Source organism: Pseudomonas sichuanensis (assembly GCF_024749065.1).
In the GTDB taxonomy this organism is placed as follows: domain Bacteria; phylum Pseudomonadota; class Gammaproteobacteria; order Pseudomonadales; family Pseudomonadaceae; genus Aquipseudomonas; species Aquipseudomonas sichuanensis.
On the sequence record NZ_CP087185.1, the window covers coordinates 1 to 54,940 of the forward strand.

Genomic DNA, 54,940 nt, shown 5'->3' on the forward strand with positions numbered 1-54,940 from the left:
GTGTCAGTGGAACTTTGGCAGCAGTGCGTGGAGCTTCTGCGCGATGAACTGCCTGCCCAGCAATTCAACACCTGGATCCGTCCGCTACAGGTCGAAGCCGAAGGCGACGAGTTGCGCGTCTACGCGCCCAACCGCTTCGTGCTCGATTGGGTCAATGAAAAGTACCTGGGTCGTCTGCTCGAGCTGTTGGGGGAACACGGCAACGGCATTGCGCCGGCGCTTTCCTTATTAATAGGTAGCCGTCGTAGTTCTGCTGCGCGGGCTGCCCCGAATGCGCCGGTGAGCGCTGCCGTCGCCGCGACCTTGGCGCAGCAGGCTCAGGTTCAGCCTGCCGCACCGATCGTGCTGCCGAGCGAGCCGGTCATGGCGCCGGTGGCCGAGCCGCTTACCAGCGATATCGAAGAGTCCGCTTCGCGCAACAGCTTCGACAGCATGGCTGAGCCCAGCGCGGCGCCCGCAGCAACGGGCCGCACCGAACAACGTACGGTGCAGGTCGAAGGCGCGCTCAAGCACACCAGCTACCTGAACCGCACCTTCACCTTCGAGACCTTCGTGGAAGGTAAGTCGAACCAGTTGGCCCGTGCGGCTGCCTGGCAGGTCGCGGACAACCCCAAGCATGGCTACAACCCACTGTTCCTGTATGGCGGTGTCGGCCTGGGTAAAACGCACTTGATGCATGCTGTGGGTAACCACCTGCTGAAGAAGAACCCGAATGCCAAGGTCGTCTACCTGCATTCCGAGCGCTTCGTCGCCGACATGGTCAAAGCCCTGCAGCTGAACGCGATCAACGAATTCAAACGTTTCTATCGCTCGGTCGATGCGCTGCTGATCGACGACATCCAGTTCTTCGCCCGCAAGGAGCGTTCGCAGGAAGAGTTTTTCCACACCTTCAACGCCCTGCTCGAGGGCGGTCAGCAGGTGATTCTCACCAGTGACCGCTACCCGAAGGAGATCGAAGGCCTGGAAGAGCGCCTGAAGTCGCGCTTCGGTTGGGGCCTGACGGTGGCTGTCGAGCCGCCGGAGCTGGAAACCCGCGTGGCGATCCTGATGAAGAAGGCCGACCAGGCCAAGGTCGAGCTGCCGCACGATGCCGCGTTCTTCATCGCCCAGCGCATCCGTTCCAACGTACGTGAACTCGAAGGTGCCTTGAAGCGGGTGATCGCTCACTCGCACTTCATGGGCCGCGATATCACCATCGAGCTGATTCGTGAATCGCTCAAGGATCTGCTGGCGCTTCAGGACAAACTGGTGAGTGTGGATAACATCCAGCGCACCGTGGCCGAGTACTACAAGATCAAGATCTCCGATCTGCTGTCCAAGCGCCGTTCTCGCTCTGTAGCGCGCCCACGCCAGGTGGCCATGGCCCTGTCGAAGGAGCTGACCAACCACAGCTTGCCGGAGATCGGCGACATGTTTGGCGGCCGCGACCATACCACCGTGCTGCACGCCTGCCGCAAGATCAACGAATTGAAGGAATCCGACGCGGACATCCGCGAGGACTACAAGAACCTGCTGCGTACACTGACGACCTGATGACCGTCTGCGTAGCTAATTGAAGGCAAGGGACTAGACCATGCATTTCACCATTCAACGCGAAGCCCTGTTGAAACCCCTGCAACTGGTCGCAGGCGTCGTCGAGCGCCGCCAGACCTTGCCGGTCCTGTCCAACGTCCTGCTGGTCGTACAGGGCCAGCAGCTGTCGTTGACCGGTACCGACCTGGAAGTCGAACTGGTTGGCCGCGTTCAACTGGAAGAGCCTGCCGAGCCGGGCGAGATCACTGTCCCGGCGCGCAAGCTGATGGACATCTGCAAGAGCCTGCCCAGCGATGTGCTGATCGACATCAAGGTCGACGAGCAGAAGCTGCTGGTCAAGGCCGGCCGCAGCCGCTTCACCCTGTCCACCCTGCCCGCCAACGACTTCCCGACCGTGGAAGAAGGTCCGGGCTCGCTGACTTGCAACCTGGAACAGAGCAAGCTGCGCCGCCTCATCGAGCGCACCAGCTTCGCCATGGCCCAGCAAGATGTGCGCTACTACCTCAACGGCATGCTGCTGGAAGTGTCGACCGACACCCTGCGCGCAGTAGCCACCGATGGCCACCGCCTGGCCCTGTGCGCCATGCAGGCGCCGATCGGCCAGGCCGAGCGTCACCAGGTCATCGTGCCTCGCAAAGGTATCCTTGAGCTGGCGCGCCTGCTCACCGACCCGGAAGGCATGGTCAGCATCGTCCTTGGCCAGCACCATATTCGCGCGACCACCGGTGAGTTCACCTTCACCTCCAAGCTGGTCGACGGCAAGTTCCCGGACTACGAGCGCGTGTTGCCGAAAGGCGGCGACAAGCTTGTGGTTGGCGATCGTCAGGCTCTGCGTGAGGCGTTCAGCCGTACCGCGATCCTGTCGAACGAAAAGTACCGTGGTATTCGCCTGCAACTCGCGGCTGGGCAGCTGAAGATCCAGGCCAACAACCCTGAGCAGGAAGAAGCGGAAGAAGAGATCAGCGTCGACTACAACGGCAGCTCGTTGGAGATCGGTTTCAACGTCAGCTACCTGCTGGACGTGCTGGGTGTCATGACCACTGAACAGGTGCGCCTGATTTTGTCGGACTCCAACAGCAGCGCCCTGGTACAGGAAGCCGGCAATGATGACTCGTCCTACGTTGTCATGCCGATGCGTCTGTAACTCGTAGCAGGCGAAATGTCCCTTCTACGCCTTTCGGTCACCGCGGTGCGCAACCTGCACCCGGTGACCCTCTCACCCTCCCCCCGCATCAACATCCTGTACGGCGACAATGGCAGCGGCAAAACCAGCGTGCTCGAAGCCGTGCATTTGCTTGGGCTGGCGCGCTCGTTCCGTAGCACGCGGCTGAACCCGGTCATTCAATACGAACAGCCCACCTGTACGGTCTTTGGCCAGGTAGAACTGGCTGAAGGTGGCACAAGTAACCTGGGTGTTTCTCGCGAACGCCAAGGTGATTTCACCATCCGTATTGACGGGCAGAACGCACGTAGTGCTGCGCAGCTCGCCGAAATGCTGCCCTTGCAATTGATCAACCCTGACAGTTTCAGGTTGCTCGAAGGTGCTCCCAAGGTACGCCGGCAGTTCCTCGACTGGGGCGTGTTCCACGTGGAACCACGCTTCATGGCCACCTGGCAACGTCTTCAGAAGGCCCTGCGGCAGCGGAACTCATGGCTGCGGCATGGTACACTTGACGCCGTTTCGCAAGCCGCCTGGGATCGGGAGTTGTGTCTCGCCAGTGCGGAGATAGATGAATACCGTCGCAACTATATCAAGGCCTTGAAGCCCGTCTTCGAGCGAACCCTGAGCGAACTGGTCGAGCTGGAAGGGTTGACCCTGAGCTACTACCGAGGCTGGGACAAGGACCGGGAACTCAACGAAGTCCTCGCTACCTCTCTCCTTCGTGATCAGCAGATGGGCCATACCCAGGCTGGGCCACAGCGTGCTGATCTGCGCCTTCGATTGGGGGCAAACAACGCTGCCGACATCCTTTCGCGCGGGCAGCAGAAGCTGGTTGTCTGCGCCCTGCGAATTGCTCAGGGCCATCTGGTTAGCCAGGTTCGTCGCGGTCAGTGTATTTATCTGGTGGATGACTTGCCGTCCGAACTGGACGAGCAGCACCGCCGCGCCCTGTGCCGCTTGCTTGAAGAATTGAACTGCCAGGTGTTCATCACCTGTGTAGACCACGAATTTCTGAGGGAAGGCTGGCAAACGGAAACGCCAGTCGCTTTGTTCCACGTGGAACAGGGCCGTATCACCCAGACCCACGACCATCGGGAGTGAAGGCATGAGCGAAAATCAAACGTACGACTCCTCCAGCATTAAAGTGCTGAAAGGGCTGGATGCCGTACGCAAGCGTCCCGGCATGTACATTGGCGACACCGATGACGGCAGCGGCCTGCACCACATGGTATTCGAGGTGGTCGACAACTCCATCGACGAGGCCCTGGCCGGGCACTGCGATGACATCACCGTCATCATTCACACCGACGAATCCATCAGTGTCCGCGACAACGGCCGCGGTATCCCGGTCGATGTGCACAAAGAAGAAGGCGTGTCGGCAGCCGAAGTCATCATGACTGTGCTGCACGCCGGCGGTAAGTTCGATGACAACTCCTACAAGGTTTCCGGCGGTCTGCACGGTGTAGGTGTTTCCGTGGTGAACGCGCTGTCCGAGAAGCTGGTGCTCACCGTTCGCCGCAGCGGCAAGATCTGGGAGCAGACTTACGTTCATGGTGTGCCACAGGCACCGATGGCCGTGGTTGGTGAAAGCGAAACCACCGGTACCCACATCCACTTCAAGCCTTCGGCTGAAACCTTCAAGAACATCCACTTCAGCTGGGACATCCTCGCCAAGCGTATCCGCGAACTGTCCTTCCTGAACTCCGGCGTTGGCATCCTGCTCAAGGATGAACGCAGCGGCAAGGAAGAGTTCTTCAAATACGAAGGCGGCCTGCGCGCATTCGTCGAGTACCTGAACACCAACAAGACCCCGGTCAACTCCCAGGTCTTCCACTTCAACGTCCAGCGTGACGATGGTGTCGGTGTCGAAGTTGCCCTGCAGTGGAACGACAGCTTCAACGAAAACCTGCTGTGCTTCACCAACAACATCCCGCAGCGCGATGGTGGTACCCACCTGGTCGGCTTCCGTTCCTCGCTCACCCGTAGCCTCAACAGCTACATCGAGCAGGAAGGCCTGGCCAAGAAGAACAAGGTCGCCACCACCGGTGACGACGCCCGCGAAGGCCTGACCGCGATCATTTCGGTCAAGGTGCCGGACCCCAAGTTCAGCTCTCAGACCAAGGACAAGCTGGTTTCCTCGGAGGTGAAAACCGCCGTGGAACAGGAGATGAACAAGTACTTCGCTGACTTCCTGTTGGAAAACCCCAACGAAGCCAAGGCCGTTGTCGGCAAGATGATCGACGCTGCCCGTGCCCGTGAAGCCGCGCGCAAGGCCCGTGAGATGACCCGCCGCAAAGGCGCGCTGGACATCGCCGGCCTGCCGGGCAAACTGGCCGACTGCCAGGAGAAGGACCCTGCCCTCTCCGAACTGTACCTGGTGGAGGGTGACTCCGCAGGTGGTTCGGCCAAGCAAGGCCGCAACCGTCGCACCCAGGCGATCCTGCCGCTCAAGGGCAAGATCCTCAACGTCGAAAAAGCTCGCTTCGACAAGATGATCTCGTCGCAAGAGGTCGGTACCTTGATCACCGCCCTGGGTTGTGGCATCGGCCGCGAAGAGTACAACATCGACAAGTTGCGCTATCACAACATCATCATCATGACCGATGCTGACGTCGACGGTTCGCACATCCGTACCCTGCTGCTGACCTTCTTCTTCCGTCAGCTGCCAGAGCTGGTGGAGCGTGGCTACATCTATATCGCCCAGCCGCCGCTGTACAAGGTGAAGAAAGGTAAGCAGGAGCAGTACATCAAGGACGACGAGGCCATGGAAGAGTACATGACCCAGTCGGCCCTGGAAGATGCCAGCCTGCATCTGGACGAGTCGGCACCTGCCGTTTCGGGCGTACAGCTCGAATCGCTGGTGAACGATTTCCGCGCCGTGATGAAGACACTCAAGCGCCTGTCGCGCCTGTACCCGGAAGAGCTGACCGAGCACTTCATCTACCTGCCAAAAGTCACCCTCGAGCAACTGGCTGACAAGGCACAGATGGACGAGTGGCTGAAAGCTTTCCAGCTGCGCCTGGATAACAGCCAGCGCTCCGGCTTGGCGTACAAGGCTGCCTTGCACGAAGACAAGGAACGCAATATCTGGCTGCCCGTGGTGGAAACCACCTCTCACGGCCTAGCCAGCTACGTGACCTTCAACCGTGATTTCTTCGGCAGCAATGACTACCGCAGCGTCGTCACCCTCGGTGAAAACCTCAGCACCCTGTTGGGTGAGGGTGCCTACGTCAAGCGTGGCGAGCGTCGCAAGTCGGTCACCGAGTTCAAGGAAGCGCTCGACTGGCTGATGAACGAAAGCACCAAGCGCCACACTATCCAGCGATACAAAGGGCTGGGTGAGATGAACCCTGACCAGCTGTGGGAAACCACCATGGACCCAACCGTGCGCCGCATGCTCAAGGTGACCATTGAAGATGCGATCGCCGCTGACCAGCTGTTCAACACCTTGATGGGTGATGCGGTCGAACCGCGTCGTGAGTTCATTGAGAATAACGCGCTGTCGGTGTCCAACCTGGACTTCTGATCCAGCTGACTGCGCGATATCTGCAAAGGCCAACCCATATTGGGTTGGCCTTTTTCGTTCCATGTGGAACAAGATCCTACGGCCCTGATCCCTCTCAGCTTCCTTGCTGAGTGCTTCTGCCTACAGCTTGCTCTCGCAACTTCATACATTCTGCACAAGAGTCAGGGCGTTAGCCCGGACGCAGATTTTAGTGAAAGAGAGCTAAGCAAAAAATGGATAGCACCTGTATATACCCACTGACCGACAGTGAACGCAATCAACTGGCCACCGGTCTGGGCAAGGTCAATTATGATCCCCAAGGCGGGCAGAGCTACATCACCGGTCTGCGCATCATGGCTGCTTCAAACCTGCCACGCAGGGTGATTGATGTGCTGGCCAACCAACGGGCTTCGCTGCGTCCGAAACCCTATCTGATATTCGAAAACCTGCCGACCGACGAGGCGGTTTTCACTACCCCAGATCCCGGAGTATTCACTCCCGCGGCCAAGAGCGGCACGCTGAGTGAAAATCTGATCATGGCCTTTGCTTCTCTGATTGGTGAGCCCTATTCGATTCAGTTTGAAGGGGCTGATATCGTCAATAATCTTATCCCCAGCCCTTCGGCCAAGCGCGAGTACACAGGCTTGGGCTCCGAGGTCGAGCTCAGTTTTCATATCGAGAACGCAGCGCTTAAGTACATGGACAACGCCAGTTTTTCTCCGCTTGGGTTGCTGTTGACCGGTGTTCGCCACGACCCGGCTGGGCCGCTGACTCGTCTTGCCGATGCACGTGATGCGCTCGGCATGCTCGAAGAGTCCGAGGTGGAGTGTTTGCGACAGCCCTTGTATCGAATCAAGGTACCCCATCGTTGGCGAAGCCAGGGCGCGTTCGCTACCGAGCCAGTTGCGATGCTAAGCGGCGAGCTGGACTTCCCCGAGATCAGCGCGGTGTTTTACCCGGACATGGTCGAGGCTTTAAGCAAACCGGCAGCGGATGCGATGGCGCGTTTCTGTGATGCGATCAGGCAGGTATCGGTGGGGCTGGACATCAAGCCAGGTCGGCTACTGTACATCGACAATCGTTTCACGCTGCACGCGCGCGATAGTTTCGAACCCTCCTTGGATGCGTTTTCCAACCCGTTGCGTTGGGTACAGCGGGTCTTCGTCAGCAAAAGTCTCTGGAGTCACCGCCGGCTGGAAATGGTCAAGTCTCGAGTATTCATGCCACGAGCCCAAGCACTATGATCAACAGCCTCTTCGCGATATTGCCAATCTTCCTGCTCATCGTGGTCGGCTATGCCAGCAAACGCTGGGTCCTGAATGACGATGGCTGGTGGAAGTATGTGGACAAGTTGGTCTACTACCTGTTCTTCCCTGCCTTATTGATACTGGATGTCAGCAGGGCAGATTTTTCCGGTGGTGAAACCTCAGCGGCCATTGCCGCCACTATGATGGCGACGCTGGCTGTTGGCGCGCTGATCTTCATCGGGCGGGTTTTCGTCAAAACCAGGAATGATCTGTTCACCTCGATCTTCCAAGGAGGGGTTCGCTACAACTCATACGTGTTCATCGCCCTGGCTCATTCCCTTTATGGGGTGGAAGGCGTTGCACTCTCAGGCGTGTTTGTCGCTTACCTGATTGTGTTGACCAATGTCATGAGTGTGCTGGTAATGAATCACTTCGGTGATACCGGCAGGAAATCACTGGCCGGCATGTTTGGCGCTTTGGTGAAGAATCCGCTGATCATTGCAGCAATACTCGGATTGGTAATGAACAACCTGGGTGTAGGTTTCGGCGGCGCTATCGAGCAGTTCATGACCTACCTCGCCGGTGCCGCGACGCCGTTGAGCCTCATGTCGGTGGGCGCGGGGTTGATGTTTAACCTGCAGGCTAATCGTGTGCTAGCCACTCTTTACGTGGTTGGCCTCAAGTTGATGCTGATGCCAATGATCACCTTCGGGTTATTGCTGGCACTGGGCGCTTCGGGTGTGGCTGCCAATGTGGCACTGCTCTATGCCTGTGTTCCCTGTGCCGGGAACGCTTACATCTTGGCCAGGCAGATGGGCGGAGACGCACCGGCAATGGCATCCATGATCACCTGGACCACGCTGGTTTCCACACTGAGCATCACTCTGATCGTAAGCACGCTGACGCTTTAGTTCGGCTTCACCGGCCAAGCGTCTTTACCTTATATAGGGGCTGCACTCGCTCGGGCCAAACTGCCGAGCGAGTTTGCCAAGGCGGTCCAACGGATACGGTATCTGCGCAGGCGCAGCCTGATGAGTGTTCCACGTGGAACGCTTCAAAGTCCCAAGGCTTTGAGACGCCGATAAAGCGTACGTTCGCTCATGCCCAGATGCGCTGCGAGTTCGCTTCTAGACCCCCTGAAAGTTTCCAGCGCATGGGCCAACTGCGGCATTTCATGTTTCCCGCGACCACGCAAAGCCTTGTGATCAACCACCGGATGGAGGCCCTCGGGAAGATGCTCGGGGCGTATCAGACCGTCATCGGCGAACAGGCGAGCCCGCTCCAGGATATTTCGCAGCTCGCGAATATTGCCGGGGAAGCTATGCAGGCTGAGTCGTTCAAGCGCCTGAGCAGTGACCTTCGGGGACTGCTTGCCCGCCATCCTTTGCAACAGGCTTTCACAGAGCAAAGGCAAATCTTCAGCCCGCTCGCGCAAGGCCGGTAACCGTATCGGGAAACCGCTGATGCGGTAATACAGGTCTTCCCGGAACGTGCCATTAGCAGCCATGTCCTTGAGTGGCTTGTGGGTTGCCGAGACCAAACGAAAATCCGAATGCACCGTGCGCGTGCTGCCGACCGGGCGGAAACTGCCGGACTCGATCAAGCGCAGCAGTTTCACCTGCATGGCCAGCGGCACTTCGCCGATTTCGTCAAGGAACAGGGTGCCGCCATGGGCCGCTTCAGCCAGGCCGATCTTGCGTTGAGTAGCGCCTGTGAAGGCGCCCTTCTCATAGCCGAACAATTCGCTCTCGAACAAAGACTCGGTCAAACCCGTACAGTCCACCACTACCAACGGCCCGTTGGCTCGGGGGCTTCCCAGGTGCAACGCGCGGGCGAACAGCTCCTTGCCCGTACCAGACTCACCTTGCAGCAATACCGGGATTTGCGCCGGCGCCGCCCGTTGCAAGCTGGCGACCGCCGCCTTGAAGGCCGTTGCGCGACCCACCAGGCCCTGCTCCTGCGGTTGTGCCGACGCCAGGGTGACGCTGGTGAGGCGCTCGACGAAGGCCACCACCCTGCCCTGATCGTCGAGGATCGGCCTCAGCTCCACATCCACATGTTCCGGTCCGCGAGGCGTGTGGTGGATGTGCAGCACGCGCTCGGGGACTTTGCTGTCCAGCGATTTGCGCAGCGGGCAGTGCTCACCGGCCTGGTCGCAGGGCACTGCGTAGTGGTGCGAGACCCGGTGGCATTTCTCGCCCACAGGCGCATGATCGTTGCTGCCGAACTGACGTCGGTAAGCAGCATTGGCGGCAAGGATGTTGTAGTCGGTGTCCAGGATGATGCTTGGCAGCACATCGTGTTCGAGGTAGGACACCAGCGCGAGAATCGCGGGATGGGAAGCGGCAAGCATGACAGCACCAGATAAAAGACCCGCCGAGCGTAGCAAGGACTGCCAATCACTGCCATCGGCTGACAGTCGACTGCCAGCAACTGTCACCTTTGGCGGTTGGGTACGGCGCTGTCGCGCAGCCTGTGCCGGCGCAAGGCCGCAGTTACGGGGCAGCGCGCCCATCAGAAAGGCATGGCATGCATCTTGATAAAGCACCGTTCACTGCCTAAGCCTTCAAGGAGGCACGGTGGATAACTGGAGAGCGCAATGATCATCGGCAACAACCTTCATGTTGAAGCATTCTTCGACAAGACCACCTCGACCATCAGTTACCTGGTGATGGACGGCGAGACTCGCCAATGTGCGTTGATCGACAGCGTGCTCGACTACGACCCCAAGTCCGGACGTACCTGCACGGCTTCTGCGGACCAGCTGATTGCCCGGGTGAATGAGTTGGGCGCCAAGGTTCAGTGGATCCTGGAAACCCACGTGCATGCCGACCACTTGTCTGCGGCGGCCTACCTCAAGGAGAAACTTGGCGGCCACACCGGCATCGGTGCGCAGATCACCCAGGTGCAGAAAGTGTTCGGCACCCTGTTCAACGCCGAGCCCGGGTTCGCTCGCGACGGCAGCCAGTTCGATGTGCTGTTCGTCGATGAGGAAGGTTTTCGCATCGGCAACCTGCATGCCCGCGCCCTGCACACCCCCGGGCATACGCCGGCCTGCATGAGCTACATGGTGCAGGACGCCGGCGAGACCGCCGTGTTTGTTGGCGACACCCTGTTCACGCCCGACTACGGCACTGCCCGTTGCGACTTCCCCGGCGCCAGCGCGACAACCTTGTACCAGTCGATCCGTCGGCTGCTGGCCTTCCCTGACCAGACGCAGTTGTTCATGTGCCACGACTACCTGCCGGGCGGCCGTGAGCTGCGCTACGTCACCACGGTGGCCGAGCAACGTGCCGACAACATTCATATTCATGAAGGCGTCAGCCAGGACAGCTTCGTGGCGATGCGTGAGGCCCGTGACAAGACCCTCGACATGCCTGTGCTGATCCTGCCATCGGTACAGATCAACATGCGCAGCGGCCAGTATCCCGAGCCCGAGGATAACGGCGTGAGCTACCTGAAGATCCCGCTGAACAAGCTGTAAAGCGCATCACCTACATAACGAGATTCCAAGGAACACCGCCATGCCTGCCTTGCTGTCCCCTGCCGATTCATCCCCTGCCGACCACCACAAAGTGGTGATAGTCGGTGCCGGTGCCGCCGGTATCGCCACCGCCTCGAGCTTGATCGCCCGCGACCCGTCACTGGATATCGCCTTGATCGACCCCGCCGATGTGCACTACTACCAGCCTGGCTGGACCATGGTCGGCGCCGGTGTGTTCAAGGCACCGAGCACCGCCCACACCATGGCCGCCACCCTGCCCCGCGGCGTGCGCTGGATCAAGGCGCGGGTCGAAGGTTTCGACCCGCATGGGCAACTGGTCATGCTCGAAGGTGGTCGAGCCGTAAGTTACGAACAGCTGGTGGTGTGCCCGGGCCTCAAGCTCGACTGGAGCGCCATCGAAGGCTTGAGCGAGACACTCGGGCGCAACGGTGTCACGTCCAACTACCGCTACGACCTGGCGCCCTACACCTGGGAGCTGGTGCAGACGCTCAAGCAAGGCCGTGCCCTGTTCACCCAGCCGCCGATGCCGATCAAATGCGCGGGGGCGCCGCAGAAGGCCCTGTACCTGTCGTGCGATCACTGGTTGCGCAATGGCCGGCTCGGCAATGTCAGGGCCAGCTTCTTCAACGCGGGCGCCGTGCTGTTCGGTGTGCCGGACTACGTGCCGGCCTTGATGAGCTACATCGACAAGTACGGCGTCGACCTCAACTATCAGCATCGCCTGACGGCGGTAGATGGCCCGAACAAGCGCGCCACGTTCGTGCGCACACTGCCGGATGGCAGCAGCGAAACCCGCGTCGAGGCCTTCGACATGCTGCACGTGGTGCCGCCGCAAGTGGCACCGGACTTCATCCGCCAGAGCCCGCTGGCCGATGCCGCTGGCTGGGTGGATGTCGACCCGCACACCCTGCGCCACCGCCAGTTCGGCAATATCCACGCCTTGGGCGACGTGGCCAACACCAGCAACGCCAAGACCGCCGCCGCTGCCCGCAAGCAGGCACCGGTGGTGGCCAACAACGTGCTGGTGGCCCTTGGGCGCCTGCCGACCTTGGCGCAATACGACGGCTATGGTTCCTGCCCGCTGACGGTGGAGCGCGGCAAGATCGTCCTTGCCGAGTTCACCTATGGCGGCAAGGTGGCACCGAGCTTCCCGCGCTGGTTGCTCGACGGGCGCAAGCCGACCCGCCTGGCCTGGCTGTTGAAAGCGCAGATCCTGCCGCCGCTGTACTGGAAGGCCATGCTCAAGGGCCGTGAATGGATGGCGCGGCCACAGCCGCTGGTGATCGAGGCGCAGCAGTGATCGAACAGCAGCTGCTGGGCGCCGGGCTCGGCGCAATCATTGGCGCGGTGCTGGCGCTGACCGGCGCCGGTGGCGGCATCCTCGCGGTGCCGCTGCTGGTGTTCGGCTTGGGCCTGAGCATGGTCGAGGCGGCGCCGATCGGCCTGCTCGCCGTTGGCCTGGCGGCGGCGGTGGGCGCCCTGCTCGGCTTGCGCGAAGGGCTGGTACGTTATCGCGCCGCACTGTTCATCGCCCTGATCGGCATCGTCGCCTCGCCCTTTGGCCTGATGCTCGCGCATCAATTGCCCAATACACCCTTGGCCCTGGTGTTCGCCGGGGTACTGGTTTACGCCTGCCTGCGCATCTGGCGCAAGGCGGCCAGGCAACTGCGCGGCGAAGCCAATGACGCCCATCGTTTCATCGAGCCCTGCGTGCTCAACCCCTTGCAAGGCCGCTTGCGCTGGACCCTGCCCTGCGCCAGGGCCCTGGCCTTTACTGGGCTGATGTCGGGGTTGCTGTCCGGCCTGCTGGGCGTGGGCGGTGGTTTCGTGATCATCCCGGCATTGAACCGCTACACCAACCTGCGCATGACCAGCATCGTCGCCACCTCGTTGGCCGTGATCGCCCTGGTGTCCACCGGTAGCGTGGTGAGCGCCAGCGTGGCCGGTGTGATGCACTGGCAGGTGGGGGTGCCCTTCGCCATCGGTGCGGTCATCGGCCTGCTGCTGGCGCGGCCGCTCGCCGCCCGCATCGCCGGCCCACGCCTGCAGCAGCTTTTCGCCGTGGCGGGCTGGGCGGCTGCGCTGCTGCTGGCCGGCAAGGCGCTACTCGGCTAGCAGCTCATCCTGCTCGGCGGCGCACAGCGCCAGCAGGTAATCCCACACCACCCGCAGGCGCACCGACTTGTGCAGTTCGCGGCGGGTGCAGATCCAGTAGCTGCGCTGGATGGTTTCGCTGGGCAGCACCCGCACCAGCTTCGGGTCGTGGCGGGCCATGTAGTTGGGCAGCACGGCAATGCCCAGCCCGGCTTGGGCGGCGTGCTGCTGGGCGATCACGCTGGTGCTGCGAAACGCCACGCTGGGTGAGCGGCAGAAACTGTTGAGGAACAGCAGTTCCTGGCTGAACAACAAGTCGTCGACGTAACCGATCCAGCTGTGCCGGGCCAGGTCTTCGCGGTTGCGCAAGGGCGGCGCGCGGTCCAGGTAGGCTTGGCTGGCGTACAGCGCCAGGCGGTAGTCGGTGAGCTTGCGAGTGATCAGCAGGTCGGCGTTGGGGCGCTCCAGGTGGATGCTGATTTCGGCCTCGCGGTTGAGGATGCTGACGAAACGCGGCACCGCCACCAGCTCCACTTCCAGCCCCGGGTAGCGCTCGAACAACGCGTTCATGCGCGGGGTGAAGAACATGATGCCGATGCCTTCGGTGACCCCCAGGCGAATCTTGCCCAGGGGGGTGATGGCCTGGGTGATTTCCTCCTGCGCCAGCAGGGCGACGTTCTCCATGGCCTCGGCGTGCTTGAGCAGTGCCTGGCCGGAGGGGGTGAGGTCGTAGCCTTGGGCGTGCTGGACGAACAGCGCCGTGCCCAGGCTTTTCTCGATGCTCTCGATATGCCGGGCCACGGTGCTGTGGGTGGTGTTGAGGCGCTTGGCGGCGGTCAGCAGCCGGCCGCTGCGCTGCAACTCGAGGAAAAACCGCAGATCGTTCCAGTCGAACATGCTGATCCCTTTGGCTGTTCGTACTGGCCTCTTCGCGGGTAAACCCGCTCCCACAGGTGTTGCGCAGATGCTGACAGCTGCGCTGGATCTGTGGGAGCGGGTTTACCCGCGAAGAGGCCGGCTCAGACAAACCGTTGTGCTAAAACGCACAACGGCTGCGCAAAATCTCGTGTTTCCTCGGCGAAATTAATCAATAAGATGGACCGGGACAAGAATAATAATCAGGCGCGAGGTTGCACATGCCATCAGCCGATTCTGTCTACGACTACGTGGTCGTGGGTGCCGGGCCCGCCGGTTGCCTGCTGGCCAACCGTCTGTCCGCCGACCCTGCCTGCCGTGTCCTGCTGCTGGAAGCCGGTGGTCGCGACAACTATCCCTGGATTCACATCCCCGTCGGTTACCTCTACTGCATCGGCAACCCCCGCACAGACTGGTGCTTCAAGACCGAGGCGCAACCCGGCCTGAACGGCCGCGCCCTGGGTTATCCACGGGGCAAGGTGCTCGGCGGCTGTTCCTCGATCAATGGCATGATTTACATGCGCGGCCAGGCTGCCGACTACGACCGTTGGGCCGAGCAAGGCAACGACGGCTGGGCATGGAAGGACGTGCTGCCGTTGTTCAAGCAAAGCGAAAACCACTTCGCCGGCGCCAGCGACAGCCATGGCGGTGACGGCGAATGGCGGGTTGAACAGCAGCGCTACAGCTGGCCGATCCTCGATGCCTTCCGCGATGCCGCCGAGCAGAGTGGCATCGCCAAGGTCGACGACTTCAACACCGGCGACAACGCCGGCTGTGGATACTTTCAGGTCAATCAGCGCCGCGGTGTGCGTTGGAACTCGGCCAAGGCTTTCCTCAAACCCATCCTCAAACGGCCCAATCTGACCGTATTGACCGGCGTCGAGGTCGATCAGGTGCTGCTCAACAACACCCGGGCCCGGGCGGTGAAAGCGCGTTGGCAAGGCGCGTGGCATGAGTTCGGCGCACGCCGGGAAATCATTCTTTGCGCAGGCTCCGTGGGTTCACCCGGCATCCTGCAGCGCTCAGGCATCGGCCCGCGCAAGCTGCTCGAAGGGCTGGGCATCGGCGTGCGGCACGACATGCCCGGCGTCGGCGGCAACCTGCAGGACCACCTGCAACTGCGGCTGATCTACCAGATCGACAACACCCGTACCCTCAACCAGATGGCCAACAGCCTGTGGGGCAAGCTGGGCATGGGTCTGCGTTACGCCTACGACCGCAGCGGCCCGTTGGCCATGGCGCCGAGCCAGCTGGGGGCATTCGTGCGTTCGGGCCCGGAGCAGGCCAGCGCCAACCTGCAATACCACGTGCAGCCCCTGTCGCTGGAGCGCTTCGGTGAGCCGCTGCATCGCTTCCCGGCCTTCACCGCCTCGGTGTGCAACCTGCGCCCGGTCAGCCGTGGGCGTATCGATATCCGCTCGGCGGACATGCACGCCGCACCCGTGATCGACCCCAACTACCTCAGTGCGCCCGAAGACCGGCAGGTGGCGGCAGATGCCATCCGCATGACCCGGCGCATCGTCCAGGCCCCTGCCCTGGCCGCTTTCGCCCCCCGCGAATACCTGCCCGGCCCTGCCCTGCAGAGTGAAGAAGACCTGCACCAGGCCGCCGGCCAGATCGGCACCACCATCTTCCACCCGGTGGGCACCTGCCGCATGGGCAATGGCGCGCTGGACGTTGTGGATAACCAGCTGCGCGTGCACGGCATTCCCGGCCTGCGCGTGGCCGACGCTTCGATCATGCCGCAGATCGTCTCCGGCAATACCTGTTCACCTACGTTGATGATCGCCGAGAAGGCGGCGCAACTGATCCTCAAGGGGGCCCGTACCCAGACCAACCTCAGCGACTCCAGCGCGATACCGACGCCCTGACCCGGGTGTTTGCAACAGCGACGGCGCGTGGTCGGAGGCCGTCGGCAGTGGAACAACAAGAATAATCACTGTGGCCCTCGGGCCGAGGACAGCAACGATGTCGGACTACATCCAGGAACAGGGGGCGGCGGCGAGCAGCTCCAGCGGTCGTGAAGAACGCAAGATCATTTTCGCGTCATCCCTCGGGACGGTGTTCGAGTGGTATGACTTTTTTCTCTATGGCGCGCTGGCCGCGGTCATCAGCAAGCAGTTCTTTGCTGGGGTCAACGACACCACCGCCTTCATCTTCGCCCTGATGGCCTTCGCCGCCGGCTTCCTGGTGCGCCCGTTCGGCGCCCTGGTGTTTGGTCGGCTGGGTGACATGATCGGGCGCAAGTACACCTTCCTGGTGACCATCGTGCTGATGGGCCTGTCGACCTTCGCGGTCGGCCTGCTGCCCACCTACGCCAGTATCGGCATTGCCGCGCCGATCATCCTGGTGATACTGCGCATGCTCCAGGGCCTGGCCCTGGGCGGGGAATACGGCGGCGCCGCCACCTATGTGGCCGAGCACGCCCCGCACGGCAAGCGTGGTTTCCACACCGGCTTCATCCAGTCCACCGCCACCCTCGGCCTGCTGCTGTCGCTGACCGTGGTGCTGGCCAGCCGCTACATCAGCGGCGACCAGTTCGAGACCTGGGGCTGGCGCCTGCCGTTCCTGCTGTCGATCTTCCTGCTGGCGATCTCCACCTGGATCCGCATGAGCATGCATGAATCGCCAGCCTTCGTGAAAATGAAGGCCCAGGGCAAGGTGAGCAAGTCGCCGATTCGTGAGTCGTTCAGCTCGTGGCCCAACCTCAAGGTGGTGCTGACCGCGCTGTTCAGCATCAACGCCGGGCAAGCGGTGACCTTCTATACCGCACAGTTCTACGTGCTGTTCTTCATGACCCAGATGCTCAAGATGGACCCGGCACAAGCCAACACCCTGTTGATCATCAGCGTGATCATTGGCGCGCCGTTCTTCGTGTTCTTCGGTTGGCTGTCGGACCGCGTCGGGCGCAAGCCGATCCTGATGCTCGGGCTGCTGCTGGCCACCGTCTGCTACTTCCCGATGTTCAAGGCCCTGAGCCATTACGCCAACCCGCAGATCGACGCCGCCAGCCGCCAGGCACCAATCGTGGTGAATGCCAACCCGCAGGGCTGCACCTTCCAGTTCGACCCGGTGGGCAAGGCGCGCTTCGATAGCCCGTGCGACAAGGTCAAGACCTTCCTGGTCAAGCAGGGCCTGCCCTACAGCTCGGTTGACGCCGCGGGCAGCGACGTTTCGGTGAGCATCGGCGACAAGACCATCAACGGCTTCGACGAAGCAGCCATGCGCAGCGCCATCGAGGCGGCCGGCTACCCGGCCAAGGCCGATCCGGCCCAGGTGAACCAGGTGATGGTGGTGGTGCTGATTGTCGCCATGATCCTGATTGCCACCATGACCTACGGGCCACTGGCGGCGGTGATGGTCGAGCTGTTCCCTACCCGCATCCGCTACACCTCGATGTCCCTGCCTTATCACATCGGCAATGGCTGGTTCGGTGGCTTCCTGCCGACGGTATCGTTCGCGCTGGTGGTGTACACCGGGGATATCTTCTACGGGCTGTGGTACCCAGTATTGATCACCGGGGTGAGCCTGGTGGTGGGGATTTTCTGCCTGAAAGAAACCAAGGATGTGGATATCGACAAGGTCTGAGTTTTTCACTGGGGCCTTCGCGGGTAAACCCGCTCCCACAGGTTGTGGGAGCGGGTTTACCCGCGAAGAAGCCAGCAGCGATTTCAACCCATAAAAAAACCGGCGTAAAAGCCGGTTTTTTTATAGCGCGAAAAAACTTATGCACGATTTTCGCAAAAACGTCATACAGAGAAATAAATAGCTAATTCAATCACTTAGCATCTATTTCAGACGACTAATGCAAAACTTGCTAACAAGTTATCCACAGATCGTCAGGCCGGCTGCTGCTCAGGATTTTCAGCCACTGGCGGCAGCGAACCCATGGCCCGCTGGGCTGCTTCGTTCCAGGCTTGGGCACGGTCGTTGAGCTCGGCAATGGCGCGTGGCCCGGTGCCGACTGCATACATCGGTTCGCCGATCACCACCTCGATGGTGCCCGAGCGCTTGCCCCAGCCTTCACGGGGCCAGAACTTGCCGGCGTTGTGGGCAACCGGCAGCACCGGCAGGCCGGCGTTCACCGCCAGGGCGGTACCGCCGCGGGAGAACTTGCCGATCTGGCCGTGAGGCACGCGGGTACCTTCTGGGAAGATCAGCACCCAGGTGCCCTGCTTGAGCAGCTCGTCGCCTTGGCTGGCGACCTGGCGCAGGGCCTCTTTCGGGTTTTTGCGGTCGATGGCGATCGGCCGCAGCATGGCCATGGCCCAGCCGAAGAACGGCACGTACAGCAACTCACGCTTGAGCACCTGGCTCAGCGGCGAGAAGTAGGCCGACAGGAAGAATGTCTCCCAGGTGCTCTGGTGGTTCGACAGGATTACGCAGGGCACCGTCGGCACGTTCTCGGCACCGGTGATCTTGTAATCGATGCCCAGGATCGTACGCACCAGGAACAGCGCGCAGCGGCACCAGTACACGTTGATGAACCGATAGCGCTTGGCGAACGGCAAGAACGGTGCAACGAAGAAGCTCAGCGAGCACCACAGCAGCGAACTGGTGCCCAACAGCAGGTAAAAAAGAAAGATTCTGATCGCCTGCAGGATCGACATAGTGGCATGTACCGTTGCGGGGCAGGCCCGCCTAAGGACAACGCGCCGCTGGGGCGCGCCGTTTAAATGAGTTGTCTGGCGATGGCGGCCAGATCGTCAAAAATCAGTGTGTTCTGCGGGATGCCTTTTTCAAGCGTCCGCTCACCCTTGCCGGTTTTCACCAGCACCGGTTGTGCATCGACGGCCAGCGCCGCCTCCAGGTCACCTTTGCTGTCACCGACGAACCAAACATCGGTCAGTGGCACCTGGTAGTGCTCGGCAATCGCCCGCAGCATGCCGGGCTTGGGCTTGCGGCATTCGCAGCCCTCGTCCGGCCCATGCGGGCAATGCACGATATAGCCCACCTCGCCGCCCTGCTCGGCCACCAGTGCGCGCAGGCGCGCATGCATGGCCTCGAGGGTTGCCAGCGAGTAATAGCCGCGGGCAATGCCGGACTGGTTGGTGGCCACGGCCACCGTCCAGCCGGCCTTGCTCAACTGCGCGATGGCCTCGATCGAGCCGGGAATGGGGATCCACTCGTCCAGCGACTTGATGTAGGCGTCGGAGTCGTGATTGATCACCCCGTCACGATCGAGAATCAGCAGTTTCAAGGCTTACCCCAGCAGCGAAATGTCGGCCACGCCCAGGAACAGGCCGCGCAGGCGGCTGAGCAGGGCATAACGGTTGGCACGTACCTTGGCATCTTCGGCGTTGACCAGCACCGCCTCGAAGAAGGCGTCGACCGGGTCGCGCAGGGCGGCCAGGCGGGCCAGCGCTTCGTTGTACTGACGCGCGGCCGCCATCGGTTGCACGGCCTGGTCGGCCTGCTGGATGGCCGAGTACAGCGAGAACTCGTTGGCGTTGTCGAAGTACTTCGGCTCGACCTGGTCGGCGATGGCGCCTTCGGCCTTGCTCAGCAGGTTCGACACGCGCTTGTTCGCCGCCGCCAGGGCACCGGCTTCCGGCAGCTTGCGGAACGCCTGCACGGCCTGCACGCGCTGGTCGAAGTCCAGGGCGGAGCCCGGCTTCAGGGCACGCACCGACAGGTAGGTGGCAACGTCGATGCCTTCGTCTTCATAGCGCGCACGCAGGCGGTCGAAGATGAACTCCAGCACCTGCTCGGACAGGCCGGCGGCCTTGACCTTGGCACCGAACTGCTTGACCGCGAACTCGACCGCGCTGGTCAGATCCAGGTCCAGTTGTTTCTCGATCAGGATGCGCAGCACGCCGAGGGCGGCACGGCGCAGGGCGTACGGGTCCTTGCTGCCGGTGGGCAGCATGCCGATGCCGAAAATGCCGACCAGGGTGTCGAGCTTGTCGGCGATGGCCACGGCAGCACCGGTGAGGGTCTGCGGCAGCTCGGCGCCAGCACCGCGCGGCATGTACTGCTCGTTCAGCGCCAGGGCGACGTCTTCTGGCTCGCCATCGTTGAGGGCGTAGTAGTAGCCGGCGATGCCCTGCATCTCAGGGAACTCGCCAACCATTTCCGAGGCCAGGTCGCATTTGGACAGCAGGCCGGCGCGGCCGGCGTTGGCGGCGCTGCCGCCGAGGTACGGGGCAATGAAAGCGGCCAGCTTGGAGACGCGCTCGGCTTTGTCGAACACGGTGCCCAGCTGAGCCTGGAACACCACGTTCTTCAGGCGTTCGTTGAAGCTTTCCAGAGGCTGCTTCTTGTCCTGCTTGAAGAAGAACTCGGCGTCGGTCAGGCGCGGGCGCACGACCTTTTCGTTACCTTGCACGATCTGCTTCGGATCGCGGCTCTCGACGTTGGCCACGGTGATGAAGCGCGGCAGCAGCTTGCCTTCGTTGTCCAGCAGGCAGAAGTACTTCTGGTTGTCCTGCATGGTGGTGATCAGGGCTTCCTGCGGCACCTCGAGGAAACGCTCCTCGAACGAGCACACCAGCGGCACCGGCCACTCGACCAGTGCGGTCACTTCGTCCAGCAGCGCTGGCGGCACGATCGCGGTGCCTTCCTGCTGCATGGCCAGTTCGGCGGTGCGCTTGCTGATCAGCTCGCGACGCTCGGCGAAGTCGGCCAGCACGTAGGCTTTGCGCAGGTCTTCGACGTAGTTGGCCGGGGTGGTGATGACCACGGTCTCCGGGTGGTGGAAGCGGTGGCCACGGGATTCACGGCCGGCTTTTTGCGCGAGGATGGTGCAGTCGACGACCTGATCGCCCAGCAGCATCACCAGCCACTGGGTCGGGCGCACGAATTCTTCACGGCTGGCGCCCCAGCGCATGCGCTTGGGAATCGGCAGGTCGTTGAGCGAGTCTTCGACGATGGTCGGCAGCAGGCTGGCGGTCGCCTTGCCCGGGATGTGCTGGGAGAAGCGCAGCTTCGCGCCGCTCTGGTCGATGTCCGACAGCTCCACACCGCACTTCTTGGCAAAGCCCAGGGCGGCCTGGGTCGGCTCGCCGTCCTTGAAAGCAGCCTGCATGGGTGGGCCATCGATGTTGATGCTGCGGTCCGGCTGCTGCACGTCGAGCTGGCGGATCAGCACGGCCAGGCGGCGCGGCGCGGCGTAGACCTGCTTGGCGGTGTAGTTCAGGCCGGCGGCCTGCAGGCCTTTCTCGATACCGGCGAGGAAGGCGTCGCCCAGCGACGACAGGGCCTTGGGTGGCAGCTCTTCGGTGCCCAGTTCAACCAGGAAATCTTGAGCACTCATTGTGCAGCCTCCAGCTTAGCCAACACTTCGTCACGCAGTTCAGGGGTGGCCATCGGGAAGCCCAGGCGTGCGCGGGCTTGCAGATAGCTTTGCGCCACGTCACGGGCGAGCGTGCGTACACGCAGGATGTAGCGCTGGCGCTCGGTTACCGAGATGGCGCGGCGGGCGTCCAGCAGGTTGAAGGTGTGCGAGGCCTTCAGGACCATTTCATAGGTCGGCAGCGGCAGCTCCAGCTTGATCAGGCGGTTCGCTTCGCTTTCATAGAAGTCGAACAGTTCGAACAGCTTCTCGACGTTGGCGTGCTCGAAGTTGTAGGTCGACTGCTCCACTTCGTTCTGGTGGAACACGTCGCCGTAGGTGACCTTGCCGAACGGGCCGTCGGCCCACACCAGGTCGTAGACCGAGTCCACGCCCTGGATGTACATGGCCAGACGCTCCAGGCCGTAGGTGATTTCACCGGTGACCGGGTAGCACTCGATGCCGCCGACCTGCTGGAAGTAGGTGAACTGGGTCACCTCCATGCCGTTGAGCCAGATTTCCCAGCCCAGGCCCCAGGCGCCGAGGGTTGGCGATTCCCAGTTGTCTTCGACGAAGCGAATGTCGTGAACCAGTGGGTCCAGGCCGATGGCTTTCAGCGAGCCCAGATACAGCTCCTGGAAGTTCGCCGGGTTCGGCTTGAGCACCACCTGGAACTGGTAGTAGTGCTGCAGGCGGTTGGGGTTTTCGCCATACCGCCCGTCGGCAGGGCGACGGCTAGGCTGCACATAGGCGGCGTTCCAGGTTTCCGGGCCGACGGCGCGCAGGAACGTGGCGGTATGGAAAGTGCCGGCGCCTACTTCCATATCGTAGGGCTGAAGCACCACACAACCTTGAGCTGCCCAGTAGTTCTGCAGGGCGAGGATCAGGTCTTGGAAGGTACGCACGGCTGGCGTAGGCTGGCTCACGAAATTCACCTGTATCTGGGGATGCGGATGTAAAGAGCGGGAGTATAACCCGTTTCGCCTCGCCCTCTACTCATTGGAGCCTTATGCCACGCTGCTTTTGGTGTTCCGACGACCCGTTGTACCAGGCCTACCACGATCAGGAGTGGGGAACGCCGCAACGTGACCCGGCGTTGCTGTTCGAGATGCTTTTGCTCGAAGGGTTCCAGGCGGGCTTGTCGTGGATCACGGTCTTGAAGAAGCGCGAGCGATATCGCGAGGTGTTGCACGGCTTCGACCCGCTGAAACTCTCGCAGCTCAGCGACGAGCGCATCGAGGAACTGATGCTCGACCCCGGCATCATCCGCAACCGCCTCAAGCTCAAGGCCGTGCGGCGCAATGCGCTGGCCTGGCTGGCTGTGGATAACCCTGCCGAGTGGCTGTGGTCGTTCGTGGGCGGTGAGCCGAAGATCAACCATTTCACCGGCCGCAGCGACGTACCGGCGGTCACCGAGGAAGCCAAGGCCATGAGCAAAGCCTTGCAGAAAGCCGGCTTCACCTTTGTCGGCCCGACCATCTGCTACGCCTTCATGCAGGCTACCGGCATGGTCATGGACCACACCACCGACTGCGATCGCTACGCCGCGCTGGTGCGCTGACGGGGTACAATGCGCGCCTTGCTGAAATAAGGAATTCGCCTGTGGAAAAGTTCAAGGGCGCCCTGATGGTCGGGGTGCTGCGACTGTTCGCCAAGTTGCCCTGGGGCGCGGTGCAGCGCGTTGGCGCCGGCATCGGCTGGCTGATGTGGAAGATCCCCAACGGCTCGCGCAATGTGGTGCGCATCAACCTGGCCAAGTGCTTCCCCGAGATGAACTCGGCCGAGCGTGAGCAACTGGTGGGCCGTGCGCTGAAAGACATCGGCAAGTCGTTCGTCGAAAGTGCCTGCGCCTGGATCTGGCCGCCGCAACGCTCGCTGGAGCTGGTCAAGGAAGTGCACGGCCTGGAAGTGCTGGAGCAGGCCCTGGCCTCGGGCAAGGGCGTGGTCGGCATCACCAGCCACCTGGGCAACTGGGAAGTGCTCAACCACTTCTATTGCAACCAGTGCAAACCGATCATTTTCTACCGCCCGCCGAAGTTGAAAGCCGTGGATGACCTGCTGCGTGAGCAGCGCGTGCAGATGGGCAACCGCGTGGCGCCTTCGACCAAGGAAGGGATTCTCAGCGTCATCAAGGAAGTGCGCCGTGGTGGCCAGGTGGGTATTCCGGCCGACCCGGAGCCGGCCGAGTCCGCCGGGGTGTTCGTGCCGTTCCTGGGGACCCAGGCGCTGACCAGCAAGTTCGTGCCGAACATGCTGGCCGGTGGCAAGGCGGTGGGGGTGTTCCTGCATGCCCTGCGCCTGCCGGATGGTTCGGGCTTCAAGGTGTTCCTGGAAGCGGCGCCGGAAGAGATGTACAGCACCGACGTCAACGTGTCGGCAGCGGCGATGAGCAAAGTGGTCGAGCGCTATGTGCGCGAGTACCCGAGCCAGTACATGTGGAGCATGAAGCGCTTCAAGAAGCGCCCGGCTGGCGAGGCGCGCTGGTATTGAGTTATCCACTGCCCCTGCTTTAGCAGGGGCTCTGTGGGAGCGGGTTTACCCGCGAAGCAGGCGCTGCGGTGCATGGCACCGGCTTCGCCGGTGTTCGCGGGTGAACCCGCTCCCACAGAGACTGCGTCAAGTCGATGTTTTGCTGAGCTTCTTGAGAAACACCGTCATCTCCTTCTCGGCCTGCTTGTCCCCATGGGCCTGCGCCGCCTCGATCCCCTCTTCCCAGGCCCTGCGCGCCCCAGCCAGGTCCCCCTGCAACTGATACGCCTTGCCCAGCAGCTTCCACGCCGCCGAATACTTCGGGTCCTGCTTCACGCAACTGGCCAGGTGCACCGCCGCCTCAGCGCCATTGCCTTCATCCAGCCAGGCCTTGCCCAGGCCGAAGCGCAGCAACGGGTTATCCACACCCTTGGCCAGCATCTTCTCCAGCGATTCGCGCATAGGTTTCTCTCCCGGATCCATGATGTTGCGGGTGCCTGTGGGAGCAGGTTCACCCGCGAATGCGTTGGTGAATCAATAATCGCATTCGCGGGTAAACCCGCTCCCACAGGGGGTCGGCTATCTCTTCTAACAGGGGCCGGCTTGTTCTTCTAGAAGAAGCTCAAGCCCACGTGGAACAGCTTCTCCACGTCCCGAATATGCTTTTTATCCACAACGAACAGGATCACATGGTCGCCCGACTCGATCACCGTGTCGTCATGGGCGATCAGCACTTCCTCATCGCGGATGATCGCGCCGATGGTGGTGCCCGGCGGCAGGGCGATGTCCTCGATGGCTTTGCCCACCACTTTGCTCGACTTCGCATCGCCATGGGCCACGGCCTCGATGGCCTCGGCCGCGCCACGGCGCAGTGAGTGCACGCTGACGATATCGCCGCGGCGCACATGGGCCAGCAGCGTGCCGATGGTGGCCAGCTGCGGGCTGATGGCGATGTCGATGTCGCCGCCCTGCACCAGGTCGACATAGGCCGGGTTGTTGATGATGGTCATCACCTTGCGCGCGCCCAGGCGCTTGGCCAGCAGCGACGCCATGATGTTGGCCTCGTCGTCGTTGGTCAGGGCCAGGAAGATGTCGGCGTCGGCGATGTTCTCTTCGAGCATCAGGTCCTTGTCCGAGGCGCTGCCCTGCAGCACCACGGTGCTTTCCAGGGTGTCGGAAAGGTGCCGGCAGCGCGCCGGGTTCATCTCGATGATCTTCACCTGGTAGCGGCTCTCGATGGCCTCGGCCAGGCGCTCGCCGATCTGCCCGCCACCGGCGATCACCACGCGCTTGTTGGTTTCGTCGATGCGCCGCAGCTCGCCCATCACCGCACGGATGTCCTTCTTCGCGGCAATGAAGAACACTTCGTCGTCGGCTTCGATCACCGTGTCGCCGCGGGGCGTGATCGGCCGGTCGCGGCGGAAGATTGCCGCCACGCGGGTGTCGACGTTGGGCATGTGGGCGCGGATCTGGCGCAGTTGCTGGCCCACCAACGGCCCGCCGTAATAGGCCCTGACCGCCACCAGCTGGGCCTTGCCCTCGGCGAAGTCGATCACCTGCAACGAACCTGGGTGTTCGATCAGGCGCTTGATGTAGTTGGTCACCACCTGCTCGGGGCTGATCAGCACGTCCACCGGGATGTGGTCGTTGTCGAACAGCTCTTCGCGGGTGAGGTAGGCCGATTCACGCACCCGGGCGATCTTGGTCGGGGTGTGGAACAGCGAGTAGGCCACCTGGCAGGCGACCATGTTGGTCTCGTCGCTGTTGGTCACCGCCACCAGCATGTCGGCGTCGTCGGCGCCGGCCTGGCGCAGCACCGTCGGCAGCGATGCGCGGCCCTGCACGGTACGGATGTCCAGGCGGTCGCCCAGGTCGCGCAGGCGCTCGCTGTCGGTGTCGACCACGGTGATGTCGTTGGCTTCGCTGGCCAGGTGTTCCGCCAGCGTACCGCCTACCTGCCCCGCGCCGAGGATGATGATCTTCATCCACTACTCCCTAGGTTCTTGTGCTTACCGCGAGGCGGCGATCTTGATCAGCTTGGCATAGTAGAAACCGTCGTGGCCGCCCTCCTGGGCCAGCAGCTGGCGCCCGTGGGGCTGACGCAGGCCGGCCTCGGTCGCCAGGTCCAGCTCGCGGGCACCGGGGGTGCGGGCCAGGAAGGCGTCGATCACTTCGGTGTTCTCGGTGGGCAGGCTGGAGCAGGTGGCGTACAGCAGCATGCCGCCCACTTCCAGGGTCGGCCACAGGGCATCGAGCAGTTCGCCTTGCAGCGCGGCCAGGGCCGGGATGTCGTCGGCCTGGCGGGTCAGCTTGATGTCCGGGTGGCGGCGGATCACGCCGGTGGCCGAGCAGGGGGCGTCGAGCAGGATGCGCTGGAACTGTTTGCCGTCCCACCAGCTGGCGGTGTCGCGGGCGTCGCAGGCGATCAGCTCGGCATCGAGCTGGAGGCGGTCGAGGTTCTCGCGCACGCGGGTCAGGCGCTTGGCCTCGAGGTCGATGGCGACCATGTGCGCAAGCTGCGGCTCGGCTTCGAGCAGGTGGCAGGTCTTGCCGCCCGGGGCGCAGCAGGCGTCGAGCACGCGTTGGCCGGGGGCCAGCTCCAGCAGGTCGGCGGACAATTGCGCGGCTTCGTCCTGCACGCTGACCCAACCTTCGGCGAAGCCCGGCAGGCCGCGCACGTCGCAGGCTTCGGCCAGCACGATGCCGTCACGGCTGTACTGGCAGGCGCTGGCCTGGATACCGGCCTCGGCCAGCAGGGCGAGGTAAGCGTCGCGGCTGTGATGGCGGCGGTTGATGCGCAGGATCATCGGCGGGTGGGCGTTGTTGGCGGCGCAGATGGCTTCCCATTGCTCCGGCCAGAAGGCCTTGAGCGACTTCTGCAGCCAGCGCGGGTGGGCTGTGCGCACCACCGGGTCGCGCTCCATGTCGGCGAGCAGTGCCTCGCCTTCACGTTGGGCGCGGCGCAGCACGGCATTGAGCAGGGCCTTGGCCCACGGCTTCTTCAGCTTGTCGGCGCAGCCGACGGTTTCGCCGATGGCGGCGTGGGCCGGGATGCGGGTGTAGAACAGCTGGTACAGGCCGACCAGCAGCAGCGCCTGCACATCGGCGTCGGCGGCTTTGAACGGCTTTTGCAACAGTTGTGCGGCCAGCAGGTCCAGGCGCGGCTGCCAGCGGGCGGTGCCGAAGGCCAGGTCCTGGGTGAGGCCACGGTCGCGATCATCGACCTTGTCCAGTTGCGCAGGTAGCGAGCTGTTCAGCGAAGCCTTGCCGCTGAGCACGGCGGCCAAGGCACGGGCGGCAGCCAGACGTGGATTCATTGGCCGAGCACCTTGCCACTGGCGAATTTCTCGCGGCGGCTGTTGAACAGGTCGGCGAAGTTGAGGGCCTTGCCCCCCGGCAGTTGCAGGCGGGTCAGGCTCAGGGCCTGCTCACCGCAGGCGACCACCAGGCCGTCCTTGCTGGCCGACAGGATTGCGCCCGGGGCGCCCTGGGCTGTGGACAACTTGGCGGCCAGTACCTTCACGCTTTCGCCGTCCAGGGTGCTGTGGCACACAGGCCAAGGGTTGAAGGCGCGGATCAGGCGCTCAAGCTCCACGGCCGGACGGCTCCAGTCGATGCGCGCTTCGTCTTTGTTCAGCTTGTGTGCGTAGGTGGCCAGGGCATCGTCCTGCACTTCACCTTGCAGGCTGCCATCGGCCAGGCCGGCGATGGCCTGGATCACCGCAGGCGGGCCCATTTCGGCGAGGCGGTCGTGCAAGGTGCCGCCGGTGTCGTCGGCGCTGATTGGCGTGACCACCTTGAGCAGCATCGGGCCGGTATCCAGGCCAGCCTCCATGCGCATCACGGTCACGCCGCTCTCGGCGTCACCCGCCTCCACGGCACGCTGGATCGGTGCCGCACCGCGCCAGCGCGGCAGCAGCGAGGCATGGCTGTTGATGCAACCCAGGCGCGGGATATCCAGCACCGCTTGCGGCAGGATCAGGCCGTAGGCGACCACCACCATCAGGTCCGGCTGCAGCGCGGCGAGCTCGGCCTGCGCATCGGCATTGCGCAGGGTCTGTGGCTGGTACACCGGGATGTCATGGGCCACGGCCAGGGCCTTGACCGCGCTCGGCATGAGCTTCTGGCCACGGCCGGCGGGGCGGTCCGGCTGGGTGTAGACGGCCACGATCTCGTACGGGCTGTCGAGCAGGGCCTTGAGGTGTTCGGCGGCAAACTCAGGGGTGCCAGCAAAGACGATGCGCATGGAGTTCTCGCTTCTCGAAAAAGAAAAAGGCTTGCCGGAGCAAGCCTTCTGGAAGGTGGGGATCAGGCTTGCTGGCGGTGCTGCTTTTCCAGCTTCTTCTTGATCCGGTCACGTTTGAGCTGCGACAGGTAGTCGACGAACAGCTTGCCGTTGAGGTGATCGAATTCGTGCTGCACGCACACCGCCAGCAGGCCTTCGGCTTCGAGCTCGTAGGGCTTGCCGTCGCGGTCCTGGGCCTTGACCCGGACGCGCAGCGGGCGGTCGACGTTTTCGTAGAAGCCCGGCACCGACAGGCAGCCTTCCTGGTACTGGCCCATGTCGTGGGTCAGTTCTTCGACGGTGGGGTTGATGAAGACGCGCGGCTCGCTGCGATCTTCGCTCAGGTCCATCACCACGACTTGCTGGTGGACGTTGACCTGGGTCGCCGCCAGGCCGATGCCTGGGGCCTCGTACATGGTTTCGAACATGTCGTCGATCAGCTGACGCAGGGCGTCGTCGAACACCGTTACCGGTTTGGCAATGGTACGCAGGCGCGGATCGGGGAATTCGAGAATGTTCAAAATAGCCATAGGGGTCAGGCAGTCACTGTGCGGTCGGTTGAAAACTGAGCACACATAATAAAGGGAAAAGGTGGCCAAGGCACCTGTGAAAGCTCGGCTAGGGTGTGAAAGGGCGGCTTATTGCCGATTTGATGGACAGCTTTTCAAAGCGTTATCAACACAGTTATCCACAGCTTGTGCCACGCCGATGGCCCCTTTTCGATCAAGGATGATCCCCTATGACTACACCCCGTTCGTCGCCTTGCCCGCCTGCCGAGCTGGAGGCACGGCTGCGTCTGCATCGCCTCCCCGACACCGGGCTGCGCCGTTTCCATACCCTCATCGAAGCCTTCGGCAATGCCTCATCGGCACTCAGCGCGCCGGCCAGTGCCTGGCGTGCGCTGGGGCTGCCTGCTGCCAGCATCGATGCCCGGCGCAGCCCCGAGGTGCGCGACGGTGCATTGGCTGCAATGGCCTGGTTAGAGCGTCCGGGCCAGCATTTGCTGATGTGGGACGGGCCTGGCTATCCCGCGTTGCTCGGTGAAATCGACGACCCGCCGCCCTTGCTGTTCGTCGCGGGCGACCCTGCTTTGCTGGAGCGCCCGCAGTTGGCGATAGTGGGCAGCAGGCGTGCTTCACCTCCGGCGCTGGATACCGCAGGTGCGTTCTCGCGCTGTCTTGCGCAAGCCGGTTTCACCATCACCAGCGGGCTGGCGCTGGGCGTTGACGGTGCCGCTCATCGGGCGGCATTGCAGGCTGGCGGGCACACTATCGGGGTGCTCGGCACGGGGTTGCAAAAACTTTATCCACAGCGCCACCGCGACCTCGCCCGAGCGATGCTCGACAGCGGTAGCGCGCTGGTTTCCGAGTACCCCTTGGACGCCGGGCCGTTGGCCGGCAACTTCCCCCGGCGTAACCGGATCATCAGCGGGCTGTCGCTGGGTGTGCTGGTAGTCGAGGCGAGCATTGCCAGTGGCTCGTTGATCACCGCCCGGCTTGCCGCCGAACAAGGGCGTGAGGTGTATGCCATTCCCGGTTCCATTCACCACCCCGGCGCCAAGGGCTGTCACCAACTGATCCGCGACGGCGCGTTGCTGGTGGAGAGCGTGGAACAGATCCTCGACAGCCTGCGCGGCTGGCAGAACCTGCCGCCCGCGCCTGTGGGCAAACCCGACCATCCCCTGCTCGCCTTGCTCCATGCTGCGCCCCACACTACCGAGGGCTTGGCCCACAGCAGCGGCCAGCCGTTGGCCCAGGTGCTGGCCAGCCTGACCGAGCTGGAGCTTGAGGGCCGGGTGAGTAATGAAGCCGGGCGTTGGTTTGCAAGGTCCGGCTAAGTAAACTGCGCGCAAGGCTTATATGTGGAGTGACAACAAATGGTGAGCAGTTGGCGTGTGCAACAAGCCGCGCGTGAGATCAAGGCGGGTGCGGTGATCGCCTATCCAACGGAAGCGGTCTGGGGCCTGGGCTGCGACCCGTGGAACGAAGACGCGGTGTATCGCCTGCTGGCGCTCAAGTCGCGGCCTGTGGATAAAGGCCTGATCCTGGTCGCTGACAGCATCCACCAGTTCGACTTCCTGTTCGAGGACTTCCCCCAGGACTGGATCGACCGCATGGCCGCCACCTGGCCGGGGCCGAACACCTGGTTGGTACCGCACCAGGACCTGCTGCCTGAGTGGGTGACCGGGCAGCATGACAGCGTGGCGCTGCGGGTCAGTGATCATCCACAGGTGCGTGAGCTGTGCGCGTTGGTCGGGCCGTTGATTTCCACCTCCTGCAACCCGGCCGGGCGCCCGGCGGCCAAGAGCCGGTTGCGGGTGGAGCAGTATTTCCACAAGCAGCTGGACATGGTGCTGGGTGGGGCTTTGGGCGGGCGGAAGAATCCGAGCCTGATTCGGGATCTGGCAACCGGTGAGGTTGTGCGCCCGGGCTGAAGCCCTAAACCCTGTGAGCAACCTTTGTGGGAGCTGGCTTGCCAGCGATGAGGCCGGGAGGGGCAATATCATTGCCTGAACTGGCCCTATCGCTGGCAAGCCAGCTCCCACAGGGGCGGTGCTAGCTTCAGCATTTTCTGAGTCAGCGCCAGCGGCCAAGAATTCCACTGGCTGAACTGACGCATCAAATGGTTGCCTGGACAACCAATTGGGAAACTTCCCACTGTCTCCGTCCTAAGTCGCCAACTTCTCTACAGGAACCCCTGCCTCTAGCTTGCTCTCCGTGCGTCGCAAATCGGCGGGAGCATCCGGAGCAATGCCGCTATTCGAGAATGCCGAGTACCTGATAAGGGCGAATCTGCAGCAGCTAGCGTCCAACCATCGGGTCAGGGCGGTGGAGATAGGCAGATTTACCGCAGATCAGTTCGAGGCGATCAACAGACAGAAAGCCGGGCTGGGTTTACCCCTGCTTGAGGATCCGGGCATCGTATTTATTGGCAGTCATGCCTACAGAAGCCGGGTGATACGAGACGGATACACCATTGATGACATGGTTGTGCAAATCAGGGCAGCGCTGGCTGCGACATCGATTTTGAAGAGTGCCACGCACCTGACTGCTCTTCGCAGCACGATTGGCCGAAACGATGGCTATGGCAATGAAATCTATGATGAGGCGATTTTTGAACTGACGGCCCGCAAGCCCAAGGCGGAGCTCTATTCCATCGTGCCTAAAGGGGATAGAAACAAGCCCAAAAAATAATGGCCGCTTAAGCGGCCAAAGGGTAAGGAAGCACTCGCCCGGATAACTTGAAACTCAACCGGCGCACCAGCACAACCTCAGGGAGAAAGGCTACGCCTCAGAGTCGGTACGGTCAAGCGAGGCCCTATCTCTCGCGTGTCGCAGCGCCTTATTCAAGGTTTTGGCTGAATTCAGAGTTTTCTGATTTTGCCGAACATGCTGTCCAGCTTGCGAATAGAGAAATATCCTACGATCCGCGTCCGCTGCCATCACCTTCTCACTGGGAACACCTACTTCTAGGCTCCAGACCGTCGCCGAATAACTTGGCGATCGGGTGTGGTAACCCGGTAGTTCTGGAGCACTGCAGCTTATGGCGGCTGTGCGCGGGAGGCTTTTGCCTGCCGGAAGTGTCTCCAGTCCGGTTTACCACTCCGCGTACAGCTGCCACCCAACCGTGTGGTAACGGACAGGTGTCAGCTCCAGCTCTGGAGCAAACCATGAAGAAAATCGTCCCGGATCCACCCCTCCCCAACACCTCTGCCCACCCCTTCGGCCGCTGCGATGCCGGCCATCCGCCCCTCTTTTCCGTGAACCCTGATGTCCCAGCACACGACGCCTTGGTGCATGTAGCGCTTTACCTGCGCTGCGCCTACGACACCGGCATCAAGGCGCTCGACCACCTGCGGGATGAGGGGCGGGGCATGTACTGGTCCAGCCTGCATTCGCTGGAAATGGCGGAGGGGTTGGTGGAGGCGATGCTTGAGGGCATCGAGTCGGCGCCACCGGCCAAGAATTCCACCGGCTGAGCTGACGCAATCGCGGGGCAAGCCCGCTCCCACGCCGATCTCTAGTCATGGCGTGGGAGCGGGCTTGCCCCGCGATAGGGCCTTCAAGGCAGCAGAACAGTCGACCCGACAGTCCGCCGAGCCGCCAACTCGCTCTGCGCCCTGGCCGCCTCACTCAACGGATACCGCTGCTGGATATCCACCACCAGCTTGCCGCTGGCGATCATCGCGAACAGGTCATCGGCCATGGCCTGGGTGTTCTCGGCGTTGTTGGCATAGCTCGCCAGCGTCGGCCGGGTGACATACAGCGAACCCTTCTGCGACAAAATCCCCAGGTTCACCCCGGTCACCGCGCCAGAGGCATTGCCGAAGCTCACCATCAACCCACGCGGCTTCAGGCAGTCCAGCGAAGTCAGCCAGGTATCCGCGCCCACGCCGTCATACACCACCGGGCATTTCTGACCGTCGGTCAGTTCCAGCACCCGCTGGGCCACGTCTTCACGGCTGTAGTCGATGGTCGCCCAGGCCCCGAGCGCCTTGGCCCGTTCGGCCTTCTCGGCAGAGCTGACAGTACCGATCAGCTTGGCGCCCAACGCTTTGGCCCATTGGCAAGCCAGCGACCCCACACCACCGGCAGCCGCATGGAACAGCACGAAATCACCCGGCTGCACGGCATAGGTCTGCTTGAGCAGGTACTGCGTGGTCAGCCCCTTGAGCATCACCGCCGCCGCCTGCTCGAAGCTGATCGCCTCCGGCAGCTTGACCAGGTTGGCCTCCGGCAGCGTGTGCACCTCGCTGTAGGCCCCCAGCGGCCCACCGGCATAAGCCACGCGGTCGCCCACCTTGATCCGGCTGACGCCCTCACCCACTGCCTCGACCACCCCCGCCGCTTCGGTACCCAGCCCGGAAGGCAGCGACGGCGGCGCATACAGCCCGCCACGGAAATAGGTGTCGATGAAATTCAGGCCGATTGCATGGTTGCGCACGCGCACCTGCTGCGGGCCGGGCGGGGCCGGGTCGAATTCCACCAGCTGCAACACTTCCGGGCCGCCATGCTGGCTGAACTGGATACGCTTGGCCATCACACACTCCTGTCTTGAGGGTCGCAAAGGCCTTCTATCGGACGCCTTTGCTTGATCGCCGTCAACTGCGGCGCGGGGTTTGCCGGTGGTATGCTACGCGGCGAATTTTCCCCGCTCCTTCCAGGTGACCCGATGACCAGCCGCACCGAGGCCGTGAAAGCCTACCTGCTCGACCTGCAAGACCGCATCTGCACTGCCCTCGAGACCGAAGACGGCGGCGCCCGCTTCGTCGAGGATGCCTGGGTGCGCGATGCCGGCGGCGGCGGTCGCACGCGGGTGATCGGCGACGGCAAGGTGATCGAGAAAGGCGGCGTCAACTTCTCCCACGTGTTCGGCAGCGGCCTGCCGCCGTCGGCCAGTGCCCACCGCCCGGAGCTGGCGGGCCGTGGTTTCGAGGCGCTGGGCGTGTCACTGGTGATCCACCCGCACAACCCGCATGTGCCGACTTCCCACGCCAACGTGCGGTTCTTCATCGCCGAAAAAGAAGGCGAAGAGGCCGTGTGGTGGTTCGGCGGCGGCTTCGACCTGACCCCGTACTACGGCAATGAAGAAGACTGCGTGCACTGGCACCGCGTGGCCGAGCAGGCCTGCGCGCCGTTCGGCGCCGACGTGTACCCGCGCTACAAGGCCTGGTGCGACCGCTACTTCCACCTCAAGCACCGTGGCGAGCCACGCGGCATTGGCGGCCTGTTCTTCGATGACCTGAACGAGTGGGACTTCGACACCTGCTTCGCCTTCATCCGCGCCATCGGTGACGCCTATGTCGAGGCTTACCTGCCGATCGTCCAGCGCCGCAAGGGCACGCCGTACACCCCCGCGCAGCGCGAGTTCCAGGAATACCGCCGTGGCCGCTACGTCGAGTTCAACCTGGTCTACGACCGTGGCACCCTGTTCGGCCTGCAGTCCGGTGGCCGTACCGAGTCGATCCTGATGTCGCTGCCGCCGCAAGTGCGCTGGGGCTACGACTGGAAAGCCGAACCTGGCAGTGAAGAAGCGCGCCTGACCGAGTACTTCCTGCAAGACCGCGACTGGCTCGCCCAGTAAGCCTGTGGATAACCGAGGATCAACCATGGACCAGTACGTCGTTTTCGGTAACCCCATCGGCCACAGCAAGTCGCCGTTGATCCACCGCCTGTTCGCCGACCAGACCGGCGAGGCCCTGGAGTACGCCACCCTGCTGGCGCCGCTGGACGAGTTCAGCGACTGCGCCCGTGGCTTCTTCAAGCAAGGCAGCGGCGCCAACGTCACTGTGCCGTTCAAGGAAGAGGCCTACCGCCTGTGCGACAGCCTCACCCCGCGCGCCCAGCGTGCCGGCGCGGTGAACACCCTGACCAAACTGGCCGACGGTCGGTTGCAAGGCGACAACACCGATGGCGCCGGGTTGGTGCGCGACCTCACCGTCAACGCCGGGGTCGAATTGGCCGGCAAGCGCATCCTGATCCTCGGCGCCGGTGGCGCGGTGCGCGGTGTGCTGGAGCCGATCCTGGCGCACAAGCCGCAGTCGCTGGTGATCGCCAACCGCACGGTGGAGAAGGCCGAGCAACTGGCCCGTGAGTTCGATGAGCTGGGGCCGGTTGTGGCCAGCGGTTTCAGCTGGTTGCAGGAGCCGGTGGACGTGATCATCAACGCCACCTCGGCAAGCCTGGCTGGCGAGCTGCCGCCGATTGCCGACAGCCTGGTCGAAGCGGGACGTACCGTCTGCTACGACATGATGTATGGCAAGGAACCGACGCCGTTCTGCCAGTGGGCGAGCAAGCTGGGCGCGGCGAAGGTGCTGGACGGGTTGGGGATGCTGGCGGAGCAGGCAGCCGAGGCGTTCTTTATCTGGCGTGGGGTTCGGCCGGAGACCGGGCCGGTGCTGGATGAGCTGCGCCGGCAGCTAGCTCGCGGCTGAATTCGAGATTTTGGGGCCGCTTTGCGGCCCATTCGCTGGCAAGCCAGCTCCCACAGGTACAGCGCTAGCTTTGAGGAAAGCGCGGTTCATGTGGGAGCTGGCTTGCCAGCGAAAGGGCTGCAAAGCAGCCCCAGGCTTTCAAAGCTCATTCCTCAAATCGGATGGGGCACAGCTCAACCCCCTCCAGCTTCTGCAACTCCTCCACCACCTGCGGCCTTGCCCGCTGCAACGTCAGGCTCCCGCCGTTACGCAGCAACCGCCGCGCCTCGCGGTGCAACATATCCACACCCGAATAATCGATGAAGTTCACCTGCCGCGCATCGATCACCACATGCGGCCCCTGGCAGCGCTGCAGGCGCACCTGCAGGTAGTGCGCCGCGCCGAAGAAGATCGACCCGCCCACCCGCAAGATATCCGCCTCCCCTTCCCGGCTCTGCTGCACCCGTGGCCGCGACGTGCGCTTGAGGTAGAAGAACAACGAGGCCAGCACCCCGGCATAGATCGCCGTCTGCAGCTCCAGCAGCAGCGTCGCGGCCGCCGTCAGCGCCATCACCAGGAACTCCGAGCGGCTGACCCGGAACAGCGCGCGAATGCCGCGATGGTCCACCAGCCCCCAGCAGATCAGCAGGATGCTCCCCGCCATCGCCGGGATCGGCAGATGGGCGATCAGCCCGGCGCCGGTCACGGCGAACAGCGCCACCCACAACGCCGAGAACACCCCGGCCAGCGGCGAACGGGCGCCGGCGTCATAACTCAACCCCGAACGGGTGAACGAGCCGGAGGATAGGTACCCGGAGAAGAACGCCCCCACGATGTTCGACAGCCCCTGGGCGCGGATTTCCTGGTTGGCGTCGATCAACTGTTCCGAGCGTGCGGACAACGAGCGGGCGATGGACAGGCTGGTGACCAGCCCGAGCATGCCGACCGCCACGGCGCTGGGCAGCAGGCGCAGCATCAGCTCCACATCCAACAGCGGCAGTGGGCTCAGCGGCGGTAGCTGGCCGGAGAAGGCCGGCACCCGTGGCACATGGCCGAACACTGCAGGAAGCAGCCAGGCCATCAGGCTGACCAGCAGCAGACTTATCAACAGGCTCGGCCAGCGCGGGCGCCACAGCTTCAGAGCGATACCGATCACCAGCGTGGCCAGGCCCAGGGCGAGCGAGGGCATATCCACTTCGCCAAGGTTCCCGGCCAGGTCCTGCACGGTCCTGAGCGCCGTGGCCTGGCTTGGCAGGTCCATCCCCAGCAGGTTCGGCAGTTGGCCAAGGGCGATGACGATGGCGGCGCCGAGGGTAAAACCGAGCACCACCGAATGGGAGACGAAATTGACCAGCGCACCGAAGCGCAAAAGCCCTAGCAGCAATTGGAAGAGGCCGCCGAGGAAGGTCAGCAACAGCACCAGGGTCACGTAGTCGGCGCTGCCGGCCACGGCCAGCGGGCTGATACTGGCGTAGAGGACGATGGAAATGGCGGCAGTGGGGCCGCAGATCAGGTGCCAGGACGAGCCCCACAGGCAGGCGATCAGCACCGGGACTATGGCCGCATACAGGCCGTATTCGGCGGGCAGGCCGGCGATCAGGGCGTAGGCGATGGACTGCGGCAGGGCGAGGATGGCGCCGCTCAGGCCCACCAGCAGGTCCTGGCGCAGGCTGCGGCCCGATTGGCGGGGCAGCCAGGTGAGGAAGGGCAGCAGGTGGCTAAGGCGGGGCATGGGGAATAAGGATTCCTGAAGATTTCACCAGCCCTGTGGGAGCGGGTTCACCCGCGAAGCAAGCACCGCGGTGCATGGCACCGGCTCTGCCGGTGTTCGCGGGTGAACCCGCTCCCACAGGGACTATGTCTCGCTCAGCGGATCACAGTTTAGCTATTACGGTTTTTTGGGCATCCTCGCCCGCTTTGGTAGTCACTCCTGCGAGCCAGGCATCCAACAGCTCAGGATGCGCCTTCACCCAAGCCCTGGCCGCCTCATCGAAGCTCATCTTCTTATCCACAACCTCAGCCATGATGCTGTTCTCCATGTCCAGCGAGAACTTCAGGTTGCCCAGCAGCTTCGCCGCATTCGGGCACGCTTGTGGATATCCCTTGCGGGTCAGGGTGTAAACATCGCCCTTGCTGCCGAACCATTTCTCCCCTCCCGTGAGGTAATGCATTTTCAGCTTCACGTTCATCGGGTGCGGGGTCCAGCCAAGGAAGGTAATGAACTGCTGCTTCTTCACCGCCCGGTCCACCTGCGCCAGCATTGCCTGCTCGCTGGACTCGACCAGTTTCCACTGCCCCAGGTCGAACTCGTTCTTGTCGATGATCTCTTTCAGCGACAGGTTGGCCGGCGCGCCCGAACCAATGCCGTAGAGCTTCTTGTCGAACTGCTCGGCATGCTTTTGCAGGTCGGCGAAGTCCTTCACGCCCGCGTTCCATACATAGTCAGGCACCGCCAGGGTGAACTCGGTGCCTTGCAGGTTTTTCGCCAGTTGCTGCACATCGCCATTGGCGATGAACTTGTCATGGAAGCCCTGCTGCGCCGGCATCCAGTTGCCGAGGAAGGCATCCACCCGGCCATCCTTGAGGCCGCCGTAGATGATCGGCACGGCCAGGCTGTCGATCTTCACCTGGTAACCCAGGCTTTCCAGCAGCAGCCGGGCCAGGGCGTTAGTGCTGGCGATATCGCTCCAGCCGGGGTCGGCCAGTTTAACGGTGCTGCATTGCGCATCGCTGTCGGCGGCGTGGGCCGTGCCCAGGCTCAGGGCCAGGGCGAGCACGGCGGTGGAGAACTTCTGCATGGCGGCCTCTCTTCTCAATCCAGGGGTGCGGGCTGTGGATAACGTGCCTTGCGCTCGAGGTCGTCGAGATCGATGTGGTTGCGCATGTACTGTTGGCTGGCGTCCACCAGCGGTTGGTGGTCCCAGCTCTTCAGCGTGCCGATGGCCAGCGCCTCGGCCACCAGGCGGCGGCGGCGCTGGCTGGCCAGCACCTGCTGGCGCAGCGCGGGGATGTACCAGCGTTGCCTGGCTTCATCGACAAATGCCTGCAGCAGCGCCTGGTGGTCCGGGCTGCCGGTGAGGTTCTCCCGCTCGTGCGGGTCGCGGCTCAGGTCGTAGAGTAAACAGGGGTCGTCCTCGCTGTACACGAACTTGTAGGCGCCACGGCGGATCATCATCAGCGGGCCGACCGTGCCTTCGGCCATGTATTCGCCGATCACCTCGTCATGCCCGCCCTGCCCTTGCAGGTGGCCGAGCAGCGAACGGCCGTCCAGGTGGAGGTGGTTATCCACAGCGCCTCCGGCAAGTTCCACCAGGGTTGGCAGCAGGTCGCAGGTGGAGACGCTGGCGCTGACGCGGGCCGGCTCGAAGCGCTTGGGCGCATGGATCAACAGCGGCACCCGCGCCGACATCTCGAACCAGTGCATCTTGTACCAGAGCCCGCGCTCGCCAAGCATGTCGCCGTGGTCGCCGGAAAACACGATCAGGGTGTCGTCGGCCAGGCCACAGTCCTCGAGGGTCTGCAGCAGTTTGCCGATGTTGTCGTCGATGTAGCTGCAGGCGCCGAAGTAGGCGCGGCGGGCGTCGCGGATCTTGTCCACCGGCAGCGGCTTGTTCCACAGGTCGTAGACCTTGAGCAGGCGTTGCGAGTGTGGGTCCTGCTCGGCCTGGGCGATTTCGTCCCGCGGCAGTGGGATATCCACATCCTGGTACAGGTCCCAGTAGCGCTTGGGAATGGTGTAGGGGTCGTGGGGGTGGGTCATGGAGACGGTCAGGCAGAACGGCCGGCCGTCATCCTCGCGTACATGGTCGTAGAGGTATTGGCGCGCCTTGAACACCACCTCTTCATCGAAATCCAGCTGGTTGGTGCGCACGCAGGGCCCGGCCTGCAGCACCGAGGACATGTTGTGGTACCAGCTCGGGCGCTGGTCGGGGGCGTCCCAGTTCACCGCCCAGCCGTAGTCGGCCGGGTAGATGTCGCTGGTCAGCCGTTGTTCGTAGCCGTGCAACTGGTCCGGGCCGCAGAAGTGCATCTTGCCCGACAGCGCGGTGCGGTAGCCGAGGCGGCGCAGGTAGTGGGCGTAGGTGGGTATGTCGGCGGGGAAGTCGGCGGCATTGTCATAGGCGCCGATGCGGCTGGGCAACTGGCCGCTGACCAGGGTGAAGCGCGACGGCGCGCACAACGGGCTGTTGCAGTAGGCACTGTCGAACACCACGGCCTGCTCGGCGAGGCGGGCCAGGTTGGGCATCTTGATCGGCGACGGGTTGTAGATCGGCAGCAAGGGTGCGGCCATCTGATCGGCCATGATGAACAGGATGTTGGGTCGCTTCATGGGGGCCTTCCATCGTCGAGGGTTATGGGTACCACTTGCAATCCAGCATGCGGCTGTGGATAACAGGGGTAAAGCCCATGCCGGGCAATGACTGGGATTAGCCAAGCTTATGTTTGAGCACCTTGCCGACCTGCCCCTCGACACCCTGCGCGTGTTCGAGGCCGCCGCCCGCCTGCGCAGCTTCACCGCTGCCGCCGTGGAACTGGGCACCACCCAGCCGGCGGTCAGCCAGCAGATGAAGCGCCTGGAGGCGCAGCTGGGCACGCGCTTGTTCGACCGGATCTACCGGGGTATCGAGCTGACCGAGGCAGGCTTGCTGTTGTTCGAGCAGGTGCACCAGGGCTTGCAGGCGATGGACGATGGCGTTGCCCAAGCCAGTGGGCGCGGCCAGCGCGAGGTGCTGCAGGTGGCTACCGACTTCGCCTTTGCGGCGTTCTGGCTGATGCCGCGCCTGCAGCGTTTTCATGAGGCTTATCCACAGGTGGACGTGAGCTTGGTAACCGGCGAGCGCAGCCAGGCGATGTTGCGCCCGGACATCGATGTGGCGGTGCTGTTCGGCGATGGGCGCTTCCATCAGGGCGAGAGCCGCTGGCTGTTCGATGAGGAAGTTTTCCCGGTGTGCAGCCCTCGGCTGATTCATGGCAAACCCTTGTCAGCCGTGGCTTTGCAACGATTGCCCCTGCTCCATTTGCGGGGTGAGCAGGCCAGCCGCTGGTTCGACTGGGCGGGGGTGTTTCGCGGGTTTGGCGTGGACAGCCCGCCACCGGCCGGGCAGTTGCGGTTCGACAACTACACCCTGTTGATTCAGGCGGCGATTGCCGGGCAAGGGGTGGCGATTGGCTGGGCGCACCTGGTTGATGGGCTGGTCGAGCAGGGGTTGTTGTGTCGGCCATTGGAAGGGAGTTTGCGCTCGAAGCGGGGGTATTACGCGGTGCTGCCGCCGCGCAAACGGCGTGGGGCCTTGATCGAACGGTTTGTGGACTGGCTGGAGCAGGAGCGCGGCCGCCCTGACTTGTCGCGCAATTTGTAGGAGCGGCTTTAGCCGCGAACACCGGCGCAGCCGGTGCCATCTACCGCGTTGCCTGCTTCGCGGCTGAAGCCGCTCCCACAGGGATGGCGTAGACTCGAAGGCGGGTCATCACTGCTATTCAGGAGCCATCGTGCAAAGGATCAAGGGCTATCACGCCCACGTGTATTACGACGCATCGACCATGGAGCAGGCCCGCGAGCTGTGCGAAGAGGCGACGCGGCTGTTTCCGGTGACCATGGGGCGCATGCACCAGAAGCCGGTCGGGCCGCACCCGGACTGGAGCTGCCAGCTGGCGTTCGGGCCGGAGGTGGTTGGCGTGGTGCTGCCGTGGTTGGCGCTGTACCGCAAGGGGCTGGTGGTGTTCCTGCACCCGGAAACCGGGGATGAGCTGGCGGATCACCGCGATCATGCGATCTGGATGGGGGCGATCAGGTCGTTGGACCTGTCGATTTTCCACGACTGACTACGGCTGAGTGAGCTTGAGCGCGTCACCGCCCAAATCTACCGCTTGGGTGTAAGGCTGATGAAACCGCCCTTGCCGTCTTTATAGCGGCAAACAGGCTCGTCCGGATCATCGGGGTTTGAATCGTCAGCTTCGAGTGCCTTCACATCAACTGCGTCACCTTCTGTAAACCCGGTCCATTCGCGGCCATCAAATATGGTCGAATACCGATGGCCTTTGAGCAACCCCTCCATTTCCTGTTCTTCATCAGGCGTCACAGAAAAGGATGCGCTCGGTAGCGGGCAGGAGGCGGCGAATGCACCATTCGCAAGCAAAGCGGACAGGGTGAAGCAGATCAGATAGCGCATGGCACCAACTCCTTCAGGTATTGGGAATTCGCAGGATGCGGGTTCCCCCTGAGGATGCGCTACTGGTAGAAATGCCAGGTCCGGAGGTGGCCTCTTCGCGGGTAAACCCGCTCCCACAGGCGTTGCACAGCCCTTGAGAGCGGTGCAGTCTCTGTGGGAGCGGGTTTACCCGCGAAGCAGGCGACGAGGTTCAGCGACGAGCGCCGCGCACCCCTTCAGCCAGCGCCGAGCACAGGCTCAGCACGTCGTTCACAGCCTGGTCGTCGCTCTTGGCCTGGGCGATCTTGTCGACCAGCGCCGAACCCACCACCACACCGTCGGCCAGGCGGGCGATGGCCGCTGCCTGCTCCGGCGTGCGGATACCAAAGCCAACGCTGATCGGCAGGTCGGTATGCCGGCGCAGCCGTGCCACCGCCTCGGTCACATGCTCGGTGGTCGCCGAGCCCGCACCGGTCACACCCGCCACCGATACGTAGTAGACGAACCCGGAGCTGCGCTCCAGCACGCGCGGCAGGCGCACGTCGTCGGTGGTCGGGGTGGTCAGGCGGATGAAGTCGATGCCCGCGGCCTGGGCCGGGGTGGCCAGTTCGGCGTCGTGCTCCGGCGGCAGGTCGACGATGATCAGGCCATCGACACCCGCCGCTTTCGCCTCGGCGACGAACTTGTCCACGCCGAACCGGTGGATCGGGTTGTAGTAACCCATCAGCACGATCGGTGTGGCCTGGTTGTCTACACGGAATTCACGCACCATCTGCAGGGTCTTGGCCAGGGTCTGGCCGGCTTCCAATGCGCGCAGGGTGGCAAGCTGGATGGCCACGCCGTCGGCCATCGGGTCGGTGAACGGCATGCCCAGCTCGATCACGTCGGCGCCGGCGGCCGGCAGGCCTTTGAGGATCTTCAGCGAGGCGTCATAGCCTGGGTCGCCAGCGGTGACGAAGGTGACCAGGGCGGCGCGGCCTTCGGCCTTCAGTTCGGCGAAGCGTTGTTCAAGACGGCTCATGCCTGTTTCTCCTGGGCGGCCATGTGGTTCATCACGGTTTGCATGTCCTTGTCGCCACGACCGGACAGGCAGATCACCATCAGGTGGTCCTTGGGCAGGGTCGGCGCGCGCTTGATCGCCTCGGCCAGGGCGTGGGAGCTTTCCAGCGCCGGGATGATGCCTTCGAGGCGGCAACTGATGTGGAAGGCGTCGAGGGCTTCGTCGTCGGTGATGCTGACGTATTCCACGCGCTTCACTTCGTGCAGGTAGGCGTGCTCCGGGCCGATGCCGGGGTAGTCCAGGCCTGCGGAAATCGAGTGGGCGTCAGTGATCTGGCCGTCGTCGTCCTGCAGCAGATAGGTGCGGTTGCCGTGCAGCACGCCCGGTACGCCGCCGTTCAGGCTGGCCGCGTGCTTGTCGGTGTGCACGCCGTGGCCGCCGGCTTCGACGCCGATGATCTTGACGCTTTCATCTTCGAGGAAGTCGTGGAACAGGCCCATGGCGTTGGAGCCGCCGCCGACGCAGGCGATCAGGCTGTCGGGCAGGCGACCTTCCTTTTCTTGCAGCTGGGCACGGGTTTCTTTGCCGATGATCGACTGGAAGTCGCGGACCATCGCCGGGTACGGGTGCGGGCCGGCCACGGTGCCGATCAGGTAGAAGGTGTCGTCGACGTTGGTGACCCAGTCGCGCAGGGCCTCGTTCATGGCGTCCTTGAGGGTGCCGGTGCCGGCGGTGACCGGGACGATCTCGGCGCCCAGCAGCTTCATGCGGAACACGTTGGCCTGCTGGCGCTCGATGTCGGTGGCGCCCATGTAGATCACGCAGGGCAGGCCGAAGCGCGCGGCGACGGTGGCGGTGGCCACGCCGTGCATGCCGGCGCCGGTTTCGGCGATCAGGCGCTTCTTGCCCATGCGCTTGGCCAGCAGCACCTGGCCGATGCAGTTGTTCACCTTGTGCGCGCCGGTGTGGTTGAGCTCTTCACGTTTGAAGAAGATCTTCGCGCCGCCGCAGTGTTCGGTCAGGCGTTCGGCGAAGTACAGCGGGTTGGGGCGGCCAATGTAGTCGCGCTGGAAGTAGGCCAGGTCTTCGAGGAACTTGGGGTCGGCCTTGGCGGCTTCGTATTCGCGGGCAAGGTCCAGCACCAGCGGCATCAGGGTTTCGGCCACGTAGCGGCCGCCGAACGAGCCGAACAGGCCGTTGGCGTCGGGGCCGGGGCGGTATTGGGACTGGGACATGGGGCGCTCCATAGGCGGTGTAAGGAGTTGGTACCGTGTTGGCTTCTTCGCGGGTAAACCCGCTCCCACAGGTTCAGTGTTGCCCTCGGAATCACATCAATCCTGTGGGAGCGGGTTTACCCGCGAAGGGGCCGGCACTGGTCGATGGGCTTTACTCTACCCACGACATGCGCTGCTGAAAACCGATAAGATTGCGCAAACCTGTCAGGAAATCTCACAAGTCATATGGCCCAGGATCTTCCCCCGCTCAACGCCTTGCGGGCCTTCGAGGCCACCGCCCGGCTCAACAGTGTCAGTCAGGCCGCCGAAGCGCTGCATGTGACCCACGGAGCGGTCAGCCGGCAGATCAAGGTGCTCGAAGAGCACCTTGGGGTGGCGTTGTTCGTCAAGGACGGGCGCGGCATCAAACTCACAGATGCCGGTGTGCGCCTGCGCGATGCCAGCTTCGAAGCGTTCGACCGTTTGCGCGGCGTGTGTGCCGAGCTTTCGCGCACGGCAGACGAAGCGCCGTTCGTGCTCGGCTGCTCCGGCAGCCTGCTGGCGCGCTGGTTCATCCCGCGCCTTGGGCGTTTGAAAGCGGACCTGCCGGAGTTGCGCCTGCACCTGTCAGCGGGCGAAGGCGACCTCGATCCGCGGCGCCCAGGGTTGGACGCGCTGCTGGTGTATGCCGAGCCGCCGTGGCCGGCGGACATGCAGGTGCATGTGCTTGCCGAGGAGCGCATCGGCCCGGTGCTGAGCCCGCACTTCGAAGGCTTCGATCGTTTGAAAGCCGCGCCAGCCGTGGCTTTGCAACGAGAAGCAGTGCTCCACACCACCTCGCGACCGCAGGCTTGGCCGACCTGGGCAGAGCAGCAGGGCCTGGCGCCTGAAGCCTTGAATTACGGCCAGGCTTTCGAGCATCTGTACTACCTGCTGGAAGCGGCGGTAGCCGGGCTGGGCGTGGCCATCGCGCCACAGCCACTGGTGGCGGACGACCTGAAAGCCGGACGGCTGGCTGCACCCTGGGGCTTTTCACCCACCCGTGCGGCCTTGGCGCTATGGGTGCCCCGGCGCGCTGATGACGGTCGCGCCGAGCAACTGGCGCAGTGGCTGCGCCAGGAGCTGCAACGGCAGGCGGGTTAGTTGCGGCGGCACAGCAGGTAGGCGGCCAGCAGGCCAAGGGCACCAACGGCCACGCCGGCGGTGGTCCAGGGGTGTTCCTGGGCGTAGTCGCGGGTGGCGATACCGGTTTGGCGGGTGCGGGTTTTGACATCCGCATAGGCATCGCTGAGCAAGCTGCGCGAGTGCTTGAGGGCGCTTTCGGCACTGCCGCGCAGCGCCTTCATGGTTTTCTGCGATTCTTCCGAGGCGTCGTGCTTGAGGTGTTCCAAGGTCTTGAGCAGGCTCTCGATCTCGGCTTCCATGCTTTCCAGCGACGCTTTGCGCAGCGAGTTGTGGGCCATGGTGACTCTCCTTCGCGGTGGATGAGGTGTACAGGGTGCGACTGCGCGGCGGGCTGAAAGTGCGATCGAATTTTCACCTGCGGCATTGGCTCGCAGGTAAACCAGGCCGGCGCTGCTAGGCTGAACTGACACTTCATCCAAGGAGCGCACTCATGAGCGATCATCACACTTACAAGAAGATCGAGCTGGTCGGGTCCTCGCCCACCAGCATCGAAGAGGCGATCAACAATGCCCTGGCCGAGGCAGGCAAGAGCATCAAGCACCTGGAATGGTTCGAGGTGATCGATACCCGCGGGCATATCCGTGACAACAAGGCCGCGCACTTCCAGGTGACGCTGAAGGTGGGCTTCCGCATCGCCAACAGCTGACCGGCAGCCGGGCTGGCTTTGCCCGGCATGATGCGGTAATAGGTTTGCAGGGCGCACAGGCTGCGCCCTTTTCGACTTTGATCTGTACAAGGAACGCGATAGATGAAGAAGTTGATTGTGGCAGTAGGCCTGATGATGCTGGCCGGCGGTGCGATGGCGGCGGGCAAACCGTGCGAAGAGCTCAAGGCCGAGATCGCCGCGAAGCTGGATGCCAAGGGCGTGAAGGGTTATTCGCTGGAGATCGTCAAGAAGGGCGACCCGGCGGGCAAGGTGGTGGGTACCTGTGAGGGTGGCGCCAAAGAGATTGTCTACCGCCGCGGCTGAATGTTGGACCCATCGCTGGCAAGCCAGCTCCCACAAGGATGGCGCGCGTGTGGGAGCTGGCTTGCCAGCGATGAACTTCACTCGGTCTTCAAAGCCTGCGCCATCAATTCATAGGACCGGATCCGGTCCGCATGCTCATACAGGTCACTGGTAAAGATCAGCTCATCCGCCCCGGTCTGTTCCAGCAGTACCTCCACCTTGGCCCGCACCTTCTGCGGGCTGCCAATCATCGCCAGGCCCAGGAAACTGCTCACCGCGTCGCGCTCGTGAGGCAGCCACAGGCCGTTCATGCTCTCGACGGGCGGGCGCTGCATCAGGCTCTGGCCACGGATCAACGCCAGGATGCGCTGGTACACCGAGGTGGCCAGGTATTCGGCCTTCTCGTCGGTTTCGGCCACCACCATCGGTACCCCGAGCATCACGTAGGGCTTGTCCAGTGTGGTGGAAGGCTTGAAGTGGTCGCGGTAGATACGGATGGCCTCGTGCATGTAGCGCGGCGCGAAGTGCGAGGCGAAGGCGTACGGCATGCCGCGCATGCCGGCCAGCTGGGCGCTGAACAGGCTGGAACCCAGTAGCCACATTGGCACCTCGGTGTCGTGGCCGGGCACGGCGATGACCTTCTGGTCGTCGGTGCGTGGGCCGAGGTAGCGCGACAGCTCCTCGACGTCATCCGGGAAATCGTCGGCGCTGCCGGAACGCTCGCGGCGCAAGGCTCGGGCGGTCATTTGGTCGGAGCCGGGGGCGCGGCCCAGGCCCAGGTCGATGCGGCCCGGGTACAGGCTGGCGAGGGTGCCGAACTGTTCGGCGATCACCAGCGGTGCGTGGTTGGGCAGCATCACCCCGCCAGAGCCGACGCGAATGGTCGAGGTACCACCGGCCAGGTAACCGATCAGCACGGCGGTGGCCGAGCTGGCGATGCCATCCATGTTGTGGTGCTCGGCCACCCAGAAGCGGTGATAACCAAAGCGTTCGGCGTGTTGCGCCAGGTCTAGCGAGTTGCGCAGCGCTTGCGCCGGGCCGCCGTCGGCGCGCACGGGCACCAGGTCGAGGGTGGAATACTTCAGGTCTCGCAGGTGCGTCATCGATAGCCTCCGCAGCAGAGTGGTTGGCCAAAGGCCTTGCAGACTCTGTATGGGCACATTCGAAGGATTCAATGCCTACCGGTGGATTGATCTGAACTTGGCGTGGGCAGGGGCCTCAGAACCATAAGCACCCCACCCTGTGACCAGGAGGCAACATGAAGAAGACAGCATCGGCGATCTGGCAAGGTGGCCTGAAGGATGGCCATGGCCTGTTGTCCACCGAAAGCGGCGCGCTCAAGCAGAACCCTTACGGCTTCAACACCCGCTTCGAGGGCATCCCGGGGACCAACCCCGAAGAGCTGATCGGCGCGGCCCATGCCGGGTGTTTCTCCATGGCCCTGTCGATGATGCTGGGCGAGGCTGGCCTGACCCCGGAGCGCATCGACACCTTTGCCGAAGTGAGCCTGGACAAGCAGGCCGACGGTTTCGCAATCACGGCGGTGCACCTGACGCTCAAGGCGAAAGTGCCGGGCGCCAGCGAGGCGCAGTTCCAGGAGATCGCCAACAAGGCCAAGGCCGGTTGCCCGGTGTCCAAGGTGCTGAACGCGACGATCAGCCTGGATGCGACCTTGCTGACCTAGGCCGGCGCAACGGCGGCGGTTTGCGGTAGTCTAACCAGCATCGGCAGCCCACCTGCCCTTTTAGGAGTGGTTCCATGATCCGCGTAGTAATTGCCATGCTGGCCTCCCTGATGGCCACGGGTGCACTGGCCGCAGTCAAGCCGTGCGAGGAACTCAAGGCCGAGATCGAGGCGAAGATCCAGGCGCGCGGGGTGACCTCCTACACGCTGGAGATCGTGCCGAACAGCGAAGTCCATGATCAGAGCATGGTCGTGGGGAGTTGCGAGGGTGGCACCAAAAAGATCATTTACCAGAAGAATGATCGGTAAGGCCGGCCTCTACTTCTGTAGGAGCGGCCTTGTGTCGCGATAGGGGCGCGTAGCGGCCCCAGGTTTTCAGCATCAAACAGAAATCGCCGGGGCTGCTGCGCAGCCCTTTCGCGACACAAGGCCGCTCCTACAGAGCCCTAGGGAATGCAGAACACATTGCTCGGCTCATTCACCACCACCTTGCGGTTGGCGTCGTACAGCAGCACCTGTGGCTGCATCACCGGCGCCCGCGCCTCCAGACGGTAACGTTCGCCGGCCTTGAAGTCGTCGTAGCGCACGGTGAGGTAGCAGGTGCGTTCGGTCGGGTCGGTACTGAAGCCGCCGGAATACACCTCGAAGTCGAAGCGCACCACCAGCTCATGCTTGCCCGGCGTCACCTGGAAGTAGCGGCCATCCTCGAGCCGCTTGCCGTCCAGGCGGTCGGCCATGAGGGTACGGCCAGGGGTGACGGTGTACATGTCGATCCAGGCCTTGCCTGGGTCGACTGGCGGCAAGGGGCTGGCGCAAGCCCCCAGTGCGCTGATGGCGAACAGCATCATGGGCTGGCGCATGGCGAAACTCCCGCTCGCGATTCACAGGCCATAAGCATAGCGCCGTTCGCGGCCTTCAGGTGCGCTGGCAGCCTGCCGGTTCACCCTGGCCGATCAGTTTGCCTTGCTGGTCGTAGAGCTTGACCCATGGGCGCAAACCAATGCTGCCCGCCTGCATCTGGTAGCGCTGGCCGGCATTGAAGTCCTTGAAGGTGAGGTTGAGCTGGCAATCGCGCCACAGCGGCTCGTCGACCGGGCCGATATTGCTCGGCGCCACGGGGAACTGGTAGCGCACGGTCAGCTCGTGATTGCCGGGCTGTACCTCGAAATAGCGGTTGTCGGCCCAGGCGCGTTCATCCACCTGCACGGCATGCAGCGAGGCGTTGTCGTGCGGGGCCAGGTCGATCCAGGCCTGGTTCGGGTCCGGGTCGGGCAAAGTGGCGCAGCCGGACAGCAGCATGAGTGTGCCCACGGCAAACCTAGTACGCATGGCGAAGCTCCCCCTTGGCAAGATAGTCTTGGTCGCATTCGGCCGACGAGCGAGATAGACAGCCTCGATGTTTGGACTTTTTCTTTTCACGCGCTGCAGCCGTCGGGGTCTGGACCGCGTTTTCACCCGCTTGGTTCCCGCCGCGCTCGGCGTCCTGCTGAGCGGTTGTTCCAGCTTGGGTTACTACGGCCAGTTGGCCGAGGGGCAATGGCAGCTGTTGCGGGCGCGCCAGCCCGTGGCGCAGGTGATCGACGACCCTGCCACTCGCCCGGAGCTGCGCCAGCGCCTGCAATTCGCCCAGCAGGCCCGGGTGTTTGCCAGTGAGCAACTGAAACTGCCGGACAACGGCAGTTACCGGGTGTATGCCGAGCTGGGCCGGCCCTACGTGGTGTGGAATGTGTTCGCCACCCCCGAGCTGTCGCTGCAGCCAGTCACCCATTGCTTCCCTGTCGCCGGCTGTGTGGCCTATCGCGGCTATTACCAGCAGGGTGCGGCCCGCGGGGCGGCGGCGTTGATGCGCGAGCAAGGGCTGGATGTCTATGTCGGGGGTGTGGAGGCGTATTCGACGCTGGGCTGGTTCGACGACCCGATCCTTTCCAGCATGGTCGGTTGGGGCGGCGAGCGCCTGGCCACGGTGATCTTCCATGAGCTGGCGCACCAGCGCTTCTATGTGCAGGACGATACCGAGTTCAACGAGTCGTTCGCCTCCTTCGTCGAGCAGGAAGGCACCCGGCAATGGCGCGCGGCGCGTGGGCTGGCAGCGGTTGAGGAGCGTGGCGCCGGGCAACGCGATGCCTTCATTCGCCTGGTGTTGGCCAGCCGTGAGCGCTTGCAGGCGATCTATGCCGGGCCGCTGGATGAAGCGGGCAAGCGAGTGGCCAAGCAGGCGGAGTTCGAGCGATTGCGGCGCGAGTACCGTGAGGTGCGGGATCGGGACTGGGCCGGGGATCGGCGCTTCGATGCCTGGATCTTTGCGCCGATGAACAATGCGAAGTTGTTGCCGTTTGGTCTGTATGACCAGTGGGTGCCGGCATTTTCGCAGCTGTTCAAGGAGGTTGGTGGGGATTGGCTGGTTTTCTATCAGCGAGTTGAGGCGCTGGGGCGATTGCCGATTGAACCGCGCAAATTGGCGTTGGCAAAGCTGGCCTCATCGCGGGGCAAGCCCGCTCCCACGATCTGAGACTAGGACGTGGGAGCGGGCTTGCCCCGCGAGGAGGTTTGAATCAGCGCACGAACGCCTGATGCATCTCGGCCAGGGTCTCGAAATGGAACGCCGGCGCTTCGGCTTCCAGTTCCTCGCGGCTACCAAAGCCATACCCCACCGCCACCGCCTGCAAGCCATTGCTGCGCGCGCCGATCAGGTCATGCTTGCGGTCACCGATCATCAAGGTCTGCGCCGGGTCCAGCCCTTCCTCGTCCAACAGGTGACGGATCAGCTCGACCTTGTTGGTCCGGGTGCCATCGAGCTCGCTGCCGTAGATCACCTTGAAGTGCCGGTCGAAGGCGAAGTGGCGGGCGATCTCGCGGGCAAACTCCCACGGCTTGGAGGTGGCGATATACAGCGTACGGCCTTGGTCGTTGAGTGCCTGCAGCAGCTCCGGCACGCCGTCGAACACCAGGTTTTCGTACAACCCGGTCACCTTGAAGCGCTCGCGGTAGAAGTTCACCGCGTCCCAGGCCTTGGCTTCGTCGAAGTGGTAGAACTGCATGAACGCCTGCAGCAGGGGCGGGCCAATGAAGTGTTCGAGGCGGGCAAGGTCCGGCTCGTCGATGCCCAGTTTGGCCAGGGCGTACTGGATCGAGCGGGTGATGCCCAGGCGCGGGTCGGTCAGGGTGCCGTCGAGGTCGAAGAGGATGTTCTGCTGGTGCATGTAGTGGGTTCCGCTCGAATTCTGGGTCGACTGCTTCGCGGGTAAACCCGCTCCCACAGGCTGCGCACAGGCTCTGTGGGAGCGGGTTTACCCGCGAAGGATTCATTCCGGTTGGTCGTAGCCTTCGGCCAGGTGCTGGTCCTTGAGCTTGACGTAGTTGCCGGCGCTGTAGGCGAAGAACGCGTGTTCCTGTTCGCTCAGCAGCCGCACCTGTTTCACTGGGCTGCCCATGTACAGGTACCCGCTGGCCAGGCGCTTGCCCGGGGGCACCAGGCTGCCGGCACCGATGATCACCTCGTCCTCGACGATGGCGCCATCCATGATGGTGCTGCCCATGCCCACCAGGATGCGGTTGCCCAGGGTACAGCCATGCAGCATGACTTTGTGACCGATGGTCACCTCGTCGCCGATGATCAACGGGAAACCATCCGGGTTGAAGGGCCCGGCGTGGGTGATGTGCAACACGCTGCCATCCTGCACGCTGGTGCGCGCGCCGATGCGGATGCGGTGCATGTCGCCGCGCACCACCGTCAGTGGCCAGATCGAGCTGTCGTCACCGATCTCGACGTCGCCGATGACCACCGCCGAACGGTCGACGAAGGCCCGTGCTGCCACTTTCGGCGTGTGTTCCTGGAAGGTCCGGAGGGCCATGATAGTGTTCCTCTGCAATGCCGATAGGCAGGCTGCCTGCTGCGGTCGGCGTCGATTGTAATTAAGATGGTCCCGTGTTTCTCCTGCCAAGGTACCCGAACCGTGAGTGCGAACAACCCGCTGCTGCAGTCCCACGATCTGCCGCCCTTCTCGGCCATCCGCGCCGAGCATGTGCTGCCGGCGATCGAGCAGATCCTTGCCGACAACCGCAAGGCCATCGCCGACATCCTCGAGAAGCAGGGCAACAACCCGAGCTGGGCCGGCCTGGTGCTGGCCATGGACGAACTTAACGACCGCCTGGGCGCCGCCTGGAGCCCGGTCAGCCACCTCAACGCGGTGTGCAACAGCCAGGAGCTGCGCGAGGCCTACGAGTCCTGCCTGCCGGCCCTGAGCGCCTATTCCACCGAACTGGGCCAGAACCGCGCCCTGTTCGACGCCTATCAAGCCCTGGCCAACAGCCCTGAGGCTGCGAGCTTCGATGTGGCGCAGAAGACCATCATCGAACACGCCCTGCGCGATTTCCGTCTGTCGGGCATCGACCTGCCGGCCGACCAGCAGCAGCGCTACGCCGAAGTGCAGAGCACGCTCAGCGAGCTGGGCAGCCGCTTCTCCAACCAGCTGCTCGATGCCACCCAGGCCTGGACCAAGCACGTCACCGACGAAGCCGCGCTGGCCGGCCTGACCGACTCGGCCAAGGCGCAGATGGCTGCCGCCGCCCAGGCCAAAGGCCTCGACGGCTGGCTGATCACCCTCGAATTCCCCAGCTACTACGCGGTGATGACCTACGCCAGCGACCGCGCCCTGCGCGAAGAGCTGTACGCCGCCTACTGCACCCGCGCTTCCGACCAGGGCCCGAATGCCGGCCAGTTCGACAACGGCCCGGTGATGGAGCAGATCCTCGACCTGCGCCAGGAACTGGCCAAGCTGCTGGGCTACCCGAACTTCGCCGAGCTGAGCCTGGCCACCAAGATGGCCGAGTCCAGCGACCAGGTGCTGGGCTTCCTGCGTGACCTGGCCAAGCGTTCCAAGCCGTTCGCCGCCCAGGACCTGGAGCAGCTCAAGGCCTACGCCGCCGAGCAAGGCACACCGGAACTGGCCAGCTGGGATGCCGGTTATTTCGGCGAGAAGCTGCGCGAGCAGCGCTACAGCGTGTCCCAGGAAGCCCTGCGCGCCTACTTCCCGATCGACAAGGTGCTGACCGGCCTGTTCGCCATCGTCCAGCGCCTGTACGGCATCGAAATCGCCGAGCTCAAAGGCTTCGACGCCTGGCACCCGGACGTGCGCCTGTTCGAGATCAAGGAAAACGGCCAGCACGTGGGCCGCTTCTTCTTCGACCTCTACGCCCGCGCCAACAAGCGCGGCGGTGCCTGGATGGACGGCGCCCGCGACCGTCGCCGCACCGCGGCCGGCAGCCTGCAGAGCCCGGTGGCCAACCTGGTGTGCAACTTCACCCCGGCCGCGCCCGGCAAGCCTGCGCTGCTGACCCACGATGAAGTCACCACGCTGTTCCACGAGTTCGGCCACGGCCTGCACCACCTGCTGACCCGCATCGAGCATGCCGGTGTGTCCGGCATCAACGGCGTTGCCTGGGACGCGGTGGAGCTGCCGAGCCAGTTCATGGAGAACTGGTGCTGGGAGCCGGAAGGCCTGGCGCTGATCTCTGGCCATTACGAAACCGGCGAGCCACTGCCCCAGGACCTGCTGGACAAGATGCTGGCGGCGAAGAACTTCCAGTCCGGCATGATGATGGTGCGCCAGCTGGAGTTCTCGCTGTTCGACTTCGAACTGCACGCCACCCACGGTGACGGCCGCAGCGTGCTGCAAGTGCTCGAGGGCGTGCGCGACGAAGTCACGGTGATGCGCCCGCCAGCGTACAACCGTTTCCCCAACAGCTTCGCGCACATTTTCGCTGGCGGTTATGCGGCGGGTTACTACAGCTACAAGTGGGCCGAAGTGCTGTCGGCCGACGCCTTCTCGCGCTTTGAAGAAGAAGGCGTGCTCAATGCCGAGACCGGCCGCTCGTTCCGCGAGGCGATCCTGGCGCGGGGCGGTTCCTGCGAGCCGATGGTGCTGTTCGTCGACTTCCGTGGCCGTGAGCCTTCCATCAACGCATTGCTGCGCCACTGCGGCCTGAGCGAGGACGCAGCGGCATGAGTGAGGTAGCCGTGAGCAAGACCAAGCGACGCTTTATCGCCGGGGCCGTGTGCCCGGCGTGCAGCGAGATGGACAAGCTGATGATGTGGAGCGAAGACGACGTGCCGCACCGCGAGTGCATGGCCTGCGGGTTCACCGATACCTTGAATGAGCAGGGGCTGTCGGTGCCCAAGGAACTCGGTACCCGGGTCAACCAGCTGGCGCCGAAGGCGGCGCCGGTGAAAGTACAGGTGCAGACGGTGCAGTTCTTCCCCAATCCGAAGCTCAAGAAGCCCGAGTGAGGTCGGGGTCGCTTCGCGACCCATCGCTGGCAAGCCAGCTCCCACAGGAGGCAGCGATACCCTGTGGGAGCTGGCTTGCCAGCGATGGGCTGCGCAGCAGCCCTTTGCAATCCGCCTGACGGCACTGGTGCTCAAGGAAAACCCGGATTACTGTATGCGCATACAGTAATCCGGGTTTTTCATCATGAAGCCAGCCCCCCTCCGTGGCCGCGGCACCACCGCCAACCCGCACAACCGTTTCGCCCCCAACCACTCGGTGGCCGAGGACGACGGCTGGTACCAGGAAGTCCCGCTCACCCAGGGCACAGAGGTGCGGATCGAGCTGGCCAAGACCATCATCGCCCGCAACACCTCCCCCGACCTGCCCTTCGACCGCTCCATCAACCCCTACCGTGGCTGCGAGCACGGCTGCATCTACTGCTACGCCCGCCCCAGCCACGCCTACTGGGACCTCTCCCCCGGCCTGGACTTCGAAACCAAGCTGATCGCCAAGACCAACGCCGCCGAGGTGCTCGAACAGCAACTGAGCAAACCGGGCTACGTCTGCGCGCCGATCAACCTGGGCTCCAACACCGACCCCTACCAGCCCATCGAACGCGAGCAGCAACTCACACGGCGGCTGCTGGAGGTGCTGCTGCGCTACCGCCACCCGGTGACCATCGTCACCAAAGGCTCGCTGGTGCTGCGTGACCTCGACCTGCTGAGCGAACTGGCAAGCCAGCGCCTGGCCCGCGTGATGATCAGCCTCACCACCCTCGACGATGAGCTCAAGCGCACGCTGGAGCCCCGTGCCGCCGCGCCGAAAGCGCGTTTGCGTGCGATTCGGGTGTTGCGCGAGGCTGGAGTGCCGGTGGGCGTGCTGTGTTCGCCGATGATCCCGATGATCAACGACAGTGAGCTGGAGCGCCTGCTGGAGGCGGCAAAGGAAGCCGGCGCCCAGAGCGCGGCGTACATGATGCTGCGCCTGCCGCTGGAGGTGGCGCCGCTGTTCGAGCAGTGGCTGCGCGATCACTACCCGCAACGTGCCGATCACGTGCTGAGCCTGATCCGCCAGAGCCGGGGAGGCGAGTTGTACGACAGCCGGTTTGGCGCGCGCATGCGGGGTGAAGGCGTGTTCGCCGAACTGCTGGCGCAACGGTTTCGCAAGGCGGCCAGGCGCCTGGGGTTCGAAGGGCGGGAGGAGTTGGCGCTGGATTGCAGCGCTTTCTGCCCTCCAGGCGGGCAGATGGCATTGTTCTGAATGCATCTGTGGGAGCGGCTTTAGCCGCGAACACCGGCGTAGCCGGTGCCATTTACCGCGTCGCCTGCTTCGCGGCTAAAGCCGCTCCCACAAGGTCTGCGTCATTCCCTGCAAAGCTACCCTCAGCGTCGCTAATGCTAGGCATCAATATCAGTATTGGGTATTGGCATCTGATGCTTTTTTGCTATTATCCAAATCCCGCCTAAAACCTCTGGAACGCCCGTTCTAGAGCTGTCCAAATTAAGTTTCAGTTAAGTTTTCTCCGCTAGCGTAGGCCCCCAGTCCACCCCGACTGTGATCTATTGTCTGTGCGCGTCATCTAATCCCCGCATA

54 protein-coding genes are annotated in these 54,940 nt (G+C 63.4%); 30 read left to right on the forward strand and 24 right to left on the reverse strand.

The annotated features are described in order from the left end of the window. From dnaA to LOY51_RS00030, 6 genes are all read left to right on the forward strand, one after another. The gene (gene dnaA, locus LOY51_RS00005) at positions 1–1,533 is read left to right on the forward strand and encodes a chromosomal replication initiator protein DnaA (RefSeq protein ID WP_125856977.1); all 1,533 of its coding nucleotides are present in this window, start codon (positions 1–3) and stop codon (positions 1,531–1,533) included. A gap of 40 nt (positions 1,534–1,573) precedes the next feature. Then, a complete protein-coding gene (dnaN, locus tag LOY51_RS00010) occupies positions 1,574–2,677 on the forward strand; it encodes a DNA polymerase III subunit beta (protein ID WP_110994060.1) in 1,104 nt (367 codons plus the stop codon). Positions 2,678–2,692: 15 nt separating this feature from the next. Further along, positions 2,693–3,796 (forward strand): DNA replication/repair protein RecF, encoded by a 1,104-nt coding sequence (gene recF / locus LOY51_RS00015; RefSeq protein WP_125462020.1) that lies wholly within the window; start codon positions 2,693–2,695, stop codon positions 3,794–3,796. A gap of 4 nt (positions 3,797–3,800) precedes the next feature. Beyond that, complete coding sequence (gyrB, locus tag LOY51_RS00020; RefSeq protein ID WP_125856978.1) at positions 3,801–6,221, forward strand: DNA topoisomerase (ATP-hydrolyzing) subunit B; 2,421 nt, start codon at positions 3,801–3,803, stop codon at positions 6,219–6,221. A 212-nt stretch (positions 6,222–6,433) separates the two neighbouring features. Continuing rightward, positions 6,434–7,444, forward strand: a complete 1,011-nt coding sequence (locus tag LOY51_RS00025; protein ID WP_258643815.1) for a TauD/TfdA family dioxygenase — start codon at positions 6,434–6,436, stop codon at positions 7,442–7,444. Further along, complete coding sequence (locus LOY51_RS00030; RefSeq protein WP_125856980.1) at positions 7,441–8,358, forward strand: AEC family transporter; 918 nt, start codon at positions 7,441–7,443, stop codon at positions 8,356–8,358. Before LOY51_RS00025 ends, LOY51_RS00030 begins: the two co-directional genes overlap by 4 nt. 143 nt (positions 8,359–8,501) lie before the next feature. Here LOY51_RS00030 and LOY51_RS00035 read toward each other — a convergent pair whose 3' ends face one another. Continuing rightward, positions 8,502–9,800, reverse strand: a complete 1,299-nt coding sequence (locus LOY51_RS00035) for a sigma-54 interaction domain-containing protein (RefSeq protein ID WP_125856981.1) — start codon at positions 9,798–9,800, stop codon at positions 8,502–8,504. A 246-nt stretch (positions 9,801–10,046) separates the two neighbouring features. On the opposite strand from LOY51_RS00035, the gene LOY51_RS00040 reads away from it, so the two are divergent. Genes LOY51_RS00040 through LOY51_RS00050 form a run of 3 tightly spaced genes read left to right on the forward strand, consistent with a single transcriptional unit; the run spans position 10,047 to position 13,067 of the window. Further along, positions 10,047–10,931 carry an MBL fold metallo-hydrolase gene (locus LOY51_RS00040; protein WP_125462023.1) on the forward strand — a complete coding sequence of 295 codons (885 nt, stop codon included), beginning with the start codon at positions 10,047–10,049 and terminating at the stop codon, positions 10,929–10,931. 40 nt (positions 10,932–10,971) lie between these two features. Continuing rightward, positions 10,972–12,252 carry an NAD(P)/FAD-dependent oxidoreductase gene (locus LOY51_RS00045; RefSeq protein ID WP_125856983.1) on the forward strand — a complete coding sequence of 427 codons (1,281 nt, stop codon included), beginning with the start codon at positions 10,972–10,974 and terminating at the stop codon, positions 12,250–12,252. Continuing rightward, positions 12,249–13,067 (forward strand): sulfite exporter TauE/SafE family protein, encoded by an 819-nt coding sequence (locus tag LOY51_RS00050; RefSeq protein ID WP_125856984.1) that lies wholly within the window; start codon positions 12,249–12,251, stop codon positions 13,065–13,067. The genes LOY51_RS00045 and LOY51_RS00050 overlap by 4 nt, the downstream gene beginning before the upstream one ends. On the opposite strand, the gene LOY51_RS00055 is transcribed toward LOY51_RS00050, so the two are convergent. Further along, positions 13,056–13,943 carry a LysR family transcriptional regulator gene (locus LOY51_RS00055; protein ID WP_125462026.1) on the reverse strand — a complete coding sequence of 296 codons (888 nt, stop codon included), beginning with the start codon at positions 13,941–13,943 and terminating at the stop codon, positions 13,056–13,058. The two genes, LOY51_RS00050 and LOY51_RS00055, sit on opposite strands and share 12 nt — an antisense overlap. Positions 13,944–14,182: 239 nt before the next feature. Here LOY51_RS00055 and LOY51_RS00060 point away from each other — a divergent pair, with 239 nt between their 5' ends. Together LOY51_RS00060 and LOY51_RS00065 are read left to right on the forward strand one after the other, a co-directional pair. Then, complete coding sequence (locus LOY51_RS00060) at positions 14,183–15,832, forward strand: GMC family oxidoreductase (protein ID WP_258643820.1); 1,650 nt, start codon at positions 14,183–14,185, stop codon at positions 15,830–15,832. Positions 15,833–15,929: 97 nt separating this feature from the next. Continuing rightward, positions 15,930–17,549: an MFS transporter gene (locus LOY51_RS00065; RefSeq protein WP_125856986.1), complete on the forward strand. Its 1,620-nt coding sequence runs from the start codon at positions 15,930–15,932 to the stop codon at positions 17,547–17,549. A gap of 251 nt (positions 17,550–17,800) precedes the next feature. On the opposite strand, the gene LOY51_RS00070 is transcribed toward LOY51_RS00065, so the two are convergent. The 4 genes from LOY51_RS00070 to glyQ all read right to left on the reverse strand — a co-directional run bounded on the left by LOY51_RS00070 (position 17,801) and on the right by glyQ (position 22,160). After that, positions 17,801–18,571 (reverse strand): lysophospholipid acyltransferase family protein, encoded by a 771-nt coding sequence (locus LOY51_RS00070; protein ID WP_125856987.1) that lies wholly within the window; start codon positions 18,569–18,571, stop codon positions 17,801–17,803. A gap of 62 nt (positions 18,572–18,633) precedes the next feature. Continuing rightward, a complete protein-coding gene (gene gmhB / locus LOY51_RS00075; RefSeq protein WP_125462030.1) occupies positions 18,634–19,161 on the reverse strand; it encodes a D-glycero-beta-D-manno-heptose 1,7-bisphosphate 7-phosphatase in 528 nt (175 codons plus the stop codon). Between the two features lie 3 nt (positions 19,162–19,164). Then, complete coding sequence (gene glyS / locus LOY51_RS00080; RefSeq protein ID WP_125856988.1) at positions 19,165–21,216, reverse strand: glycine--tRNA ligase subunit beta; 2,052 nt, start codon at positions 21,214–21,216, stop codon at positions 19,165–19,167. Next, positions 21,213–22,160 carry a glycine--tRNA ligase subunit alpha gene (glyQ, locus tag LOY51_RS00085; RefSeq protein WP_027592054.1) on the reverse strand — a complete coding sequence of 316 codons (948 nt, stop codon included), beginning with the start codon at positions 22,158–22,160 and terminating at the stop codon, positions 21,213–21,215. The genes glyS and glyQ overlap by 4 nt, the downstream gene beginning before the upstream one ends. Positions 22,161–22,243: 83 nt before the next feature. Here glyQ and LOY51_RS00090 point away from each other — a divergent pair, with 83 nt between their 5' ends. Together LOY51_RS00090 and LOY51_RS00095 are read left to right on the forward strand one after the other, a co-directional pair. Then, the gene (locus LOY51_RS00090) at positions 22,244–22,795 is read left to right on the forward strand and encodes a DNA-3-methyladenine glycosylase I (protein ID WP_125462032.1); all 552 of its coding nucleotides are present in this window, start codon (positions 22,244–22,246) and stop codon (positions 22,793–22,795) included. 41 nt (positions 22,796–22,836) lie between these two features. Continuing rightward, positions 22,837–23,724, forward strand: coding sequence for a lysophospholipid acyltransferase (locus LOY51_RS00095; RefSeq protein WP_258643833.1), 888 nt, complete (start codon positions 22,837–22,839; stop codon positions 23,722–23,724). A gap of 126 nt (positions 23,725–23,850) precedes the next feature. Here LOY51_RS00095 and LOY51_RS00100 read toward each other — a convergent pair whose 3' ends face one another. From LOY51_RS00100 to def, 5 genes are all read right to left on the reverse strand, one after another. Then, on the reverse strand, positions 23,851–24,165 hold the full coding sequence (locus LOY51_RS00100; RefSeq protein WP_125856989.1) for a tetratricopeptide repeat protein: 315 nt from the start codon (positions 24,163–24,165) through the stop codon (positions 23,851–23,853). A 149-nt stretch (positions 24,166–24,314) separates the two neighbouring features. Beyond that, complete coding sequence (trkA, locus tag LOY51_RS00105; RefSeq protein ID WP_110994077.1) at positions 24,315–25,688, reverse strand: Trk system potassium transporter TrkA; 1,374 nt, start codon at positions 25,686–25,688, stop codon at positions 24,315–24,317. Between the two features lie 24 nt (positions 25,689–25,712). Next, on the reverse strand, positions 25,713–27,020 hold the full coding sequence (gene rsmB / locus LOY51_RS00110) for a 16S rRNA (cytosine(967)-C(5))-methyltransferase RsmB (protein ID WP_258643836.1): 1,308 nt from the start codon (positions 27,018–27,020) through the stop codon (positions 25,713–25,715). After that, entirely contained in the window at positions 27,017–27,949 is a 933-nt protein-coding gene (fmt, locus tag LOY51_RS00115; RefSeq protein WP_125462036.1) for a methionyl-tRNA formyltransferase, read from the reverse strand. Before fmt ends, rsmB begins: the two co-directional genes overlap by 4 nt. 62 nt (positions 27,950–28,011) lie before the next feature. After that, complete coding sequence (gene def, locus LOY51_RS00120) at positions 28,012–28,518, reverse strand: peptide deformylase (protein ID WP_258643839.1); 507 nt, start codon at positions 28,516–28,518, stop codon at positions 28,012–28,014. A gap of 209 nt (positions 28,519–28,727) precedes the next feature. Between def and dprA the strand changes: the two genes are divergently transcribed. From dprA to LOY51_RS00140, 4 genes are all read left to right on the forward strand, one after another. After that, on the forward strand, positions 28,728–29,825 hold the full coding sequence (gene dprA, locus LOY51_RS00125; protein ID WP_125856992.1) for a DNA-processing protein DprA: 1,098 nt from the start codon (positions 28,728–28,730) through the stop codon (positions 29,823–29,825). A gap of 39 nt (positions 29,826–29,864) precedes the next feature. Next, positions 29,865–30,422 (forward strand): L-threonylcarbamoyladenylate synthase type 1 TsaC, encoded by a 558-nt coding sequence (gene tsaC, locus LOY51_RS00130; protein WP_153786827.1) that lies wholly within the window; start codon positions 29,865–29,867, stop codon positions 30,420–30,422. 316 nt (positions 30,423–30,738) lie between these two features. After that, positions 30,739–31,182: a hypothetical protein gene (locus LOY51_RS00135; protein WP_110994083.1), complete on the forward strand. Its 444-nt coding sequence runs from the start codon at positions 30,739–30,741 to the stop codon at positions 31,180–31,182. Between the two features lie 476 nt (positions 31,183–31,658). Beyond that, the gene (locus LOY51_RS00140; protein ID WP_258643841.1) at positions 31,659–31,967 is read left to right on the forward strand and encodes a DUF3077 domain-containing protein; all 309 of its coding nucleotides are present in this window, start codon (positions 31,659–31,661) and stop codon (positions 31,965–31,967) included. Positions 31,968–32,050: 83 nt separating this feature from the next. On the opposite strand, the gene LOY51_RS00145 is transcribed toward LOY51_RS00140, so the two are convergent. Beyond that, a complete protein-coding gene (locus LOY51_RS00145) occupies positions 32,051–33,028 on the reverse strand; it encodes an NADPH:quinone reductase (RefSeq protein WP_258643842.1) in 978 nt (325 codons plus the stop codon). A 132-nt stretch (positions 33,029–33,160) separates the two neighbouring features. Between LOY51_RS00145 and hemF the strand changes: the two genes are divergently transcribed. Beyond that, positions 33,161–34,072, forward strand: coding sequence for an oxygen-dependent coproporphyrinogen oxidase (gene hemF, locus LOY51_RS00150; RefSeq protein ID WP_046853587.1), 912 nt, complete (start codon positions 33,161–33,163; stop codon positions 34,070–34,072). Positions 34,073–34,097: 25 nt separating this feature from the next. Continuing rightward, positions 34,098–34,922 carry a shikimate dehydrogenase gene (aroE, locus tag LOY51_RS00155; RefSeq protein ID WP_258643845.1) on the forward strand — a complete coding sequence of 275 codons (825 nt, stop codon included), beginning with the start codon at positions 34,098–34,100 and terminating at the stop codon, positions 34,920–34,922. A gap of 145 nt (positions 34,923–35,067) precedes the next feature. Here the strand turns inward: aroE and LOY51_RS00160 are convergent, their stop codons facing one another. The 3 genes from LOY51_RS00160 to betC form a co-directional block, all read right to left on the reverse strand. Next, positions 35,068–36,633 carry a SulP family inorganic anion transporter gene (locus LOY51_RS00160; protein ID WP_258643847.1) on the reverse strand — a complete coding sequence of 522 codons (1,566 nt, stop codon included), beginning with the start codon at positions 36,631–36,633 and terminating at the stop codon, positions 35,068–35,070. Between the two features lie 142 nt (positions 36,634–36,775). Beyond that, a complete protein-coding gene (gene choX / locus LOY51_RS00165) occupies positions 36,776–37,699 on the reverse strand; it encodes a choline ABC transporter substrate-binding protein (RefSeq protein WP_125856998.1) in 924 nt (307 codons plus the stop codon). Positions 37,700–37,713: 14 nt separating this feature from the next. Next, positions 37,714–39,231, reverse strand: coding sequence for a choline-sulfatase (gene betC / locus LOY51_RS00170; protein WP_258643850.1), 1,518 nt, complete (start codon positions 39,229–39,231; stop codon positions 37,714–37,716). A 109-nt stretch (positions 39,232–39,340) separates the two neighbouring features. Between betC and LOY51_RS00175 the strand changes: the two genes are divergently transcribed. Both LOY51_RS00175 and LOY51_RS00180 read left to right on the forward strand, forming a co-directional pair. Further along, positions 39,341–40,261: a choline sulfate utilization transcriptional regulator gene (locus LOY51_RS00175; RefSeq protein ID WP_125857000.1), complete on the forward strand. Its 921-nt coding sequence runs from the start codon at positions 39,341–39,343 to the stop codon at positions 40,259–40,261. Between the two features lie 130 nt (positions 40,262–40,391). Further along, the gene (locus tag LOY51_RS00180; RefSeq protein WP_125857001.1) at positions 40,392–40,724 is read left to right on the forward strand and encodes a DOPA 4,5-dioxygenase family protein; all 333 of its coding nucleotides are present in this window, start codon (positions 40,392–40,394) and stop codon (positions 40,722–40,724) included. Between the two features lie 38 nt (positions 40,725–40,762). On the opposite strand, the gene LOY51_RS00185 is transcribed toward LOY51_RS00180, so the two are convergent. The 3 genes from LOY51_RS00185 to trpB all read right to left on the reverse strand — a co-directional run bounded on the left by LOY51_RS00185 (position 40,763) and on the right by trpB (position 43,285). Then, complete coding sequence (locus LOY51_RS00185; RefSeq protein WP_258643852.1) at positions 40,763–41,071, reverse strand: hypothetical protein; 309 nt, start codon at positions 41,069–41,071, stop codon at positions 40,763–40,765. A gap of 190 nt (positions 41,072–41,261) precedes the next feature. Continuing rightward, a complete protein-coding gene (gene trpA / locus LOY51_RS00190; protein WP_125857003.1) occupies positions 41,262–42,071 on the reverse strand; it encodes a tryptophan synthase subunit alpha in 810 nt (269 codons plus the stop codon). Continuing rightward, on the reverse strand, positions 42,068–43,285 hold the full coding sequence (gene trpB, locus LOY51_RS00195; RefSeq protein ID WP_125462047.1) for a tryptophan synthase subunit beta: 1,218 nt from the start codon (positions 43,283–43,285) through the stop codon (positions 42,068–42,070). The genes trpA and trpB overlap by 4 nt, the downstream gene beginning before the upstream one ends. Positions 43,286–43,510: 225 nt before the next feature. On the opposite strand from trpB, the gene LOY51_RS00200 reads away from it, so the two are divergent. Then, positions 43,511–44,407 carry a LysR family transcriptional regulator gene (locus LOY51_RS00200; protein ID WP_125857004.1) on the forward strand — a complete coding sequence of 299 codons (897 nt, stop codon included), beginning with the start codon at positions 43,511–43,513 and terminating at the stop codon, positions 44,405–44,407. On the opposite strand, the gene LOY51_RS00205 is transcribed toward LOY51_RS00200, so the two are convergent. Continuing rightward, on the reverse strand, positions 44,404–44,727 hold the full coding sequence (locus LOY51_RS00205) for an ElaB/YgaM/YqjD family protein (RefSeq protein ID WP_125462049.1): 324 nt from the start codon (positions 44,725–44,727) through the stop codon (positions 44,404–44,406). The two genes, LOY51_RS00200 and LOY51_RS00205, sit on opposite strands and share 4 nt — an antisense overlap. Before the next feature lie 152 nt (positions 44,728–44,879). Between LOY51_RS00205 and LOY51_RS00210 the strand changes: the two genes are divergently transcribed. Together LOY51_RS00210 and LOY51_RS00215 are read left to right on the forward strand one after the other, a co-directional pair. Continuing rightward, complete coding sequence (locus LOY51_RS00210) at positions 44,880–45,095, forward strand: dodecin (protein ID WP_023632599.1); 216 nt, start codon at positions 44,880–44,882, stop codon at positions 45,093–45,095. A 102-nt stretch (positions 45,096–45,197) separates the two neighbouring features. Next, a complete protein-coding gene (locus tag LOY51_RS00215) occupies positions 45,198–45,419 on the forward strand; it encodes a DUF1161 domain-containing protein (RefSeq protein ID WP_125462050.1) in 222 nt (73 codons plus the stop codon). A 77-nt stretch (positions 45,420–45,496) separates the two neighbouring features. Here LOY51_RS00215 and LOY51_RS00220 read toward each other — a convergent pair whose 3' ends face one another. Continuing rightward, positions 45,497–46,501: an LLM class flavin-dependent oxidoreductase gene (locus LOY51_RS00220; RefSeq protein ID WP_125857005.1), complete on the reverse strand. Its 1,005-nt coding sequence runs from the start codon at positions 46,499–46,501 to the stop codon at positions 45,497–45,499. 155 nt (positions 46,502–46,656) lie between these two features. Between LOY51_RS00220 and LOY51_RS00225 the strand changes: the two genes are divergently transcribed. Next, positions 46,657–47,082, forward strand: a complete 426-nt coding sequence (locus LOY51_RS00225) for an OsmC family protein (protein ID WP_125462052.1) — start codon at positions 46,657–46,659, stop codon at positions 47,080–47,082. Between the two features lie 74 nt (positions 47,083–47,156). After that, positions 47,157–47,390 (forward strand): DUF1161 domain-containing protein, encoded by a 234-nt coding sequence (locus tag LOY51_RS00230; protein ID WP_258643856.1) that lies wholly within the window; start codon positions 47,157–47,159, stop codon positions 47,388–47,390. A 137-nt stretch (positions 47,391–47,527) separates the two neighbouring features. Here LOY51_RS00230 and LOY51_RS00235 read toward each other — a convergent pair whose 3' ends face one another. Together LOY51_RS00235 and LOY51_RS00240 are read right to left on the reverse strand one after the other, a co-directional pair. Next, a complete protein-coding gene (locus LOY51_RS00235) occupies positions 47,528–47,941 on the reverse strand; it encodes a PA0061/PA0062 family lipoprotein (protein ID WP_125462054.1) in 414 nt (137 codons plus the stop codon). Between the two features lie 55 nt (positions 47,942–47,996). Next, positions 47,997–48,410, reverse strand: a complete 414-nt coding sequence (locus LOY51_RS00240; protein WP_125857006.1) for a PA0061/PA0062 family lipoprotein — start codon at positions 48,408–48,410, stop codon at positions 47,997–47,999. Positions 48,411–48,477: 67 nt separating this feature from the next. Between LOY51_RS00240 and LOY51_RS00245 the strand changes: the two genes are divergently transcribed. Continuing rightward, positions 48,478–49,590 carry an aminopeptidase gene (locus LOY51_RS00245; RefSeq protein ID WP_125857007.1) on the forward strand — a complete coding sequence of 371 codons (1,113 nt, stop codon included), beginning with the start codon at positions 48,478–48,480 and terminating at the stop codon, positions 49,588–49,590. Positions 49,591–49,633: 43 nt separating this feature from the next. On the opposite strand, the gene LOY51_RS00250 is transcribed toward LOY51_RS00245, so the two are convergent. Both LOY51_RS00250 and LOY51_RS00255 read right to left on the reverse strand, forming a co-directional pair. Continuing rightward, the gene (locus tag LOY51_RS00250; protein ID WP_125857008.1) at positions 49,634–50,281 is read right to left on the reverse strand and encodes an HAD family hydrolase; all 648 of its coding nucleotides are present in this window, start codon (positions 50,279–50,281) and stop codon (positions 49,634–49,636) included. Positions 50,282–50,383: 102 nt separating this feature from the next. Further along, positions 50,384–50,932, reverse strand: coding sequence for a gamma carbonic anhydrase family protein (locus LOY51_RS00255; RefSeq protein ID WP_125462058.1), 549 nt, complete (start codon positions 50,930–50,932; stop codon positions 50,384–50,386). 66 nt (positions 50,933–50,998) lie between these two features. Here LOY51_RS00255 and prlC point away from each other — a divergent pair, with 66 nt between their 5' ends. From prlC to LOY51_RS00270, 3 genes are all read left to right on the forward strand, one after another. Continuing rightward, positions 50,999–53,086, forward strand: coding sequence for an oligopeptidase A (gene prlC / locus LOY51_RS00260; RefSeq protein ID WP_258643860.1), 2,088 nt, complete (start codon positions 50,999–51,001; stop codon positions 53,084–53,086). Next, the gene (locus LOY51_RS00265; protein WP_110994107.1) at positions 53,083–53,367 is read left to right on the forward strand and encodes a YheV family putative zinc ribbon protein; all 285 of its coding nucleotides are present in this window, start codon (positions 53,083–53,085) and stop codon (positions 53,365–53,367) included. Before prlC ends, LOY51_RS00265 begins: the two co-directional genes overlap by 4 nt. A gap of 184 nt (positions 53,368–53,551) precedes the next feature. Beyond that, the gene (locus LOY51_RS00270) at positions 53,552–54,607 is read left to right on the forward strand and encodes a PA0069 family radical SAM protein (protein ID WP_374046883.1); all 1,056 of its coding nucleotides are present in this window, start codon (positions 53,552–53,554) and stop codon (positions 54,605–54,607) included. The last annotated feature ends 333 nt before the right edge of the window (positions 54,608–54,940 follow it).

What these genes read in the sequence shown, in the direction of transcription:
- LOY51_RS00135 (WP_110994083.1), top strand. Translation starts at nt 30,739, where the DNA reads ATGCCGCTATTCGAGAATGCCGAGTACCTGATAAGGGCGAATCTGCAG.
- recF (WP_125462020.1), top strand. Translation starts at nt 2,693, where the DNA reads ATGTCCCTTCTACGCCTTTCGGTCACCGCGGTGCGCAACCTGCACCCG.
- aroE (WP_258643845.1), top strand. Translation starts at nt 34,098, where the DNA reads ATGGACCAGTACGTCGTTTTCGGTAACCCCATCGGCCACAGCAAGTCG.
- LOY51_RS00070 (WP_125856987.1), bottom strand. Translation starts at nt 18,571, where the DNA reads ATGTCGATCCTGCAGGCGATCAGAATCTTTCTTTTTTACCTGCTGTTG.
- def (WP_258643839.1), bottom strand. Translation starts at nt 28,518, where the DNA reads ATGGCTATTTTGAACATTCTCGAATTCCCCGATCCGCGCCTGCGTACC.
- glyS (WP_125856988.1), bottom strand. Translation starts at nt 21,216, where the DNA reads ATGAGTGCTCAAGATTTCCTGGTTGAACTGGGCACCGAAGAGCTGCCA.
- LOY51_RS00205 (WP_125462049.1), bottom strand. Translation starts at nt 44,727, where the DNA reads ATGGCCCACAACTCGCTGCGCAAAGCGTCGCTGGAAAGCATGGAAGCC.
- LOY51_RS00140 (WP_258643841.1), top strand. Translation starts at nt 31,659, where the DNA reads ATGAAGAAAATCGTCCCGGATCCACCCCTCCCCAACACCTCTGCCCAC.
- hemF (WP_046853587.1), top strand. Translation starts at nt 33,161, where the DNA reads ATGACCAGCCGCACCGAGGCCGTGAAAGCCTACCTGCTCGACCTGCAA.
- LOY51_RS00225 (WP_125462052.1), top strand. Translation starts at nt 46,657, where the DNA reads ATGAAGAAGACAGCATCGGCGATCTGGCAAGGTGGCCTGAAGGATGGC.
- LOY51_RS00215 (WP_125462050.1), top strand. Translation starts at nt 45,198, where the DNA reads ATGAAGAAGTTGATTGTGGCAGTAGGCCTGATGATGCTGGCCGGCGGT.
- trkA (WP_110994077.1), bottom strand. Translation starts at nt 25,688, where the DNA reads ATGAAGATCATCATCCTCGGCGCGGGGCAGGTAGGCGGTACGCTGGCG.
- LOY51_RS00210 (WP_023632599.1), top strand. Translation starts at nt 44,880, where the DNA reads ATGAGCGATCATCACACTTACAAGAAGATCGAGCTGGTCGGGTCCTCG.
- LOY51_RS00045 (WP_125856983.1), top strand. Translation starts at nt 10,972, where the DNA reads ATGCCTGCCTTGCTGTCCCCTGCCGATTCATCCCCTGCCGACCACCAC.
- LOY51_RS00160 (WP_258643847.1), bottom strand. Translation starts at nt 36,633, where the DNA reads ATGCCCCGCCTTAGCCACCTGCTGCCCTTCCTCACCTGGCTGCCCCGC.
- LOY51_RS00175 (WP_125857000.1), top strand. Translation starts at nt 39,341, where the DNA reads ATGTTTGAGCACCTTGCCGACCTGCCCCTCGACACCCTGCGCGTGTTC.
- LOY51_RS00060 (WP_258643820.1), top strand. Translation starts at nt 14,183, where the DNA reads ATGCCATCAGCCGATTCTGTCTACGACTACGTGGTCGTGGGTGCCGGG.
- trpB (WP_125462047.1), bottom strand. Translation starts at nt 43,285, where the DNA reads ATGTCCCAGTCCCAATACCGCCCCGGCCCCGACGCCAACGGCCTGTTC.
- gyrB (WP_125856978.1), top strand. Translation starts at nt 3,801, where the DNA reads ATGAGCGAAAATCAAACGTACGACTCCTCCAGCATTAAAGTGCTGAAA.
- LOY51_RS00240 (WP_125857006.1), bottom strand. Translation starts at nt 48,410, where the DNA reads ATGCGTACTAGGTTTGCCGTGGGCACACTCATGCTGCTGTCCGGCTGC.
- dprA (WP_125856992.1), top strand. Translation starts at nt 28,728, where the DNA reads ATGACTACACCCCGTTCGTCGCCTTGCCCGCCTGCCGAGCTGGAGGCA.
- LOY51_RS00040 (WP_125462023.1), top strand. Translation starts at nt 10,047, where the DNA reads ATGATCATCGGCAACAACCTTCATGTTGAAGCATTCTTCGACAAGACC.
- betC (WP_258643850.1), bottom strand. Translation starts at nt 39,231, where the DNA reads ATGAAGCGACCCAACATCCTGTTCATCATGGCCGATCAGATGGCCGCA.
- LOY51_RS00145 (WP_258643842.1), bottom strand. Translation starts at nt 33,028, where the DNA reads ATGGCCAAGCGTATCCAGTTCAGCCAGCATGGCGGCCCGGAAGTGTTG.
- LOY51_RS00250 (WP_125857008.1), bottom strand. Translation starts at nt 50,281, where the DNA reads ATGCACCAGCAGAACATCCTCTTCGACCTCGACGGCACCCTGACCGAC.
- LOY51_RS00230 (WP_258643856.1), top strand. Translation starts at nt 47,157, where the DNA reads ATGATCCGCGTAGTAATTGCCATGCTGGCCTCCCTGATGGCCACGGGT.
- tsaC (WP_153786827.1), top strand. Translation starts at nt 29,865, where the DNA reads ATGGTGAGCAGTTGGCGTGTGCAACAAGCCGCGCGTGAGATCAAGGCG.
- LOY51_RS00030 (WP_125856980.1), top strand. Translation starts at nt 7,441, where the DNA reads ATGATCAACAGCCTCTTCGCGATATTGCCAATCTTCCTGCTCATCGTG.
- LOY51_RS00055 (WP_125462026.1), bottom strand. Translation starts at nt 13,943, where the DNA reads ATGTTCGACTGGAACGATCTGCGGTTTTTCCTCGAGTTGCAGCGCAGC.
- dnaN (WP_110994060.1), top strand. Translation starts at nt 1,574, where the DNA reads ATGCATTTCACCATTCAACGCGAAGCCCTGTTGAAACCCCTGCAACTG.
- LOY51_RS00245 (WP_125857007.1), top strand. Translation starts at nt 48,478, where the DNA reads ATGTTTGGACTTTTTCTTTTCACGCGCTGCAGCCGTCGGGGTCTGGAC.
- LOY51_RS00100 (WP_125856989.1), bottom strand. Translation starts at nt 24,165, where the DNA reads ATGCGCGAATCGCTGGAGAAGATGCTGGCCAAGGGTGTGGATAACCCG.
- LOY51_RS00065 (WP_125856986.1), top strand. Translation starts at nt 15,930, where the DNA reads ATGTCGGACTACATCCAGGAACAGGGGGCGGCGGCGAGCAGCTCCAGC.
- LOY51_RS00220 (WP_125857005.1), bottom strand. Translation starts at nt 46,501, where the DNA reads ATGACGCACCTGCGAGACCTGAAGTATTCCACCCTCGACCTGGTGCCC.
- LOY51_RS00270 (WP_374046883.1), top strand. Translation starts at nt 53,552, where the DNA reads ATGAAGCCAGCCCCCCTCCGTGGCCGCGGCACCACCGCCAACCCGCAC.
- rsmB (WP_258643836.1), bottom strand. Translation starts at nt 27,020, where the DNA reads ATGAATCCACGTCTGGCTGCCGCCCGTGCCTTGGCCGCCGTGCTCAGC.
- LOY51_RS00090 (WP_125462032.1), top strand. Translation starts at nt 22,244, where the DNA reads ATGCCACGCTGCTTTTGGTGTTCCGACGACCCGTTGTACCAGGCCTAC.
- trpA (WP_125857003.1), bottom strand. Translation starts at nt 42,071, where the DNA reads ATGAGCCGTCTTGAACAACGCTTCGCCGAACTGAAGGCCGAAGGCCGC.
- LOY51_RS00035 (WP_125856981.1), bottom strand. Translation starts at nt 9,800, where the DNA reads ATGCTTGCCGCTTCCCATCCCGCGATTCTCGCGCTGGTGTCCTACCTC.
- LOY51_RS00025 (WP_258643815.1), top strand. Translation starts at nt 6,434, where the DNA reads ATGGATAGCACCTGTATATACCCACTGACCGACAGTGAACGCAATCAA.
- LOY51_RS00235 (WP_125462054.1), bottom strand. Translation starts at nt 47,941, where the DNA reads ATGCGCCAGCCCATGATGCTGTTCGCCATCAGCGCACTGGGGGCTTGC.
- fmt (WP_125462036.1), bottom strand. Translation starts at nt 27,949, where the DNA reads ATGCGCATCGTCTTTGCTGGCACCCCTGAGTTTGCCGCCGAACACCTC.
- LOY51_RS00265 (WP_110994107.1), top strand. Translation starts at nt 53,083, where the DNA reads ATGAGTGAGGTAGCCGTGAGCAAGACCAAGCGACGCTTTATCGCCGGG.
- LOY51_RS00200 (WP_125857004.1), top strand. Translation starts at nt 43,511, where the DNA reads ATGGCCCAGGATCTTCCCCCGCTCAACGCCTTGCGGGCCTTCGAGGCC.
- choX (WP_125856998.1), bottom strand. Translation starts at nt 37,699, where the DNA reads ATGCAGAAGTTCTCCACCGCCGTGCTCGCCCTGGCCCTGAGCCTGGGC.
- LOY51_RS00255 (WP_125462058.1), bottom strand. Translation starts at nt 50,932, where the DNA reads ATGGCCCTCCGGACCTTCCAGGAACACACGCCGAAAGTGGCAGCACGG.
- prlC (WP_258643860.1), top strand. Translation starts at nt 50,999, where the DNA reads ATGGTCCCGTGTTTCTCCTGCCAAGGTACCCGAACCGTGAGTGCGAAC.
- LOY51_RS00185 (WP_258643852.1), bottom strand. Translation starts at nt 41,071, where the DNA reads ATGCGCTATCTGATCTGCTTCACCCTGTCCGCTTTGCTTGCGAATGGT.